Raw genomic sequence first — 56861 nt, 5'->3', positions numbered from 1 at the left:
ACCTCACCCGCGTCGAGGATGTCATCGGCCAGTTGGCGAGCCAGATCGACGGCCTCAAGAAACAGGCACGTCAGGCGATCCGTTACCGCGAAGTCGCCGCCAAGGTCCGCAAGGCCGAGGCCATGCTGTTTCATCTGCGCTGGATTCAGTCCCATGCCGATGTCGCCGAGGCGGGCCAGACCCACGACCTGAACGTCCGCGAGCAGGCCGAACGCACCCTCCAGCAGGCCGAGGCCGCGCGCATCCAGGCGATCCGCGCTTCCGAACTGCCGGGCCTGCGCGAAAACGAAGCGCGCGCCGCCGCCGGTTTGCAGCGCCTGACCAATGCCCGCGAGATGCTCGACCGCGAGGAAGCGCGCGCCAGGGAGCGTGTCACCGAGCTTGACCGGCGTCTGACGCAATTCGCCGCCGACATCGAACGCGAGCAGCGGCAGCTGTCCGATGCCGATGTCGCGCTGGCGCGGCTCGAATCCGAGGACAGCGTACTCAAGGACGAGATCAGGTCGCGCGTTGACAAGCGCAGCGGCGCCGATGAACGCGTCGCGGAAGCCGAAGCGACACTCGCCGCCGCCGAACGCACCTTCTCCGAACTGACCACCGCGCTCGCCGATCTCACCGCCAAGCGCAACCAGATCGAAGCCAACGTCCGCACCCATCGCGATCGCCTTGCGCGGCTCGATCAGGACATCGTCAACGTCGAGAGCGAAGTCGAAAAGCTCGCCGCCGAGACCGGCGGACTTGGCGATCTCAACGAGCTTGCGGCGGCGATGGAAGCAGCCGCCGAGACCGTGCTGGTGTCCGAAGCGACGACCCAGGCCAGCGAAGCCGCGCATGTCAGCGCCCGCGCCGCGCTGGAAGCTTCGCGTACACCGCTTGCCGATGCCGAGAAGCGCGTGCAGCGGCTGGAGACCGAAGCCAAGACGATTTCAAAGATCGTCAACGGCGAAACCAAGAACCTGTGGCCACCGATCATCGACGGCGTCAACGTGGCCAAGGGCTTCGAGAAGGCGCTGGGCGCCGCGCTCGGCGACGATCTCGATGCGCCGGTCGATCCGACCGCACCGATGCGCTGGTCCAGCCTCGGCGTCATCGAAGGCGATCCATCGCTGCCCGAAGGCATCGAGGCGCTCGCGGCCCATGTCACCGCTCCGCCGGAACTGGCGCGGCGTCTCGCACAGATCGGCATCGTCAGCCGCGAACGCGGCGCGCAGCTTGCCCCGCAATTAAAGACCGGCCAGCGGCTGGTCTCGCGCGAGGGCGACCTGTGGCGCTGGGACGGTTTCGTCGCCGCGGCCCATGCCCCGACCGGCGCGGCACGCCGGCTGGCCGAGCGCGCCCGTCTGGTCGATATCGAAGCTGAAATCGAACAGGCCCGCGCCGACGCAGCCGCCAAGCGCCAGGCGCTGGAAACCGCCGAGAACGAACTCAAGGCCGCGGCGATGGCCGAGAGCGCAGCCCGCGAGGCCGCGCGCTCCGCCCAGCGCGAAGCCAACGCGGCGCGCGAAAAGCATGCGGCTGCCGAGCGCGAAATCAACCGCCATGCCTCGCACCGCTCCACGCTCGATGAGCGCCGCACCCGTCTCACGGCGGATCGCACCGAGGCTCACGCCGCGCACGAGACCGCGACCGGCGCCTTGAGCGAACTGCCCTCCAGCGCCGAGAACGAGGAAAAGCTCGCCACCGTGCGCGCCGACATGGACGGCCATCGCCGCCTTGCCGCGCAGGTCCGCGCCGAGGCGCAGGCACTGGCCCGCGAAGCCGAACTTGCCGACCGCCGCGTGCAGGCCATTCTCGCCGAGCGCAACGAATGGCAAAACCGCAAGGAGAACGCCGCGTCGCAGATCGCGACCGTCGAGACCCGCATCGTCGAGGTCAGGACCGAGCGCGCCGAGCTTGAAAACGCACCCGAAGTGTTCGCTGAAAAGCGCAGCGCCATCATCAGTGAAATCGAGCACGCTGAATCCGACCGCCGCATGGCAGCCGACGCGCTGGCAACCGCCGAGGCTGCGATGGCGGAAACCGACCGCGTGGCCCGCGCCTCGCTCGACGCGTTATCCGCTGCGCGCGAGGCCTGCGCCCGCTCCGAAGAGCGCATGGAAGGCACCCGGCGCCGGCTCGAAGACATCGAGCGCGAAATCCGCGACATGCTGGAGGTCGAGCCGCGCGGCGTCGCCGCTCTCGCCGAGATCACGCCGGAGACTGAGCTTCCCGCGGTGGGCGATGTGGAAGCCGATCTGGAGAAGCTGCGCCGCGACCGCGAGCGCCTCGGCGCAGTCAACCTGCGCGCCGAGGAAGAGCTGCGCGAGGTCGAGGCCCAGCATCTCAACCTCACCACCGAGCGTGACGATCTGGTCGAGGCCATCAAGAAGCTGCGCACCGGCATCCAGAGCCTCAACAAGGAAGCGCGCGAGCGCCTGCTGACCTCGTTCGAGACGGTGAACAACCACTTCAAGCGGCTGTTTACCGAGCTGTTTGGCGGCGGCCAGGCCGAGCTGACCCTGATCGAGAGCGACGATCCGCTCGAAGCCGGCCTCGAAATCATCGCCAAGCCGCCCGGCAAGAAGCCGCAGACGCTGTCGCTGCTCTCCGGCGGCGAGCAGGCGCTGACCGCGCTGGCGCTGATCTTCGCGGTGTTCCTCACCAACCCGTCGCCGATCTGCGTACTGGACGAAGTCGACGCGCCGCTGGACGACCACAACGTCGAGCGGTTCTGCAACCTGCTGCATGAGATGACCTCGTCCACCGAGACGCGCTTCATCATCATCACGCACAACCCGATCACCATGGCGCGCATGAACCGGCTGTTCGGTGTCACCATGGCGGAGCGCGGCGTGTCGCAGCTCGTGTCGGTCGATCTCGATGGCGCGATGAAGGTTCTCGACCAGAACGTGGCGTGATGTTTGTTTACCCTCCCTTGAGTGGGAGGAATGATCCGGCAGTTGCGATGTCGTCCCCGCGAAGGCGGGGACCCATAACCACCGCGCCCTCGGTTTGAAAGAGCCGCTGGAAGGCTTCCTCGTAACAAGCGAGACTCAGGGAGTATGGATCCCCGCCTTCGCGGGGACGACATCGTATATGTTGCCATCATGATCTCCCCCAACCTCCCCGCTGAACTACAAGCCGCCCTCGCCCGCAAGGCTGAAGGCCTGTCGCGCAACGACGCCGCGCAGCGCGCGGATGCGATCTCACGCACCTATCGCGATGGCGGCGGCTCGGGCGCTATCCGGACCGGCGCGGACGCGCTTGCCTATGCGCTGGCGCGGATGCCGGCGACCTATGCTGCGATTGCCGCGAGCCTGAATGCGGTGATGGAGGTCAATCCGGATTTCGCGCCCTCAAGCATGCTCGATGTCGGCGCTGGACCGGGCACAGCGACGTGGGCCGCGAGCGAAGCCTTCGTCTCGCTTGAGACCTTCACACTGCTCGATGCCAATGCGGCGCTGCGCGACCTTGCAGCCGAACTCGCGCAGTCGCACCTGCGCCTCGCCGCGATGCGCTATCAGTCCGGCGACGCACGCAAGGCGCTCGCGGAGGCTCCCGAGGCGGATCTTGTGGTCGCCAGCTATGTCATCAACGAACTGGGCGATGGCGAACGCGCGGCGCTCACTGAGGCCATGTGGGCGAAAGCCCGCGACACGCTGCTCGTGATCGAGCCCGGTACGCCCGCGGGATATGCGCGTATCATCGATCTGCGCGCGCGGCTGACCGCCAGGGGCGCGCATGTGATCGCACCCTGCCCTCACGATGGAGCTTGCCCGCTGACCAGGCCTGACTGGTGTCACTTCACGCAGCGACTGCAACGCTCGCGCGCGCATAAACACCTCAAGGGCGCGGAGCTACCTTACGAGGATGAAAAATTCAGCTATGTGGTTCTGTCACGCACGGCGCCCGCGCAAAGACCCGCGCGCGTGCTGGCGCAGCCGCTCGTCACCAAGATCGCCGTGACCGCAAAAGTCTGCACGCTTGAGGGAATAAAAGCTGCAAGCGTCCCGCATCGGGACAAGGCCGCCTACAAGCGCGCAAAAAAATGGAACTGGGGCGACGCGATTTTCGGCGCTGGAGCCGCCGCGCCGGAATAATCCGCACCCGCCGGAGTTTGTCCTGATGACGCGTTCGCGTCCGACGCAAAAATCATCAGGAGTACACCAGCGATGTCCAAAACATTCGCCGCGATCGCGGCTGTGACTGTCATGCTCGCCTCAACCGCGGCATTCGCGCAGGCGGCGAAGGTCGCCGATACCCCGAAGGGCAAGGCCTACGTCGATGCCAAGGGCATGACGCTCTATACGTTCGACAAGGACAGCACCGGCAAGTCGGCCTGCAACGGCCCCTGCGCCACCAACTGGCCGCCGCTGATGGCAGCCGCCGACGCCAAGGCATCCGGTGACTGGACCATCGTCACCCGCGACGACGGCAGCAAGATGTGGGCGCTCAAGGGCAAGCCGCTCTACACCTTCGCCAAGGACACCAAGCCCGGCGACACCACCGGCGACGGCTTCCTGAACGGCGCCTGGCATATGGCCAAGCCCTGAGCGGTTTATCGACGGACCTTGCATCATCATATGGAGCAACTCCCTCTCCCCGCTGGGGAGAGGGTTGGGGTGAGGGGCGTTAAATGTCGGAAGTGACATCCGATCCCCCTTACCCGTCGCGCTTCGTGCGGCGACCTCTCCCCGACGGAGAGAGGTGAAGAGAAAGCGCACGACAGCCTGTCGCACCGCTTATTTCCATTCATATTTGAACCATCCCTCCCTGAAGGCGACCAAATAGAACCGGCACCTCCATGCGGCCCCTGCCGCACGCCGATCTTTTCGGCTAGGTTCGGCGCATTCGTTGTCCTCATGGAGTTTTCCTCATGTCGTCCGGCTGGATTTTACTCGGTGTTCTCGTCGTCATCGCCCTGTTCGTGTTCGGCGCCTACAACCGCCTGGTCGCACTGGCGCAGCGGGTCAGCCAGGCCTTCGCCGACATCGACGTGCAGCTCAAGCAGCGCCACGACCTGATCCCGAATCTGGTCGAGACCGTCAAAGGCTACGCCACCCACGAGCGCGGCACGCTGGAAGACGTCATCAAGGCGCGCAACGCGGCGATGTCCGCGCAGGGGCCGGCGCAGGTCTCCGCCACCGAAGGCCAGCTCACCGCCGCCCTCGGCCGGCTGATCGCGCTGTCCGAGGCCTATCCGGACCTCAAGGCCAACGCGAATTTCCAGCAGTTGCAGACCGAGCTGTCCGACATCGAGAACAAGATCGCCGCCAGCCGCCGGTTCTTCAACAACGCGGTCCAGGAATACAATACCGGCATCCAGCAGTTGCCGGCCGCCCTGTTCGCCGGCGCGCTTGGATTCACGAAGAAGGATTTCTTCGATCTCGGCGAGCAGCGCGGACAGCTCGAGCAAGCGCCGTCGGTCAAGTTCTAAGCGTCTCAATCCGGGCTAACACGAGCAGCGCATCATGGCCGCGTATGGTCTCTACACGCATATCGCATCGAACAAGTTTCGTTCGATGCTGTTGCTCGGCGGCCTGTTCCTGCTGGTCTATGTGATGGTGTTCGCCGGTGCGCTGCTGGCGGAAGTGGCGCTCAACAGCAATCGTCCGTTCGACGACTATCTCACCCTCGCGGCGCACGATCTCGTCAAGGCATTTCCGTTCGCCACCATTGGGGCTGCCGCGTGGATCGTGATTGCCTATTTCTTTCACCAGAACATCATCGATGCGGTGACTGGCGGGCATGACGTGACGCGGCAGGAGCAGCCGCGGCTCTACAATCTTCTCGAGAACCTCTGCATCTCGCGCGGCATCCCGATGCCGAAGCTCAAGATCGTGGACAGCCCCGCGCTCAACGCCTTCGCCACCGGCCTTAACCGCAAGCAGTATGCGATCAGCGTCACCACCGGACTGATGAAGGCGCTCAATGACCGGGAAATGGAAGCGGTGCTCGGGCACGAGCTGACCCATATCCGCAACGGCGACGTGCAGTTGCTCGTCATTGCCGTGGTCATCGCGGGCGTGATCGGCTTTTTCGCGGAATTATTTTTCCGCATCTTTTTCAACTCCAACTGGAATTTTGGCGGCGGCAGCCGATCCTCGTCGTCCTCTTCCGACAGCGACAAAAAAGGCGGCGGCGCCTTCGCCATCGTGCTGCTGGCAATCGCCCTGATCGCCATCGCATGGGGCCTGTCGCTGGTGGTGCGTTTTGCCCTGTCGCGCTCGCGCGAACTGCTGGCAGACGCAGGCTCGGTCGAACTCACAAAAGATCCGGACGCGATGATCTCGGCGCTGCGCAAGATCGAGGGCCGCGGCGAATTGCCGGGCGCGACCTCCGCCGTCATGGAAATGTGCATCGACAATCCGCGCGAAGGCTTCGCCGACCTGTTCGCGACCCATCCGTCGGTGGATTCCCGCGTCAAGGCGCTGGTGAAATATGCCGGTGGCCGCGATCCGGGCCCGCTGCCGCTGCCCGGCGGCGACGGACAGGACAAAACCAGTGCGCCTCAAACGGGCGATTCATCGCCTGATACGCGGCCAGAACCTCCACGCACCGGCCCCTGGGGCAGTTCCCCGTCGCCGGCAGGCCCCATTCCCGGTCCAATTACGGGTCCATGGGGCCGCCAATAGCCCCGGCAACAATAAAGCCGGTAGTTATTAAGCATAACAGCAGCGTCAAGAATTGAATTATCTGCTGTTTCTGCCATGTTCCGCCCCAAAGCAGGCTAAACTCGCGTCGTCAGGCGGACGTGTTTGGCGCGTAAAGAGGTCTTATGGCGAAACCGGCAGTGATCGTAGTGGGCGCGGACAAGGGTGGGGTCGGCAAGACCACCGTTTCGCGCACTGTTCTCGACTATTTCAGCGCAAATAACATCCCGACCCGCGCCTTCGATACCGAATCGCCGCGCGGCACGCTGATGCGCTTTCATCCCGACATCACCCAGATCGTCGATGTCACCTCGACGTCCGACCAGATGAAGATTTTCGATACGCTGAACTCGTCGGGCACCAGCGTCACTGTCATCGACGTCCGCGCCGGACTGTTGTCTCCCACCCTCGCGGCGCTCCGCGACATCGGCTTCCTCGATGCGGCCCGCTCCGGCCAGATCACCTTTGCCGTGTTCCATATCCTGGGCCCGTCGATCGCCTCGCTGGATGAGATCGCCGAGACCGCGAACTTCATGGACGGCGCGAAGTACTTCCTGGTGAAGAACTTCATCAACAACACGAGCTTCTTCGAGTGGGATCAGGCGACCTACAACTCGTATTTCCACCGCATCAAGAATGCGACCGAGATCACGATTCCGAAGCTGAACGAGATGGCCTACGAGCAGGTCGAAGTCGCTTCGGTGCCATTCCTCAAGTTCGTCGCCAACAAGGGCACGAAGGACGAGGCCGCGAACTATTCGTTCGTGCTGCGCGGCTACGTCCGCCACTGGCTCGGCAATGTGTGGGGCGAATTCGACCGCATCAAGCTGACCGAAATCGTCGGCTCGAAGGACAAGTCCGCGACATCGCGCGCCCCGACAAGCGAGATCTGACGTCGGATTCAAGACACTAGCCGGACATCGCGCCGATGCGCCGCACGCCTGTCTATATCGTCTGTTCCCCGCGCCCCGCCGTGGGAAAAACACTGATTGCGCGGGCGCTGACCGAATTTCTGGTGCTTCAGCGCGGCAAGGTGATCGCTTTCGACATCAATCTGCGCGAACCCTCGCTGCTCAACTATCTGCCTCGCATCACCGAAACCGCGGCGATCAGCGACACCTTCGGGCAGATGGCGCTGATGGACCGGCTGATCGTCAATGACGGCGTGCCGAAAGTCGTCGACCTCGGCTTTCATGCCTTCGATGATTTCTTCAAGATCATCGCCGAAATCGGCTTCATGAAGGAAGCGGACCGCCGCGGCGTCGATCCGATCGTTCTTTTCATTCCCGACCGCGACCGCGCGTCCATCGTCGCCTGGACCATGTTGCGCGAGACGTTTCCGAACGCCGTGCTTGTGCCGGTCGAAAACGAGCATGTGCTGTGGGGCGAATTGCCCGCGGCTTTCGGCCGGGTGCGCCCGTTCAAGGTCGCGGCGCTGCCGGCGTTCCTGAAGTCGATTATCGGGCGGCTAAACTTCTCGTTCTCGCAGTATCTGCGCAGCAACAAGGATCAGTCCTCTGAGTTGCATCAGTGGGTGCGCACCAACTACACGCGCTTCCGCGAGCTGGAGCTGAACCTGATCCTGCACAAGCTGTGACCTGCTCCCTCTCCCCGCGAACGGGGAGAGGTCAAGAAACTCAGTGTCCGTCGAATGTCATCAGCGTCCGCACCGGAACATTCATCGCGCGCAGCTTGGCCGCGCCGCCGAGCTCCGGCAGATCGATGATAAAGCAGGCGGCCACTACATCGGCGCCGATCTGGCGCAATAGCTTCACCGCGCCTTCCGCCGTGCCGCCGGTCGCGATCAGGTCATCGATCAGGATCACGCGCTCGCCGGGCTTGATGGCATCGGCATGCATTTCCATCTCATCGAGACCGTATTCCAGCGAGTAAGCGATGCGCACCGTGGTGTGCGGCAGCTTGCCCTTCTTGCGGATCGGCACGAACCCCGCCGACACCTGATGCGCGACAGCGCCGCCGAGAATGAAGCCGCGCGCTTCCATGCCGGCGACCTTGTCGATCTTGGAGCCGGCCCACGGCTGCACCAGTTCATCGACCGCACGGCGGAACGCCCATGCATTGCCGAGCAGCGTGGTGATGTCCCGGAAGACAATACCCGGCTTCGGATAATCGTGGATGGCGCGGACAGTGGCCTTCAAATCATCTGCGAGAGTCATATGGCTGCTTTCAAAATTCCATCATCAAGAGCCGTTCAGGCACCGGTCCGCTGACCGAGCCTGAATGCATTTTCCACGATCCGCAGTCCCACATTGCCTTCCAGCGACATCAGCGATTCGGGATGAAACTGAACGCCGCCCACTGGAAGGGTCTTGTGCTCGATCGCCATGGCGATGCCGTCCTCGGTGCTGGCGGTAACTTCCAGCACGTCCGGCATGCCGTCGCGCTCGACATAGAGCGAGTGATAGCGGCCGATCACGACCTCGTTCGGCAGGTTGCCCATCAGCGTGCCGCCGCGCACCTGAACGCGCGACGGGCGGCCATGCGCCGGTGTCGCCAATTGCCCGAGCTTGCCGCCGAAATACTCGCCGATCGCCTGCACGCCGAGGCAGACGCCGAACACCGGAAGCTTTTTCTCCAGCGCAGCGCCGATGAACTTCGAGATGCCGAAATCCTCCGGACGGCCGGGACCGGGCGACAGCACGAGGAGGTCGTAGTTATCCTTCTTCAGCATCTCGAGCGCGTGATTGTGCCGCGTGACGCTGACCGTCGCGCCGACCTGACGGAAATAATCCGCCAGCATATGGACGAAGGAATCCTCGTGATCGATCAGCAGAACCTTCTTGCCGGAGCCGGTGGCATCCGGCGCAAAAGCCGACAGCGGCTTGGCCGGATCGCCGCGCAATGCCTGGAACAGCGCCGCCGCCTTGGTCTGGCATTCCTTCTCTTCGGCGACGGGGTCCGAGTCGAACAGCAGCGTCGCGCCGACGCGCACCTCCGCGAGGCCGTCCTTCATGCGGATGGTGCGGATGGTGAGGCCCGTGTTGATGCTGCCGTCAAAACCGAGGAACCCCAGTGCGCCGGCGTACCAGCGCCGCGACGAGCGCTCATTGTCCTCGACGAACTGCATCGCCCACAACTTCGGCGCGCCGGTCACGGTGACCGCCCAGGCATGAGTGAGAAAGCCGTCCAGCGCGTCAAAGCCCGGACGCAGCATGCCTTCGACATGATCGACGGTGTGAAACAGCTTCGAATAGGTCTCGATCTGCCGCCGCGCCAGCACCTTGATGGTGCCGGGCTCGCACACGCGCGCCTTGTCGTTGCGGTCGACGTCGGTACACATGTTGAGTTCGAATTCGTCTTTCTGCGAATTCAGCAGTTCCTGAATCTGCTTGGCGTCGCTGATCGCGTCCGCGCCGCGCGCGATGGTGCCGGAGATCGGACACGTCTCGACCCGCTTGCCATCGGAGCGAACGAACATTTCCGGCGACGCCGCCACCAGAAACTCGCCGTCGCCGAGATTGATCAGTGCGCCATAAGGCGAAGGATTGATCTTGCACAGCCGCTGGAACACTTCGGCCGGGGTGCGCTCGCACGGCTCGGCGAACAGTTGCCCCGGCACGGCTTCGAACAGGTCGCCGCGCGCAAACGCCTTGCGGGCGATCTCGACGGTTTCCTGATAAACGCCCGGCGCATGATCGGCAAAGCCCTGCCGCGGAGTCTTTGCGTAAACGCTCTCGGAAGTCTCGCGGTCGAGGCCCTTGGTCGACTGGCCGCCGAACGTGAATTCATAGCTCAGGATCACGCCGCGCCCGGTGGCGCGGTCATAGGCCAGAATGCGGTCGGGAATGTAGAGAACGATGTCGCGCTGATCCTTTTCGCGCGCGCGCTTCTGCACGAGGTCTTCGAACTGGAACACGAGATCGTAGGCGAAGGCGCCGAACAGGCCGAGCAGTCCGTCGCTCGGGGAATTGAACGCGGCGATGATGTCGCGCACCAGGGACACCACCGAAGCACGCCGGGTGCGCTGGTCTTCGTCCACCGGAGCATCGCCGCGCACGATGTGACCCGCAAGGCGTATCGCACTCTTTTCGGTGATGACCGCGCACGGCTCTTTCAGGGTCTCGGCGAGGAACGCCACCAGCACCTTGCCGCGCGCGTTCAGCGCCTCGATGAAGAAATCCGTGCCGGTGGATTCCAGCCGCAGCGGCGGATCGGAAAAGCCGAGGTCGAAGCTCTCGTAGCGGCCCGGCACCGTGGTGCCCGACGACAGCACGACGCCGCGGCGGGTATCCAGCCGGTCGATCAGCCGGTCGAGCGCCGCCCCACCGGTAAAATGCGCGGCGGAACGGGCCACATCGAGGCCTCGGGCCGTCCGGTATTCGCTCTGCGCGGGAGCTGAGAAAACTGTCCTGTTCATCTGGTCCTCTTACGAAACTTGCTGGAGGAACGCCACACAGGACAAACGAAAAAGGCCGTCGCTCTGCGATGACGGCCTCGACGATTGTTCATTAAATGAATCGCACCGGCCACCTTCAGAAGGTGCGCCACCAGAGACGGGTCGGGTTGGACAGGGTGCTCATGGCGGGCAAAACATCATTGCCGGGGGGCGATGTCAAGAGGAGCAAATGCAGGGTCCCTCCCTGCGCCGTCCCCCGCGAAGGCGGGGACCCATAACCACCGAATCCTCCAACCGGAAAGAGGCCTCTCTACTTTCGGATAATTTTAGAATTCAGGGAGTATGGGTCCCCGCCTTCGCGGGGACGACATCTGGGTTTATCTCGGGGCGTCCGCGACACGCGCAAAGACCGTCAGTTTCCGCTCCCCGACATTTTCCTCGATCGGCGCCCAGCCCTGGCGGGTATAGAACCGGCGCCGCTCCTTCTCGGCGCAGAGATAGACCCGCCGGATATTGAACGCGAAAGTGTCGCTGACGGCGCGCCCGACCAGCGCCGAGCCAATCTCCTGCATGCGGTATTTCGGATCGACCCAGACCGCCGCCACCCACGGCGAGTATTGCGGACGCTCCTCAAGGTCGGCGGCAATGACCGAGGCCGTCCCGACAAAGGTCTCGCCCCGGTGCGCCACCAGCGCGAACGGGATCGGCGATGGCGTCATATTCTCCCGCAAGCGCCCGGTGATGTAGTCCGCCGGAAATCCCCGATCCTTCCACCATGCCCGCCAGATGCGGTCAGCAACCGCGCCGAAAAACGCGGGCTGCTGACGCAGGTCGGAGATGGTGAAGCTCAAATCATTAGCCTCTTTCTTCCCTCTCCCCTTGTGGGAGAGGGTGCCCGAGCAAAGCGAGGGCGGGTGAGGGGTTTCTTCACCCGCACTCTCACCCCTCACCCGGCTCGAATTCGCTGCGCTCATTCTCGCCACCCTCTCCCACAAGGGGAGAGGGTGAAAAGACTTCACCCCAAATGCTTTTTAAAGAAGTCCGTGGCGCGGCCCCAGGCGAGTTCGGCCGCCTGACGGTCATGGACCGCCGCGCGCTCTTCGTTGACGAAGGCATGATCGGCGTCATAGCGAAACGCCTCGAAATCCTTGCCCGCAGTCTTCATCGCCTTCTCGAAGGCATCGACTGCGGCCGGCGTACACCAGTCATCCTTGTTGGCGAAATGGCCCTGCAATGGAATTTTGACGTCGGCGGGCTTCACCGCCTGCTCGGGCGGAATGCCATAGAACGCAACACCGGCGGTCAATTCGGGAATCTTCGCAGCACCAATGATGGTCACCGCGCCGCCCATGCAGAAGCCGGTGAGACCGACCTTCGCACCATTGCGTTTCAGATACTGCACGGCCCCGCGCACATTCTGCTCGGTCGCCTCGATGAAGTTGAGCGAGTTCATCTCTTTGCCGGCGGCATCGGCATCGTGGTACGGCACCACCACGCCGTCATAGAGATCGGGCGCGAGGGCATCGAAGCCAGCGACGGCAAAGCGGTCGACAAGCCCCTTGATGTTCTCGGACAGACCCCACCATTCCTGAATGACGACGACGCCCGGCGCGTTGCCGCGCGCGGCATTGGCGAGATAGCCGGTGGCGTCCTTGCCGTCGGGACGCTTGAAAGTGATGTTCGTGCCCATGATGTCCTCATCCAGTTCGTTAGTAACGCCTTAAGTGTCTTATACCGCGGGCGAAGCGACGCTCAAGCTCGCGATGGCTTTCTGAAGATCACGTTTGTATTGCAGGAAGTCGACGAAAATACCGTGTTCCCCACGATCCCTGGCGACAGGCCGCGCATGAAAGGCGGCGATCTTGTCGCGGAAATCCGCCGTCGTGTCGGGGCTTTCCTTTTGCGCCTTGATATAGGCCGCGATCAGATCGGTCTGCAACGCGCGGCCCGGCCAGCCGACGCCTGCGCCTTCCAGCAGTCCCGCCACGTAAAGGCCGTTCGGGCGTGACGGAAAAATGTTGAGATAAAGCCGCGGCGCGCCGGTCTCCGGCTGCCAGTTCAGTTCGGACAAATCTTCCAGAAATGGAAACGTGATCGCGTAGCCCGTCGCGAGCAGCACCAGATCGGCCTGATCTTCCTGCCCGTCGGTGAAGACAACCGTGTCGCCGCGAAATTCCTTGATCGGCTTGCGCAGCGTGACATCGCCCTGCCCCAGATGCTGGAGCACGAGCGAGTTCACGATCGGCGTCTTGTCGTAAAGCCGATGCTCGGGCTTCGGCAGGCCGAACCGCTCCGGCGGCCCCACCAGAAACCGCAGGATCGGCTCGTGCAGCATCGAGCGCAGGCGTTTGGGAATGATGAAACGCTTCGGCTTGTGGTTGCCCTCATCCGCCGGCTTTCCGGCGAGGAACTTCGGCACGAAGTGATTGCCGCCGCGCACGCTCCACAACACCTGCCTGGCGCGGTGAATGGCATCGACAACGATGTCGCAGCCGGTGTTGCCCATACCGACGACCAGCACGCGCTTGCCCTCGAAAATATCGGCGGTCTTGTAATCCTTCGCGTGCATCAGTTTGCCGCTGAATTCGCCCGGAATCTTCGGCATCAGGGGATCGCTGAGATGGCCGTTGGCGAAGATGACGCTTTCATAGTCGTCGGTGGCGCCGTCATCGAAGGTGGCGCGCCAGCTTCCGTCGCGCTGCTCGATGGTGCGTATGGCGGTATTGAAACGGATCGCGGGATAAAGATCGAAGTGCTTCGCGAACGACTTGAAGTATCCCGATACGCGTTCATGGCCCGGATAGGCGGGCCAATCCTCCGGCATCGGAAAATCCGCATAGGCGGTGGTTCGCTTGGATGAAATCAGATGCGTCGAGGCATAGACCGCGCTGGGCGCGGCGCCGTAAAGCCATTGCCCGCCAACGTCCGCGTTCTTCTCCACGCACTTCACCGGCAGATCGGCTTCTTTGAGGCTTTTGATGGCGGCAAGGCCCGCCGGCCCGGCACCGATAACGAGCGTCGTCACTTCGCAATCTCCATCCGCCCGTCGCGGTAGCGCTCGAACACCTTGCGCGCATCATGGCGTGGCGTAAATCCGAACTCGGATTTCAGCTTGTCGTTGGACAGCACCGGCCGGTACTGGATGAACTTGGCGTGGCCCGGCCCGAGCTTGGTGATGCGCAGCAGATGCAGCAGCCACAGCGCGGACTTCAGAACCGAAGGCGGGATCGAAACGTAGGGCCGGCGGTTCAATTCGGCGATCTCGCGCAGGCTCATCGTGCCGTCACCGGCGAGATTATAGGTGCCTGGTTTCGGCTTCCGCACGGCCTGCACCAGCGCTTCGACCACATCGCTGTCGGCGATCAGCGAAAACGGCGTCGCGGTGCCGCTGACCCCCATCACAACCGGCCGCTCGAAGATCGCGGTGATCTGGTTGTTGGTCGTCGGCCCCAATACCGTGCAGGGACGAAACACGGTCTGGTGGAGATCGGGATAGAGATCGTGCCACTCGATCAGCATTTCCTCGACCTCGCGCTTGTTACGCGCGTAGGGAAAATCCGCGTTGCCGCGCAGCGGGTCGCTTTCACGCAGCGGCACCGGATTGTCCGCGTGATAACCGTAGGCGGAGCCGCTCGACGTGACGATCAGGTGCTCGACGCTGGCATCGAGCGAGGATTGCAGCACGTTCTTGGTGCCGAGTACGTCGATTTCCCAGTCGCGCTGCGGATCGCCGCCGACCGCGACGACGGACGCGAGATGCACGACGGTCTGCGGACGATGCGCCTGAAAAATCTCCCTGAGCGCGGGATCGCGGATATCGCCGGTCAGATAGGTGACGTTGGGAAGCCGCTCATGGGCGGCGACCTCGCGCATATCGAGGGCGATGATCTCCGAGTTCAGGCTGGCCCGCGCAAGTTCGGCGATCAGCGACTTGCCGATAAAGCCCGCTGCACCGGTGACCAGCACGCCGCCGTTCATGGCATATTGTCCTGCATGAGCGTCGCTCATTCCGCCGTGTCCGTGCGCGGGATATGGCTCTCGCCTCGCGGATGCGGGTCGCGGCGCTTCCACCACGCCGCCAGCGCCCATCCCGAAATCAGATGCCAGACGCCCCACCCCGCTGCAACCAGCGCCGCGCCGCCGATGCCATCGAACTGGTTGAGGATCAGTGCGAGGCCCAGCCCGGAATTATGCATGCTGACTTCGATGGACATCGCGCGGGTGTCGTAGTCGCTGAGCCGCAGCAGTTTCGCGGTGCCCCAGCCGAGCCCGATGGCGATGGCATTGTGAAGCACGACGAACGGCAGGATCGATTGCACGAAGGTCGCGAGATAGCGCGCATTGGTGAAGATCGCGCCGCCGATGAAGGCAACCAGAAACAGGAATGACAGGATCTGCAGCGGCCGGCGCAGCAGGTGACCGAGGCGCGGCCAGTAATGCACCGTCGCGAGCCCCAGCGCCATCGGAATGCCGAGGATCGCCATGGTCGAGCCGAGGAACGACAGCGGCTCGACGCTCACCTGCCGCAGCAATGCGTTGGTATCCGGGTTGAGCCCTGCCCAGAACAGGATGTTGAGCGGCGTCGTGACGATGGCGAGCAGACTCGACATCGCGGTCATGCTGATCGAGAGCGCGGTGTTGCCCCGCGCCATGTGCGTGATGAGATTGGAGATGTTGCCGCCGGGACAGGCAGCAACCACCATCATGCCGAACGCGATGCTGGGCTGCGGCTTCAGCAGCATGGTGATGGCCCACGTCACCGCGGGCAGCACCGCAAGCTGCGCCAGGAGACCGGAGACCGGCGCAACCGGCCGGCGGAACACCTCGATGAAATCGCCGATGCGCAGATCGAGCGCCACGCCGTAGATAATCAGCGCAAGCACACCGCCAAGGACGAGCTGACCCGTCGGGTTGATGTTGAGCAGAATGTCGTCGATCGGTGCGCCCGTCATGCGTCCCCTCAGCCCCAGTGGTCCGATTCTAACATTCGCACTCCCGTTCAGCAGGCATGTTTGCGAATGTTAGAATCGATGGACCACTGGCAAATATAATTCCGGTGGAGCTTTGGATTTGACATTCGCCTCACGAGTTCGCCGCGGCTGGATGGCGAATGTCAAATCCGCTCCACCAGGCCAAGAGGTTAGTTGAGTGGAACACGGGACGCCAGTGTCCCGTATCCGACGTTCGCTTCGCCCTGCAGCGCGTTCCGAGCGAACGTCGGATACGAAAGGACACTGGCAAACTATGATTCTCGTGATCCTTCGGTTCTGACATTCGTAAAGGGTGCTGGCCGAGAAGTGATACGAATGTCAGAACCGGATCACGAGTGTCGCGCTATCATGCTGCAATGAAGCATCCGCGCAGCAAAAAGGCCCCGGAACGGGGCCTTTCGCAATCCAGATTTCAAGAAGCTTAGTGAGCGTCGGCCCAGACTTTCTTCTTGGTGAAGTACAGCAGGCCGGACAGCACGATCAGGAAGAACATGACCTGCAAACCGAGGCGCTTGCGGGCCTCGAGATGCGGCTCGGCGGTCCACATCAGGAACGCGGAGATGTCCTTGGCATACTGCTGCACGGTCGCGGGCGAACCGTCGTCGAACGTCACCTGACCGTCGCTGAGCGGCTTCGGCATCTTGATCGAGTGGCCGGGGAAGTAGTTGTTGTAGTACGACCCTTCCGGCAGCGCGAAGCCTGCCGGCGCCTTCTCCTCATAGCCCTGCAACAGCGCGTCGATGTAGTTCGGGCCCTTCTCCTGGAACGAGAACCCCGGCAGCGCGTCGATCACGAACTGCGGGAAGCCGCGCTCGTAGCCACGCGCCTTGGCGATCAGCGACAGGTCCGGCGGATAGGCGCCGCCGTTGGCAGCGCGGGCCGCCTGCTCGTTCGGGAACGGCGACGGGAAGTAGTCCGCCGGACGGCCGGGGCGCTCGAACATGTCGCCTGCGTCGTTCGGGCCGTCCTTGATCTTGTACTCCGAGGCGAACGCAGCAGCCTGCGCCGTCGAGTAACCCGGTCCGCCCGGATCGGCAAGATTGCGGAATGCGACATACGACAGTCCGTGGCACGAGGCGCAGACTTCCTTGTAGATCTTGAGGCCGCGCTGCAACTGGCCCTGATCGAACTTGCCCAGCGCGCCCGCGAACGACCACTTCAGCGACGGCGGGGTCGGACCATGTCCTTCTTCCGCCTTCGCGCTGTTCATGCCGCCCAGCATCAGCGCGCCACCGACCGCAAGCGCGATCATGGCCGAGACCGGCGTCTTGCCCGTCTTCCGCAGCACGTCTTCGGCGATCGAGTTCGGCAACGGACGCGCCTTCTCGATGCGGCTGAGGATCGGCAGCACAATCAGGAAGTAGGCGAAGTAAGCGAACGTCAGGACGCGACCGGCCACGACATAGATGCCTTCAGGCGGCTTGGCGCCGAGGTAGCCGAGGCCGATGCACACGGCCACGAAGATCCAGAAGAACTGCTTGGCGAGCGGACGATACTTCGACGAGCGGGTCCGGGCCGAGTCGAGCCACGGCAGGAACGCCAGCACGATGATCGCCGAGAACATCGCGATGACGCCGGCGAGCTTGTTCGGGATCGAACGCAGGATCGCGTAGAACGGCAGGTAGTACCATTCGGGCACGATGTGCGCCGGCGTCACCGCCGGATTGGCCGGAATGTAATTGTCCGGGTCGCCGAGATAATTCGGGATGTAGAAAATGAACCAGGCGAAGAACAGCAGGAAGCAGGACATGCCGAACGCGTCCTTGAGGGTCGCGTAAGGCGTGAACGGCACAACGTCCTTCTCGGTCTTCGGCTCGACGCCCGCCGGATTGTTCTGACCGGCCACATGCAGCGCCCAGACGTGCAGCACGACAACGCCGGCGATCACGAACGGCAGCAGGTAGTGCAGCGAGAAGAAGCGGTTCAGCGTCGGGTTGCCGACCGAATAGCCGCCCCACAGCAGCGTCACGATGCTGTCGCCGACATAAGGGATCGCGCCGAACAGGTTGGTGATGACGGTGGCGCCCCAGAAGCTCATCTGGCCCCACGGCAGCACATAGCCCATGAAGCCCGTCGCCATCATCAACAGGTAGATGATGACGCCTAGAATCCAGAGGACCTCGCGCGGCTCCTTGTACGACCCGTAATAGAGGCCGCGGAACATGTGGATGTAGACGGCGATGAAGAACATCGATGCGCCGTTGGAATGCAGGTAGCGCAGCAGCCAGCCGTAGTTGACGTCGCGAACGATCAGTTCGACCGACTTGAAGGCGAAATCGACATGCGGGGTGTAGTGCATCGCCAGGATAATGCCGGTGATGATCTGCGCGCCGAGCATCATCGAAAGGATCGCGCCGAACGTCCACCAGTAGTTGAGGTTACGCGGCGTCGGGTAGGCAACGAAGGACGAGTGGATCAGTCCCCCGATCGGGAGACGCCGTTCAACCCACTTCAAGACTGGGTTTTGCGGGTTGTAGTTCGATGGTCCGCTCATGATGCGATCCTGACAAAGAAGAAGCGACGCAATCGGGTCAGATGGAAATCAGCCGATTTTGATTTTGGTGTCGGAGACGAAGGCGTAAGGCGGCACTGGCAGATTCAACGGCGCAGGGCCCTGACGGATGCGGCCTGAGGTATCGTAAACCGAGCCGTGGCACGGGCAGAAGAAGCCGCCATAGGTGCCTTCGTGAGCGATCGGAATACAGCCGAGGTGGGTGCAGATACCGATCACGACGAGCCACTGGTCGTGGCCTTCCTTGACGCGGGACTGGTCTGACTGCGGGTCGGGCAAGCTCGACACCTGGACGGCGCGCGCCTCTTCCACCTGCTTCTTGGTGCGGTTCATGATGTAGATCGGCTTGCCGCGCCAGAACACCTTGATGTCCTGTCCTGTCGCGATCGGCGTCAGATCGACTTCGATCGGGGCGCCTGCTGCGATGGTCGAGGCGTCCGGATTCATCTGGGAGATCAGCGGCCAGGCCACCGCCGCAGCGCCGACGGCGGCTATGGATCCCGTCGCTACATAAAGAAAATCACGGCGTGTCGGCTCGGCCGAGGAGGAAGACGTCACGATTGCAAACCCTTTCCGAACTGCAACCGGCGGACCCATCCCCGTTCGACGCAACGGATGCGCCGGGAGAGTAAGCCGGTGCCCGCGGGCCCCGCGGTGGCAGAATGACCACTTGTCCTACTCAACCGGGCAGAACATACGATCTAGAATCGATCTATTGGCACCCTTGCCGGGAGAGCGCAAGCCCGCTATCGGCACATTTAGTGCGACGCACTAAAACCGCCTGTGTCGGACATTTTTCCTGAAGTTTTCCACCGGCGCCAAAGGCCGCTTTCGATGCGCGTTGTCCTTTTTCAACCTGACATCCCGCAAAACACCGGGACGATTCTGCGGCTCTGTGCCTGCCTCGCCGTGGAAGCCCACATCATCGAGCCGGCCGGTTTCCCCATTTCCGACCGGCATTTCCGCCGCGCCGGAATGGACTATCTGGACCAGGTGACCATCGTGCGCCATGATTCCTGGGCCGCCTTCGAGGCTTGGCGGGCGAAATCCGGCGGCCGATTGCTTGTTTTTTCGACAAAGGCTGCAACGCCCTATCTCGATCATATCTATCGGGACGATGACATCCTGCTGTTCGGGCGTGAATCCGCCGGGGTGCCGGATGACGTGGTAAACGCCGCCAATGAGCGGCTGGTCATCCCCATCGCGCCGGGGATGCGCTCCCTCAACGTCGCCATGACGGTGGCGATGGCGCTGGGCGAAGCCTTGAGACAAACCAGAGGAACGGTGAGTTGAGTTACGCGGTCAAGGAAATCTTCCTGACATTGCAAGGCGAAGGCGCCCATGCCGGGCGCACCGCCGTGTTCTGCCGGTTCTCGGGCTGCAATCTGTGGACGGGCCGTGAACAGGACCGCTCCGGCGCCGTCTGCAAGTTCTGCGATACCGATTTCGTCGGCACCGACGGCACGCTCGGTGGACGCTACGCGAACGCCGACGACCTTGCCGCGGCGATTGCCGCGCAGTGGGAAGGGCCGCAAACCTCGTCCTCTCAAGGTTATCGCTATACCGTCCTGACCGGCGGCGAGCCGCTGCTACAGGTGGATACCGCGCTGATCGACGCGCTGCATGCACGCGGCTTCACCATCGCCATCGAAACCAACGGCACCATCGCGCCGCCCCCCGGTCTCGACTGGATCTGCGTCAGTCCCAAGGCCGGATCGGAACTGGTCGTCCGCAAGGGCCATGAACTGAAGCTGGTTTATCCGCAGGCGGAGAACACCCCCGAGGATTTCGCGGGTCTGGAATTCGAGCGGTTCTCATTGCAGCCGATGGACGGACCTGACATAGCGCAAAGCACGCAGGCGGCGATCGCATATTGCTTGCGCCATCCGCAATGGCGGCTCAGCGTCCAGACGCACAAGACGCTTGGGATCAGGTAGAAGATAGAAGCGATAGAGAGCATGAGCCGTCACCCTGAGGTGCGCGCTCTTGCGAGCCTCGAAGGGCAGCCGCCATCCTTCGAAGCCCGGCGCGAACAGCGCCTCGCACCTCAGGATGACGTGGCGAACCAAGGCAAGGATTGTCTTCAACGATGTGGGAATTGACGAAATCGTTCCGTTTCGAGGCCGCGCATTCGCTGCCCGGCACGACGCTGGGCGAGGCCAGCCAGGAAATCCATGGCCACTCGTTCCGCGCCGAGGTCTCCATTCGCGGCATCCCCGATCCCGCGACCGGGATGGTGACGGATCTCGGCATACTCGAGCAGCGGATGGCCGAGGTGAGGAAGATGCTCGACCACAAGCTGCTCAACAAGGTCGAAGCACTGGGCGCGCCGACGCTGGAAAATCTCACACGCTTCATCTGGGACCGGGTTCAGCACGCCGGCAAGGTCACCCGCGTCAGCGTTCACCGCGACAGTTGCAACGAAAGCTGCACGTATTTCGGCCCGCAGGGTTGAAGCGCGTGCAATCTGTCATCCCTCCCCCTTGTGGGGAGGGTCGGTCGAACGGAGCGAAGACCGGGGTGGGGGTATTCGGAAATTCCAGTTCGATTATTCTCGCCCATTCTGAAGTTTCCCCCCACCCGACACGTTGTTCGCTGCGCTCGCAACGTGCCACCCTCCCCACAAGGGGGAGGGATGAGAAAAGCAGCCCGGACGGAGAACTCAGTTGGAAAAGCCCGTCACAACGATCGAAGAACGCAAGCAAAAGGCCCGCGCGTGGTTCGAACGGCTGCGTGACGATATTTGTCTCTCGCTTGAAAGGCTTGAGGCCGACGCACCTGCCGCGCTTTATCCCGGCGATGCTGGCCGCTTCGTGCGCACGCCGTGGGATCGCACCGACCATTCGGGAAAACCCGGCGGCGGCGGTGTCATGTCGGTGCTGCGCGGGCGGCTCTTCGAGAAGGCCGGCGTGCATTGCTCGACGGTGCATGGCGAGTTCGCGCCGGAATTCCGCGCGCAGATTCCGGGCGCCGCCGACGATCCGCGGTTCTGGGCCTCCGGCGTTTCGCTGATCATCCATCCGCGCAACCCGAACGTGCCCGCGGTCCACATGAACACCCGCTTCGTGGTGACCACCAAGGCATGGTTCGGCGGCGGCGCGGACCTGACCCCGGTGCTGGACCGGCGGCGCACTCAGGACGATCCCGACACTGTCGCCTTTCACGCGGCCATGAAGGCGGCCTGCGACGCCCACGCGGCGGTTGCGCCTTACGAGAAGTACAAGACCTGGTGCGACGAGTATTTCTACCTGCCCCACCGCAAGGAGCCCCGCGGCATCGGCGGTATCTTCTATGACTGGCTCGATTCGGGGGACTGGGATGCCGATCTGGCCTTCACCCAGGACGTCGGCCGGGCCTTTGCCGGGATCTATCCCGAGCTGGTGCGAGGGAATTTCGGGACAGCCTGGACCGACAAGGACCGCCAGGAGCAGCTCATCCGCCGCGGCCGCTATGTCGAGTTCAATCTGCTTTATGACCGGGGGACGATTTTCGGCCTGAAGACAGGCGGAAATGTCGATTCGATCCTGTCGTCGATGCCGCCCGAGGTGAAGTGGCCGTAATCGCCTCCATAGGCGGACGAATTCACAAAAGCTTAATAAAAGAGCACCTTTTGAGCGATTTTGACGTGTAACCGAGACAGCACACTTGCCAAAGAACGGTCCCGGATACCGTCCAACGGGCCGGAAACCATTTGAGCCCGGACAGCCCTCAACGTATTTTGAGGGCCATAGGTGTGGCGGAATCGTACCGTCGCCGAAAGTTTTCAAGGGGCTCCGATGCGCAAGATTGCTGTACTTCTCCTCGCTGCCGCAGGCGTTGGCCTGGCAGGCGCGGCTTCCGCAGCCGATCTCGGCACCGCGCCGATCTATCGCAAGGCACCTCCGGTGCAGGTCTTCACCTGGACCGGCGGTTACATCGGCGGTTACATCGGCGGTGCTTTCGCTTCCAACGATACCGTGACCGGCGTGCCGGTTGACGGCGCTGGCCTCCCGATCTTCGCCGGCCCGGCGGCCTCCTACAAGTACAGCTCCAGCGTGATCGGCGGCTACACCAGCGGCTACAACTGGCAGTTCGCTCCGAACTGGGTGATCGGTTACGAAGGTGAAACCGGCTACATCGGCGTCAAGGGTTCATCCGCTTATGCTGGTTCGGCCACCTCGATTGCGACCACCCGCGCTGAAGGCCTCTACAGCGTCTGGGCCGCCCGTTTCGGTTATGCCTTCGATCGCTCGCTGCTCTACGTCAAGGGCGGTGCGGCGCTGGTCAATTTCGAAACCGGCGTCTCCGACGGAACCCCCGGCAATCACATCGACACCATGCACACCAAGTATCGCCTCGGTTACGCGATCGGCGGCGGCTGGGAATATGCCTTCGACAACAAGTGGAGCGTGAAGGCCGAGTACCTCTATCTCGGCTTCGACAACAACATCACCACCACCGGCAACTGGACTGGCCCTCCGACCCAGGTCTGGACCACGACCAGCCTGCCTGGCATCCACACCGCCAAGGTCGGCCTGAACTACAAGTTCGACATGCTCGGCTATGTCCTCGGCATGGTTCGCTAAGCACCAACGCTTCTCTGGAATTCAAAAGCCCCGGACATTGTCCGGGGCTTTTTCGTTTTGTCGCAATCTTACCAACCTGTCTTTGTCGGCGTGTCATGACGCGCGGCTAGGCTGAACGCTCCTCACACAGCCAAGGAGCCGGTCATGGGACTGAAAGCAGGCGACGTCGTTGTTCTCAAATCTGGCGGTCAGGCGCTGACCGTTTCCGAGGTCAACGACGAGATGGTCGAATGTGTCTGGATCGGCGAGGAAGGCGATCTGTTCCGCGAGAAACTTCCGGCGTCCGTTCTCGAACTCGCTCACATCGATATGTCGGATGACGAGGACGAAGAAGACGACGAGGACAGCGAAGAGAACGAAGACGAAGGCGACGACCATCACGCCAAGAAAACCGCGGAAGTCGCCTGAGGCCATAGCCTCGTTAAACGGGAATGCTGCCGCCGGGACCGCCCGGCAGCATACCTTACAGCCGATGATCCCGTGTGAATCTCGCGACGGTGTCATCGGCGATGGTGTTGAGCGCTGCCGCATCGAGCGGGAACTGCATCGCCAGCCACGCATCCTCGGCCAACGTCAGCACGTGACCGAGCGCGGGGCCTTCCGCGATGCCGCGCGCGATGAAATCGGCGGCCTTGAGCGGAAATGCCGGCGGCGTCCAGCGCTCCGGCAGTGTCGCAAGCTCGCGCCAGGATGGTGAGGCCGCACCGCGCCCTGCCCGCGCCCATGCCAGCATGATCCGGTCGAGATAGCGCGCCGCCCCCAGCCTGTAGAGCCTGCGCTGCGCCGTCGCCTCGTCCATGCCAGCCAGCCGCCACCAGCGATGCCCCATCGAATCCAGCCGCTTGGTCTCGGCATTCGACAGCCGCCAGCGCTGCGACAGGCGTTTTGCATCCTCGGTCACCGCCACGGTCAGCGCACCGAGACGGCGAACCGCATCGGCTTCCAGTCCGAGCGCCCGTTCGGCAGCGAGCATCACCGCGAACGGCCCGTGAAAGACGACACCCGCGGTCAGCCGCAGCAGCAGACCGGCGTCATCCATCGCGACCAGCGCAGGCGCCGCTCCCTTCGCAACCATCAGCTTCAGCATTTCCATCCGGATGCGCTCAGCCGACAACTCCGCAAGCCCGTCACGCCCGGCGATACAGGCCTCGTATCCGGTACGATCCGGTTCACCCTCGCCGTAAGCAGCATGAATGCGGAAGAAACGCAGGATGCGCAGATAGTCCTCCGCGATCCGTTGCGACGGCTCGCCGATAAAGCGCACCCGCCGCGCCGCGATATCCGCGCGGCCGTCGACCTCATCGTGAATCGTGCCGTCCGGCGTCACCGTCAGGCCGTTCATGGTGAAATCGCGGCGCATGGCATCGCGCGTCCAGTCGCGCCCGAACGCCACCTTGGCCTTGCGTCCGAAGGTTTCGAGATCCTCACGCAGCGTGGTCACTTCAAACGGCTGACCTTCGATCACCAGCGTCACTGTGCCGTGCTCGACGCCGGTCGGCACCGCCTTGATATGGGCGAGCTTGGCGCGGCGGATCACTTCCTCCGGCAGTGCCGTGGTCGCAATGTCGATGTCGCCGATCGGGAGGCCGAGCAGCGCGTTGCGCACCGCGCCGCCCGCGACCCGCGCTTCCTCGCCGCCGGAATTGAGCAGCGTCAGCACCCGCGTCGTCGCGCCAGACCTCAACCAGGGGGCATCGCGCAGCGAATCCGGGGCGTTCATTTCTCGGACCCCTGGATCAGCTTGCCGTTCTCCAGATGCGCGGGCGCGTAGGTCGATCCCGGGGGCGCGCCGGAAAAATGCGCCAGCAATATGAGGCTCACGATAACCAGCACGAATGCGGCCACCGCCAGTTTGCCGACAATGTGTAGTGGCCACGATGACCTGACCCAAAGGCCGGATCGGCTTGCAAGAAGAAATGCCGCATAGACCGCGAATGGAATAAGGAAAATTCCGATCTCGGTGAGGACGGGACGGATCATGTAAGACAAATCCGCTCGTAAAGCGCACGCAGCATCCCGGCGGTCGCGCCCCAGATATAATGCTGCTCGAATGGCATCTCATAGAACGAGCGCTGCATGCCGCGGAATTCCTTGCTGCCGAGCCTGTGATTGACCGGATCCATCAAAAACGCCAGCGGCACTTCGAACGCGGCATCGACTTCGTTGGTGTTGATCGTCAGCTCAAACCCCGGCCGGACCCGCGCCAGCGTCGGCAGGATCCGGAATCCGAATCCGGTTGCATAGACATCGAGATAGCCGATCGGCTCGACGAAATTCCGCTTGAGGCCGATTTCCTCGTCGGCTTCGCGCAGTGCTGCGTCCATCGGCGAGGCATCGACCGGATCGATCTTGCCGCCGGGAAACGAAACCTGTCCGGCATGTTCGTTGAGATGCTCGGCGCGCTTGGTCAGCAGCACTGTCGGCACATCACGCTCCACAATGGGGACGAGAACCGCGGCCGGGCGCACCGGGCGTTCTTTCGCGATGATTTCCAGCATCGCGTCGGTGCCGAAATCGCCGGTCGGCGCGAGCACCGCGGCATCGGTCAATCCCGGCGGCACGTGGAAGTTCAGCCGCTCATGCGCCCTGCGAAAGAATTCGCCAGAGCTTATGTCGAGCGGAGCCGCGGTGCTGGCGGATGCGGCGTCCTTGAAAACACTTTTCGTCAACCCAAATCCTCTTATCTCAAACCGGATCTCGCGCCTGCGCCGCGTCCGCCATCGAGAAGAACTCTCCGCCGGACATGACCCCGAACATCTCGCGGCCGTCGACGAGACGAATTTCGCCCATCTCGACCAGATCATAATAGAGCGCGCGTGTGACTTTTGCCCACAAATCCGCACGCACATGGAGGTAAGGCGTTAGGCCGCCGTCGGCGGCGGCCTCAAAGCGCAACCGGTGATCGCCATCGCATGGCACCCATTCGTCGACATTGGTGCGAAAGCTCAGCGTCCGCGCCGCGCCCTCGCCGTCCTTCTCCATCTCGACCGCGAGAAACGGCGCGTCATCGACGCGGATGCCGACTTTCTCCACCGGCGTGACGAGAAAATACTTGCCATTCTCATGCTTGAGAATTGTGGAAAACAGCTTCACCAGCGCTGCCCGCCCGATCGGTGTCCCGAGATAGAACCATGTGCCGTCGCTCGCGATCCGCATATCGAGATCGCCGCAGAATGGCGGATTCCACAGATGAACCGGCGGCAGGCCTTTTGTCGCAGCACCGCGCGCCGCCAGAGTGAGCCCGTCGAGGCGCTGAGCCGGATTCAGCTCCTGTTTCTGCCCTTGGTTCGCCATTGTTTGCCCTGACCGTTGACGCTTCTGTTTGGCACGATTGGTGCAAGCCCTGATACCGAAAGCCAAGAAACCGGGAACGATGACATAGCCGATAAATCATACCCGCGCGCGGTGGGATTACTCGCCACATCGTGATGAGTTTCAAGCCCCCCACCCGCTAATGTGGGGACAGCTTGAATCAGGGAATGCATAAGAGAATACATGGCCTTTGCACCAGTTTAGCATGGGTCTTCGCTAGTGTCCTGAATCCGGCGCTCGCTTCGTTCCACGGCGCTTTCTGCAGCGAACGCCGGATTCAGGACACGAGAAGTCATGATCGCTAGTGGTCCTTTGGTTCGACATTCGCAAAAAGGGCTGCCGAGACGGGATGCGAATGTCGGAACCGGACCACTAGGCAAGGAGCGATGATTATGGCTGGCGCGGAAGGTGTCGAGAAACTGGAAGACGTGATCGTGCGTTCAGCCGAGCAGATCGCGGGTGACATCCGCGCCGCGCGGGAAGCGGTCTCGACTGTGATCTTCGGCCAGGAACGCGTGGTCGAGAATGCGCTGGTGACGATCCTGTCCGGCGGTCACGCATTGCTGATCGGCGTTCCGGGTCTGGCGAAAACCAAACTGGTCGAGACGCTGGGCATCACCCTCGGCCTCGATGCCAAGCGCGTGCAGTTCACCCCGGACCTGATGCCGTCCGATATTCTCGGCGCCGAAGTGCTCGATGAAAGCGTCAGCGGCAAGCGCTCGTTCCGTTTCATTTCGGGGCCGGTGTTCGCGCAGCTTCTGATGGCGGACGAAATCAACCGCGCCTCGCCGCGCACGCAGTCGGCCTTGTTACAGGCGATGCAGGAGCAGCACATCACGGTCGCCGGCGCGCGGCACGATCTGCCGAAGCCGTTCCATGTACTCGCGACCCAGAACCCGCTGGAGCAGGAAGGCACCTATCCGCTGCCGGAAGCCCAGCTCGACCGCTTCCTGATGGAAATCGACGTCGAGTATCCGGATCGCGATGCCGAACGCAGAATTTTGTTCGAGACCACCGGCGCCGAGCAGACCGCCGCGAAGGCGGCGATGACCGCCGAGACGCTGATCACCGCGCAGCGGCTGGTGCGCCGCCTGCCGGTCGGCGATTCAGTGGTCGAGGCGATTCTTTCGCTGGTCCGTTCGGCGCGTCCGGGCGAGGACAGCGGAGAGGTCGGCAAATCGATCGCATGGGGACCGGGTCCGCGCGCCAGCCAGGCGCTGATGCTCGCCGTCCGCGCCCGCGCATTGCTCGACGGGCGGCTCGCGCCCTCGATCGACGACGTACTCGATCTCGCAGAGCCCGTTCTGAAACACCGCATGGCGCTGACTTTCTCGGCGCGCGCCGAGGGCCGCACCGTGACCGACATCATCAAGCAGTTGAAATCACGGATCGGCTGATGGCAGCACGGCCGCAACCCGCACTCCAGGAGATCGAGGCAGTCCGGCGCGCAGATGGTGAAAGCCGTTCGCTCGCCGCGTCGCTGCCGCGTCTCGTGCTGGAAGCGCGGCGCATTTCGGCCAACGTCATCCACGGCCTGCATGGCCGGCGGCGCGCTGGCACCGGCGAGAACTTTTGGCAGTACCGCCGCTTCGTCTCCGGAGAGGCCTCGCAGAATGTCGACTGGCGGCGTTCAGCACGCGACGATCATCTCTATGTCCGCGAGCAGGAGTGGGAAGCCGCGCACACCGTATGGCTGTGGCCGGATCGCTCGAAGTCGATGGCGTTCGCGTCCAGAACCGCGCGTGACAGCAAGCTCGAGCGCGCGCTGGTGGTCACCTTCGCGCTGGCCGATCTCCTGGTGTCCGGCGGCGAACGTGTCGGCATTCCCGGCCTGATGTCTCCGAGTTCGAGCAGCAACATCGTCGACAAGATGGCGCAGGCGATCCTGCACGACACCGCCACGCGGGCAAGTCTGCCGCCGTCGTTCGTGCCGTCGGCGCTCGCCGAAGTCGTGGTGCTGTCGGATTTCTGGTCGCCGGTCAGCGAGATCCGCTCCATGCTCGGTGGTCTCTCGTCGTCGGGCGCGCATGGCACCCTGCTCCAGATCGTCGATCCCGCCGAGGAGACATTTCCCTATTCCGGCCGCATCGAATTCGTCGAGCCCGAAGGCGGCGAGGTCATCACCGCCGGGCGCGCCGAGACATGGGCCAGGGATTACACTGCGCGCGTCGAGGCGCATCGCGCCGCCATCCGCGAAGAAACCGGCAAGCTCGGCTGGCTGTTCTCGACCCACACCACCAATCGCTCCGCCGCTGAACTGCTGCTGTACCTGCACAGCGGCATGATGGTCGCCAAGGGGAGCGCCGGACGCGTCGCCATAACAGCGGGGCGCACCGCATGATGGGCCTGCCGCTTTCATTCGCCGAGCCGTGGCTGCTGATGGGCCTGTTGAGCCTGCCGGCGCTGTGGTGGCTGCTGCGCGTGATGCCGCCGCGCCCGCGGCGCATCGATTTTCCGCCGACGCGGCTCCTGTTCGATATCGCTCCGAAGGAAGAAACTCCGTCGCGCACGCCGTGGTGGCTGACATTGCTGCGCCTGCTCGCCGCCGCGCTGGTGATCCTCGCCGCCGCTGGTCCGGTCTGGAATCCAGGCGAGGGCGTGGCGCGCTCCAGCGCGCCGCTGGTGCTGCTGCTCGACGACGGCTGGAGCGCCGCGTCCAACTGGGAGGCCCGCGTCAGGACCGCGGACGAACTGATTTCCAACGCCGAGTCCGACCGGCGCGCGGTGGCCATCGTGCCGCTGTCGGACTCGACCCGCGACATCACGCTGATACCCGCCGGGACCGCGCGCGTGGCTCTGCGCCAGCTCGCGCCCAAACCCTACGCCGTCGCGCGTGTCGAAACACTGCCGGCGCTGGAGCGCTTTCTCGCCAAGACCGGCGACGGCGAAATCGTCTGGCTCAGCGACGGCATCGACACCGGACGCGGCAGCGAATTCACCGAAGGCCTGACGAAGACGATTCAGGATCGCACACTGACGATTTTCGAAGGCGGCACTCCGCCCGCGCATGCGCTGGCCGCGGCCGAGAACGCCGCAGCCAGGATGACGGTAAAGGTGCTGCGCGCCAACAGCGGCGTCGGCGATGCCGGGCTCGTCCGCGCGCTGGACCAGAAAGGCTCGCCGATCGGCGAAGCGAAGTTTGTGTTCGGCGCGCAGGATCGCGAGACCGAGGCGAGTTTCGATCTTCCGGTGGAACTGCGCAACGACATCACGCGCCTGGAGGTCTCCGGCGAGCGCTCGGCGGGCGCGGTGCAACTGCTCGACAAGCGCTGGCGGCGGCGCGCGATCGGCATCGTCTCCGGCGCGACCAGCGACACCGCGCAGCCGCTGCTGGCCTCGACCTTCTATCTCACGCGTGCGCTGGCGCCGTTCGCGGACGTGCGGCTCGGCGAGCGCGGCTCGCCCGCGGTGGCGATCGGACAGTTTCTCGATCAGAAGCTGCCGATGATCGTGCTTGCTGACGTCGGCACGCTGTCACCGGACATCCGCGACCGTCTCAACACATGGATCGCGCAAGGCGGCGTGCTGGTGCGCTTCGCCGGGCCGCGCCTCGCCGCCGGCGATGACGATCTGGTGCCGGTAAAACTGCGGCGCGGCGGGCGCAGCCTCGGTGGCACCCTGACGTGGGAGAAACCGCAGCCGCTGGCGTCCTTCGCCGCTGACGGTCCATTCGCGGGCCTCACCGTGCCGAAGGATATTACCGTGACGCGGCAGGTGCTGGCCGAACCCGATCCGGCGCTGGCGTCGCGAAGCTGGGCATCGCTCGCCGACGGCACCCCGCTGGTGACCGGCGAACATCGCGACAAAGGCATGCTCGCCCTGTTCCATATCAGCGCGGATATGCGCTGGTCGGACCTGCCGTTGTCTGGCAGCTTCGTCGAAATGCTGCGGCGAATCGTCGATATGTCGGGCTACACGGCCAATGCAGGCGCGGGAGTCGCCGCCGAGGCCGGGGCAGAGACTGTTGCGCCGATCCGCACTCTCGACGGCTTCGGCGCGTTCGGTCCGCCGCCTTCTACCGCAAAGCCGGTGCGCGCGGACTACCGCGACCGCGCCACGCTCGATCATCCGCCCGGTCTTTACGGTCCCGCAGACGGTCCGCTCGCGGTGAACGCGCTTGCCGACGCCGACCGACTCGCACCGCTCGACACGTCCACACTGAAGGCACGGCGCGCGACCTACACCAACGCCGAGCCGCGCGACCTGCGCGGCATCCTGCTCTCCACTGCGCTGGCACTGTTTCTGATCGACGCCATCATCGTCGCCATTCTGGGCGGTGGACTGGCGGCGCTGCTGCGACGCCGCGCCGCGACGGCGGCGCTCGCCATCGCATTCGCGCTCGCTTCTGTCAGCAGCGTGCCCTCGCCGTCTTATGCGCAGGCCCCGAAGGCTCCAGCGGGGAGCACACCCACAAGACCTCCTGCAAGCAGCGCCGCCGATGATGACTTCGCCATCAAGGCCGTCGCGCAGACCCGTCTCGCCTATGTCCTGACCGGCAACGCCGATGTGGATTCGATTGTGAAGGCCGGGCTGTCGGGCCTGACGCTGTTTCTCGCGCAGCGCACCGCGCTGGAAGCGGGCGAGCCGGTCGGCGTCGATCCGGCGCGCGACGAACTCGCCTTTTTTCCGCTGGTGTACTGGCCGGTGATTACGGGCCCGCCGAAGCCATCGCAGGACGCCATCAACAAGCTCGACGCCTACATGAAGCAAGGCGGCACGGTGCTGTTCGACACCCGCGACGCCATTGAGGCGCCGCCGGGTCCCGGCGGTGAATCGCAGACACCCGGCATGCTGACGCTGCGTGAGATTCTGTCCTCGCTCGACATTCCCGAACTGGAGCCGGTGCCGCGCGAACATGTGCTGACCAAGACGTTCTATCTGCTGCGCGACTTCCCCGGCCGCTTCAACTCAGGCCAGACTTGGGTCGAAACGCTGCCGCGCGTCGAAGACGAAGATGCCGCCGACCGTCCCGCACGCGGCGGCGACGGCGTCTCGCCGATCATCATCACCTCGAACGATCTGGCGGGTGCATGGGCGATGCGGGCCGACGGCCAGCCGATGCTGCCGCTGACGCCGGGCGATCCGCGCCAGCGCGAGTTCGCCTTCCGCGCCGGCGTCAACATCGTGATGTACACGCTGACCGGCAACTACAAGGCCGATCAGGTCCATGCGCCTGCGCTGATCGAACGGCTGGGACAATGAGCATGTATGCAGGATCTCCAAGGTTGAGCCGTCACCCTGAGGAGCGAGCCCTTGCGAGCCTCGAAGGGCGACAGCAACACAATGATGGCCTCATCCTTCGAGGCGCGTCGCAAGAGCGACGCGCACCTCAGGATGACGGCAAAGCCGCGGTATAAGTCATGCAGTACGGCATCGCATTCGCACCCCTCGTTCCCACGCTCGTGCTGTGGATCGGCCTTGCCGCGATCGTCGTGATCGCAGCTGTCCTGATGCTCGCGCGTGCGCGCGGCGCCGCGATGCGAGTCGCTGCGCTGGCGCTGATCCTGCTCGCGCTGGCCAATCCGTCATTCACGCGCGAAGAGCGCGAACCGCTCACCTCAGTCGCGGCCGTCGTGGTCGACAAAAGCCCGAGCCAGAATTTCGGCGAACGCACCCGCGAGACCAACGAGGCGCGCGAGGCGCTGGTCGCCCGCCTGAAGGACATCAAGGGGCTTGAGGTCCGCGTCGTCGAGGCCGGACAGGCCGACGGCGAAACCGACGGCACCAGGCTGTTCTCGGCCGTCACATCGGCATTGTCCGACGTGCCGACCGACCGCGTCGCCGGAGCATTCCTGATCACCGACGGGCGCGTCCACGACATTCCCGCCAATGCCGCCGCCATCGGCTTCAACGCGCCGGTGCATGCGCTGATCACCGGACGCAGCAACGAGCGCGACCGCCGCGTCGCCATCGTCGCGGCCCCCCGTTTCGGCATCGTCGGCCAGACCCAGACCATCACCTATCGCCTCGACGATCAGGGCGTGACCAGCCAGAGCGCCCGCGTCGTGGTCCGGCGCGACGGCGATGTGCTCAGCGAGCGCGCGGTGCGCAGCGGCGAACAGGTCAGTGTCACCATCGAGATTCCGCATGCCGGGCCGAACATCGTCGAGATCGAAGCCTCAAAGCTCGACGATGAACTGACGCCGGTCAACAACCGCGCCGTGGTCTCCATCGACGGCGTGCGCGACAAGCTGCGCGTGCTGCTGGTGTCCGGCGAGCCGCATTCCGGCGAACGCACCTGGCGCAACCTGCTGAAATCGGACGCCAGCGTCGATCTGGTGCATTTCACCATTCTGCGCCCGCCCGAGAAGCAGGACGGCACCCCGATCAACGAACTGTCGCTGATCGCGTTTCCGACGCGCGAACTGTTCCAGCAGAAGATCAATGAATTCCAGCTCATCATCTTCGACCGCTACGCGCGTCAAGGTGTGCTGCCGATCTCGTATTTCGACAACATCACACGCTATGTGCGCAACGGCGGCGCGGTGCTGGTGTCTGCCGGTCCCGATTATGCGAGCCAGACCAGCATCTGGCGCACGCCGCTCGATGCGATCCTTCCCGCAGAGCCGGTCGGCGTCAGCGAACAGGCTTTCACGGCGCGCCTGACCAATATCGGCAAGCGCCATCCGGTGACGCGCGGGCTTGAAGGTTCCAGCAGCGAGCCGCCGCACTGGAGCCGTTTCTTCCGCCTGATCGACACGCGCAATCCTGCCAACCCGCCGATCATGGAAGGCGCCGACGGCAAGCCGCTGCTGCTGCTGTCGCGGCAGGGCGAAGGCCGCGTCGCGCTGCTGCTGTCCGATCACATCTGGCTGTGGGCGCGCGGCTATGAGGGCGGCGGCCCGCATCTCGATCTGCTGCGGCGAATGTCGCACTGGCTGATGAAGCAGCCGGATCTCGACGAGGAAGCGCTGCGGCTAAAAGTCGAAGGCCGCGATCTCGTCGCGGTGCGCCAGACCATGGCCGACACCGTGCAGCCGGTCACCATCACCTCTCCGTCCGGCGTGACGCGCCAGGTGACGCTGAGCGCCGGGGAGCCCGGCGAATGGCGCGCGTCAGTCAGCGCCGACGAGCTCGGCCTGTGGCAGGCGACCGACGGTTCGCTGAAGGCGCTGATTAATGTCGGCCCGGTGAACCCGAAGGAATTCGCGGAAGTCACATCGACGACGGAGGCGCTGCGCCCACTGCTACAGGCGACCGGCGGCGATACCCGACGCGTGGCTGACAGCGGCAGCATCGACCTGCCGCGCGTCTTGCCGGTGCGCGCCTCGACGGTGTTTCGCGGCGAGGGCTGGCTCGGGGTCAAGATGCGCGATGCCAGCGTCGTGCGCGGCATCGGCGTGCTGCCGATCTTCGCCGGTTTGATCGGTCTGTTGCTGCTGCTCGGCGCGTTCGCCAGCACCTGGCTGCGCGAAGGCCGCTAGCTGCCGCTTCTCGGCCATTGGCCGACTGGGCCAATGAACGCGCTGGCCGGAAATCCGGATGGGTGATGTGGCAGGAAGTTATGCTGCCGAACGCCGGGCCATCGCGACTGACAGCATCGAGATCAGCTCCGATAACGGAACATGGACGCTGACCGGCTTCAGCTTGAACTGGAAGGTCATGATCGCTTCGTGGCAGCGGAGCCCCTTGCCGCCTTTGACCAGGCCCAGATCCCGAATGAGCTTGTAGGTTTTACCGTCCGCCATTCGCACAAGACGGACGTTCTCAAAATACCTGAGCATTCACGCTCTCCTCGCGCGGATGAGAACAGCCGTTCGTTACGATTCGGTCAACCATAACAGCCGTGTGACAAGCCGCGCTCTGTGTCCTTTTGGCCTCGCGCCGCAGCTTTCGTCCTCATCTCCCGGCCTCGCGGTTGACACTCCGGCCTCGACCGGCAATGTTACATTATAACATCCGGAACCGGCTCCATCTGCGGCTGGACCGGATGAAACGGGGCGTATCTGCCGATGAACTGGCTGCGATCGAAGGCAAGGAGGCTGTCACTGCTGGCGCTGTTCGCGCTGGCGCTGCAACTCGGCCTGTCGTTCGGTCACACCCACCACGACATCGCCGTTGCCGGCATCGCCGCGAGCCAATCGCAGGCATCGGTGCCCGACACCGATCACGACCAGCATGCCCATCGCGACCTGTGCGCCATCTGCGCAACGATGGCGATGGCCAGCAGCCTGGTCGCGGCCGCGCCGCCATCGCTTCCGGTGCCTCTGACGGTCACCGCCTCCAAGACGGCCTTTGAGTCTGAAGCCATCGCTGGCGACTCCCGCCGCGGCGCGTTCCGCTCCCGCGCGCCGCCGCACGCCTGACTCGAAAACTGTCCGATCCCGACGCTCGCCGCAGGTGATCGCGGGACATTCGAGGTTAGCCGCCCGGCCCCGCATGACGGGATCGGAGGCGGCATCAGGATCAAAGCATCATGTCGTACAAGTTTCTTCGCGCCTCGCTGGCCGGCGGCTCCGCCGTCGCGATGGCGCTTCTCGTCAACGGCGCCGCGCGGTCGCAGCAGAGTGATCCGGGCGCGGGCACCACGCTCCCTGAAATTGCTGTCGAGGCACCGAGCCCGATCCAGCGGCCGCACCGGCATCGCGCAGAGCCCGGCCGGACCACAGCCGCTGCGCCTGCCGCCGCACCTGCACCTAATCCCGACACCTATGCGGGCACGCTGCCAATCGTCACCGATCAGTTCGCCACCGTCACCGTGGTGCCGAACGAGGAAATCCGCCGCAGCGCGGCTTCGACTCTCGGCGATCTTCTCAACAACAAGCCCGGCATTACCGGCTCATCCTTCGCGCCCGGCGCATCGAGCCGGCCCATTATTCGCGGACTCGACGTCAACCGCGTCGGCATTGTCGAGAACGGCATCGGCAGCAATGGCGCATCCGATCTCGGCGAAGATCATTTCGTGCCGATCGATCCGCTCTCCACAAATCAGGTTGAGGTCATTCGCGGCCCCGCAACGCTGCGCTATGGGTCGCAGTCGATCGGTGGCGTGGTCAGCGCCAGCAACAACCGCATTCCCGACACGCTGCCGTGCAGCGCGGTGCCGTCGATCCAGACCTACGGCTACAACGTCAAGGCGCCGCAGCTCTCCGCGTCGAATCCCTGCGCCAGTTTCGAGACCCGCTCTTCGCTCTCCAGCGTCGATCTCGGCCGTGAAGGCGCGGTGCTGCTCGACGCCGCCGGCAACAATGTTGCGATCCATGCCGACGCGTTCGCGCGCAAGACCGAAGATTACAGCGTTCCGAACTCGCCCTACCGCTTCGATCCGACGCGGCCGTTCACCGGCAAGCAGCCGAATTCATCGACGCAGTCGGATGGCGCCTCGATCGGCGGATCGTACTTCTTCGCGGGCGGCTTCATCGGCGCGGCGATCCAGCAGAACAACAGCATCTATCATATTCCCGGCATCGACGGCGAAGAGCACCGCACCCGCATCAGCGCGCGGCAGACCAAGTTGACGGTGAAGGGGGACTATCATCCGGACAGCAAGGCGATCGACGTGATCCGGTTCTGGGCCGGCGCGACCGACTACAAGCACAACGAAATCGGTCTCGCCGATCCGGCGGATTTCTCCAGCGACGGCGTGCGCCAGACCTTCACCAACAAGGAGCAGGAAGGCCGCGTCGAAGTGCAGTTCGCGCCGCTGAACCTGCGTTTCGCGGCATTGACCACCGCGGTCGGCGTGCAGGCGTCGCATCAGGAACTGACCGCGCCGAGCCCGGACGATCCGGGCAGCCCGCTCAACGGCCTGTGGGACCCGAACAAGAACACCAAGGTCGCGGGCTACATCTTCAACGAGTTCAAGTTCAGCGACGTCACCAGGGCGCAGGTCGCCGCGCGCGTCGAACACGTCAATCTGAGCGGCACCACGCCGGCCTTCGTGCCGGAAGTGTTCGACCTGAACGTCGATCCCGCCGGCATCGGCCCTGCCACGCCGCGCAACCTGAACTTCACGCCGAAGAGCGGCAGCGTCGGCCTGATCCAGAACCTGCCGTGGAATCTCGCGGCCAGCATCACCGGCCAATACACCGAACGCGCGCCGAAGCCCGCGGAGCTGTTTTCGCGCGGCGGCCACGATGCCACCACCACCTTCGATATCGGAAATCCAAATCTTGGTATCGAGACTGCGAAGTCGGTTGAGGTTGGCCTGCGGCGTGCGACGGGGCCGTTCCGGTTCGAACTGACCGGCTATTACACGCGCTTCGACGGCTTCATCTATCGCCGCCTGACCGGCAACACATGTGAAGACGTTGCGTGTCAGGCCGGTCCGGGACTCGAGCTCAATCAGGCGATCTATTCGCAGAAGGACGCCACCTTCCGCGGCGCCGAATTCCAGTTCCAGTACGACGTGCTGCCGCTCTGGGCCGGACAGTTCGGTGTCGAAGGACAGTATGACATCGTGCGCGCCACCTTCACCGATGGCACCAACGTGCCGCGGATTCCGCCGCAGCGGCTTGGCGGCGGCATCTACTATCGTGACGCCAACTGGCTCGCGCGCGTCAACCTGCTGCATGCCTTCGCGCAGAACGACATCGGCGGCATCGAGACCTCGACGCCGGGCTATAACCGCCTGCGCGCCGAGTTGAGCTACACCACAAAGCTTGCCAAGACCGACTGGTGGGGCGCGCAGCAATTCACCTTCGGTGTCGTCGGCGACAACCTGCTCAACGAGGACATCCGCAACTCCGTATCCTACAGCAAGGATCAGGTCCTGCTGCCGGGCATCGGCGTGCGCATGTTCGCGAATGTGAAGTACTGAGGCAGAGGGGCGGACTGCACAAACCTCCCATACGAATGTCGTCCCCGCTTTCGCGGGGACGACACTGAATACGTGATGAGTAGTCTCGATGAACTCAGAGAGCCCGCGCGAACGTCCAGTCCGGGCGGACAGCGCCGCTGACGCCTTCAAATGCGCCGTCGACCAGTTCATGCACCAGCAGCCGGGCATGATCGACCGGCCCCGGCATCGTCGCGCGGCCCTTCGGAATCCGCTTGAATCCGACACGGCTGTAGTAGGCCTCGTCGCCGACCAGCAGCACCAGCCGGTGCCCCTTGGCCTTCGCATCCTTCAGCGCGCGGTCGAGCAGCGCCCGCCCGACGCCGCGATCGCGAAACGGCGGCTCGACGGTGAGCGGCCCAAGCAACAGCGCCGGCGTGTTGCCGATACAGATCGGCAGTTGCCGCACCGAGCCGACCATCAGCGTGCCGATCCGCGCGGTGAATGACAGATCGAGCAGATGATCGACATGCTCGCGCAACCGATAGGCGCTGAGTACGTAGCGGCCCGGCCCGAACGTGCGCTCGTGCAGGCGCTCGATGGGCTGCTCGTCGCCGGGGGTCTCGGCCAGAATGGTCAGGGAAAGATCGGACATGATGGACCGCGAATTAGCATTTGGGGCAAGGATGGTCTACGGCTCAACGGGTCATCCGGGCTGAAATCTCCGTCCTTCATACGAGTTCGTCCGCTGTCATTCCGGGATGCGCGTTCTTCACGCGCAGGCCCGGAATCCAGAACATGGATTCCGGGTTCGCTCGCGGAGTGCTCGCGCCCCGGAATGCCCCGGTTGGTTAAATCCAGTCCTCGGTCAAAGGCCGGTTATCCAGCACTTCGGCGATCCGCGCCCGCGTGCCGCGGGTGGTGTCCGGCGGCAGCTCCGCAACGCCGAAGAAGCCGCAGGCCACGATTTCGTGGTTGGGCTCCGGCATCCGGTCCTGACGGTACAGGCGCACGACATAGACCGCGACATGGTCGCGCGGCGACACCCGGCGGTTGAAAAACAGGCCATGCAGGAGCGGCTCGCCGGTCATCTCGATCCGCCCCTCCTCGATCAGTTCGCGCTTCAGCGAACTCAAAAAGGTCTCGCCGGTCTCGACGCCGCCGCCGGGCAGATGCCAACCCGAGACGTAGCTATGCTTGACCAGAAACACGCGGTTCTCGCCGTCGAGGACCACCGCGCGCACGCCGAGCGTCATGCCCCGCGCAAACCGCGAATAGAAATGAAAGACGCGCCGGAGCAAAGGCTCGAACTTCAGGCGAAAGTTTGGGGGGTCATTCGTCAAAATCAGTTCCGAAATCCAGGATGCCGTCACGGCCGGATTTATTCCGGTCATCCACGTCCTGCGAACCATCAAGGAAGGCGTGGGCGCCCGGGTCAAGAGGGCGTTCACGCCCGTCTTCGACGGGCTATGCCCGGACATGACGATGTGCGGGATTTTGAATATCATGACATTTCGAGCTAACGCATGTAACAGAAGTTCATGACGCCGTTCGTGCTCGCGCATCTGTCCGATCCGCATCTCGGCCCGATGCCGCGGCCGCGCCTGCGCGAACTCGCGGGCAAGCGCGCGATCGGCTATCTCAACTGGCAGCGCAAGCGGCACATGGTCCATCGCCGTGAGGTGCTGGGCGAACTCGTCGCCGACATGCATGCGCAGCAGCCCGATCACATCGCCGTCACCGGCGATCTCGTCAACATCGCGCTGCCGCTGGAATTCGCCGAGGCCCGCAGATGGCTGGAGAACGTCGGCACGCCGGAGGATGTGTCGCTGGTGCCAGGCAATCACGACGCCTATGTGCGCGGTATCCGCGATCATTTCCCGCAGGTGTGGGCGGACTATTTTCGCGGCGACGGCGCGGCAACGAACAGTGACGCGACATTTCCCTATCTGCGGCGGCGCGGGCCGCTTGCGCTGATCGGCGTGTCCACCGCTGTTCCCACAGCGCCCTTCATGGCGACCGGGCGGCTCGGTCAGCAGCAGCGCGGCGATCTTGAGAAGCTGCTGCCGCAGCTTGCTGCCGAAAAGCTGTTTCGCGTGTTGCTGATCCATCATCCGCCGGTGACAACACCGGGCCGCTGGGCGGCGCGGCTGCGCGATTCCGATGAATTGCTGGATCTGGTCGCACGCCATGGCGTCGAACTCGTGCTGCACGGCCACGATCATCGCCATGCCACCGTCTGGCTCGACGGACCGTATGGGCGCATTCCGGCAATCGGCGTGCCGTCAGCCTCCGCGATGGCGCACGGGCACAATCATCCCGCAGCCTACAATCTTTTTTCAATTGAGCGGGCGGGCGATACGTGGCGCTGCGACCATCGCGTGCGCGGATTCGCCAACGGCATGTTGCTCGGCGAGATCAAGAACGAGAAGCTGATTTAAATTCCGCGCAGCGCCATCACCAGCGCGAAGCCGAACAGCGCGGCGAGGCCTGCGGCGAATCCGAACGCGAAGGTCCAGACAGCGCTGCGCTGCCTGGCCGGTGCAACAGCGACGACAGTGGAAGGTGCCGCTGCCGGCGTCACCACCATTGCATGCTCACGCTCGATCATGCGGCGCGCGATATAGTCGGTGACCGCATCGACCATCACAGGAATGTCGTGCGATTCAGCGATCACGATGCGGCCAAAACGGGTGTCCTGCGTGAAGCGATAGATGCGCTTGTCGCGGCCCATCGCGATGTGCGCGACGGCGTCGATCCACAGCCTCGGCGTGTCGCCCTGGCTGATGCCGCGATCGAACAGATCGACCCCGGCGGGAATCTCCGAGAACAGCGAATCGAGCGCATCGTTGAGAATTTCGAGCCGGGCGACTTCGGCGTCGCGCAGATCGACCACCACGCTGGTGCGGTCGGCGGCTTCGATCCGGGCTTTTCGCAAGGCATCGCGCAGCCGAAACGGGTTCGGTTTACCGGCCGAATCGCTCGGGACGCTCTGTTCCGCCATGACCTGAAACCTTGGGGTTCGATAGGTTTGTTTCGACACCCTTAATCTATCAGTAACCCTGTTCCCCCGCCAAGGCCTCAGGCCCTTTGGTGCGTGGTTTCACGGCGTTGTTCATGTCCCAAAATGAAAAACGGCCCTGTCCGGAGTGGAACAGGGCCGTAAATTGTGGCGGGCGACGAACCCCGCCCGGGAGTTGTCAGGAGCCCGAGCGGTTCGGCTCTTCAACGATGGAAAAGCGAACGCCTGCGCGATGACGGTTCTCTTCCGAAACCGTGCGCCATGCATCCTCGGCTTCCTTGCGGGTCTTGAAGGGGCCCTGAACCTGTGCCGATCCTTCCACCAGCTTGTGGAAGTTCATCGAGCCAAACTCGCCGCCAATCACCCAGAAATTGCTGCCGCCGCTCATTGAAGTCTCCGTTCGTTAGCTTGAGCGCATCAGGCTGTTTTCGTGAGCATGTTTTCGGAAACCGATCGGCTTCCCATCATGCCCGGCATCTCAGCCGTTAGCGCTTCTCGCCGTGTATCTAATCACGTTGCCGCCGTTTGTAATGAAAATTTTGCAATAATCCAGTGCGGCAGCTCATAAACCCTCAGTCGGATGAGAAGCCGAACGGAACGCTCAGCCGCCGGTAGTCGTCGGGAAGCAGTTCGCGGCCGATCGGAAGTTCGGATCGCGCGGCGCATGTCGGACGATGGCAGACGCGGCACGCGACGCCGATCGGCGTCGGCGCATCGGCGCGCGGCCCTGATTCATCGCTGGTATAAATCAGCTTGTCGGCATGCTCGGCCGCGCAGCCGATCGCAATGGCACGCTCCACGCGCACGGCGCCGAACGAGCCGCCACCGGCGGTCACCGTGCGGGCGATGGAAAAGAATCGCTGACCGTCGGGCAATTCCAGCCACTGCGTCACGATCTGGCGCGGCGTTTTGAAAACCCCGTGAACCGACCACAGCGGACAGGCCCCGCCGTGCTTTGCAAAGGGAAATCCGGCGCCGTCGAGCAGCTTGGAAATATTGCCGGCCGGATCGACGCGGATCAAAAAGAACGGGACCTTTTCCGAACCCGGCCGCTGCAATGTCGTGATGCGATGCGCCGTCTGCTCGAAACTGGTTCCGAACTGGCGCGCCAGCGCTTCCATGTCGTAACGGCGTGCCTCCGCCGCTTTCACGAATGCGGAATACGGCATGATGAGCGCCGCGGCGGCGTAGCTCGCCAGCGACCGATGCGCCAGCAATTCAGCGCTCTTGCTGGTGAACTGGCCGGCTTTCAGCGCCGTCCCGATCTCATCCTGAAATTCGAGATAGGCGAGTTGCTGGGCCAACTGGAAATTGAAACTCGCGGTGTCGAGCGAGTCGTCAAACAGGATTTCCTTGCGGTGACGATCCAGCCGCCGGACAGAGCCAAGCATGACATCGGGCGGCAGATGGCGAACACGAAGATTATGATGACTGCTCAGCCGTTCGATAAACCAGGCCTGATCCGCATGGCCGTGCAGAATACGCTCCGCCGCGTCGTCAAGATCCGCGAAGTTATTCCGGCGCGCGGCCAGAAACCGCCGCACTTCCGCGACCGGATCGTTGACGTCCAGACCGCCGCGGCCCGAGCGCGATGCAGTCCCCTTCAAACCGGGACTTCTGCGATCCGCCAGTGCGAGCTGCTCCTCGCGGTAGGCGGTGTAGAGCCGCAGGAATGCCTCCGCCAGTCCCGGATAGCCGATGGCAATATCGCTGATTTCAAGCGGGGGAATATCGATGTCGGCAAACATCGGCTCCTTGAGGACCGCCTGCATGCGCGCGGTATGATCGGCGCCGCCATCGCCCGCGAGATCCGCGAGATCGATCTTGTAGGTGCGCGCGAGGCGAAGCAGCATGTCCGCCGTCACCGGCCGCTGATTGCGCTCCAGAAGCGCCACGTAAGGCGCGGATATGTCCAGATCGGCCGCCATATCGGCCTGGGTCAGGCCAAGGTCGCGCCGCAGCCGCCGCAGCCGCGGGCCCATGAAAACCGAGCGGATTGTCGATGTCGCCATGGGTAAGAATCTACCACATAACCGCCGAATGTAAAGTAATTACAGCATTACAACTAATGTTTGTAAAGTCTGACAAGCTATCTTCGAAACCCCTAGCGACCTGTGGGGCTTGGCGTAAAACCAACGCCAACTTCACAAGGGATCACAACCATGAATTACCAATCGCGCGGAATCACCGGCCAAATTCAGGGCCCGTCTTCTTACAAGGCCGAGATCACTGCGGCTGAGGCCCTCCTCAAGGAACAGCCGGCCTGGAACGGCGTCACCGCCGAAGCCGTCGCCCGCATGCGCCTGCAGAACCGCTTCAGGACCGGCCTCGACGTCGCCCGCTACACCGCGGACGTGATGCGCGCGGACATGGCTGCGTATGACGCGGACCCCACCAAGTACACCCAGTCGCTGGGTTGCTGGCACGGTTTCATCGCCCAGCAGAAGCTGATCTCGATCAAGAAGCACTTCGGCGGCAAGACCGACCGCCGCTACCTCTATCTGTCGGGCTGGATGATCGCCGCGCTGCGCTCCGAATTCGGACCGCTTCCGGATCAGTCGATGCACGAGAAGACCTCGGTGCCGGCGCTGATCGAAGAGCTCTACACCTTCCTGCGTCAGGCCGACTCGCGCGAACTCAACGACATCTTCCGCGAGCTCGACGCCGCGCGTAATGCTGGCGACAAGGCCAAGGAAACCGCGCTGATCGCGAAGATCGACAATTTCCAGACCCACGTCGTGCCGGTCATCGCCGACATCGACGCTGGCTTCGGCAATGCCGAGGCAACCTATCTGCTCGCCAAGAAGATGATCGAAGCAGGCGCGTGCGCCCTGCAAATCGAAAATCAGGTCTCGGACGAAAAGCAGTGCGGCCATCAGGACGGCAAGGTGACCGTTCCGCACGAGGTCTTCATCGCGAAGATCCGCGCCTGCCGCCACGCGTTCCTCGAGCTCGGCGTCGACAACGGCATCATCGTGACCCGCACCGACTCGCTCGGCGCAGGCCTCACCCAGCAGATCGCTGTCAGCCACAAGCCGGGCGACCTCGGCGACCAGTACAACAGCTTCCTCGATTGCGACGAAGTTGACGCGTCCAAGATCGGCAACGGCGATGTCATCATCAGCCGTAACGGCAAGCTGCTGCGTCCGAAGCGTCTGGCGAGCAACCTGTATCAGTTCCGCTCCGGCACCGGCGTCGACCGCTGCGTTCTCGACAGCATCACCTCGCTGCAGAACGGCGCCGACCTGCTCTGGATCGAAACCGAGCGGCCGAACATCGCGCAGATCGCAGAAATGATCGATCGCGTCCGCGAAGTGATCCCGAACGCCAAGCTGGCCTACAACAACTCGCCGTCGTTCAACTGGACGCTGAACTTCCGCTGGCAGGTGTTCGACGAATGGAAGGCCGCCGGCAAGGACGTCAGCAAGTACAACCGCGCCGACCTGATGAAGGTGGAGTACGACGAGACGCCGCTGGCGATCGAAGCCGACCAGCTCATCCGCACCTTCCAGGCGGATTCGGCGAAGCGCGCCGGCATCTTCCATCACCTGATCACGCTGCCGACCTATCACACGGCCGCGCTGTCGACCGACAACCTCTCGAAGGAATACTTCGGCGACCAGGGCATGCTCGGCTACGTGAAGAATGTTCAGCGTGCGGAAATCCGCCAGGGTATCGCCTGCGCGAAGCACCAGAACATGGCCGGCTCCGACATCGGCGACGACCACAAGGAATACTTCGCGGGCGAAGCGGCCCTGAAGGCGGGCGGCGCCCACAACACGATGAACCAGTTCGGCTAACGAACGGCTCGACACAATCACAAAGCAAAATGCCCGGTCTCAAGCCGGGCATTTTCGTGTGTGGATGTTAGTTGCCGTCTCCGCGAGCGGAAGCTCTAACGTGAACGACCATCCTGCTTGAGCCAGCCATAGACGAGGCTCAGCGTCAAACAATAGGCGGAGAGCATTACAAACATCAGCAGGGCGGGCCAAAGGCCAGCGCCGGCATTTATCGCGAACAATCCTTTTCCGATCACCGGAAAAAGAGCGAAACCTGTCAGTAACCAGGCAAACAGGGTGACAGCGAATCCCTTCGTCAACGGTGACTTTCCCGGAATCTGCGGATAAGCCCAGGCAAAAATCGAACTCCATATCAGCGCGCCGCTCACGAACGGCAACAGCATTTGCAAAGCTGACGGGACCGACGCGCCAATCAAATCGGACAACAGGTGCTGCATATCGGCATAAGGCTGAAAATCGGGGAGAATGCCGAGAGCCTTGCGGCCGGCCATTAACCCGGACTGCAGGGACGAGCCGCATAACCCCGCGATCGCAGCGTCACGAAACCGTCTTGCAGCACCCGTCACACCGTCCGTCCCTCAATCAATCGCCAAACCGGAACGTCCGCCCCTCATGTTTCCGTGGACGTTCGCCTGCAAGCTGTCGGATCCGACTCTGGCCGCTTCGGCCCTTTCACATATAGTGGCGCAGGGAATTCTGGCTTGCAAACGAGCAGCGGCGCCGAACGCTTTCAAGAATTTGAGGCAAAGCGACCCTGAAGGCGGGCGGCGCCCGCAACACGATGAACCAGTTCGGCTAAACGATCTGGCACGACACAATCGCAAAATCAAAATGCCCGGCCTCAAGCCGGGTATTTTCATTTGGGTGATCGCGACACCTTTGGGCAGACCGCACAGAAAGAACATTCCGGTGAGTGTCGGAAAGGATTCCGTCATGGCCGGGCTTGTCCCGGCCATCCACGTCTGTTCTTGTGTGCTTGATAGAAAGACGTGGATGGCCGGAATAAATCCGGCCATGACGATATGACCGGTTATCGACTGCGAGAAACGCTGGGGCACCAATACACATGAATCTGGTCGGGAAATTCGCAACTGGCCTTGCCGTTGTTATCCTCTCCTCCCCTGCCCTCGCCCAAAGCGGCGCGCGCTGTCACGGCGGCCAGAGTTTCGATCAGTTTCTGGCGCAGCTGAAACAGGACGCGGTCGCCGCCGGTGTGTCGCAGCGCGCGATTGCCGCCGCCTCGCCCTACATGGTCTACGATCAAGGCATCGTGAACCGCGACCGCGGCCAGCGCGTTTTCGGCCAGATCTTCACGGAGTTCTCCGGCCGCATGGCGTCCGAGGGCCGCAGGGTCAAAGGGCAGCAACTGATCCAGACCTACGCGCAGGCCTTTGCCCGCGCGGAAAAGGAATACGGCGTGCCGCCCGCGGTGATTACCGCGTTCTGGGCGCTGGAGAGTGATTTCGGCGCGGTACAGGGCAAGCTGCCGACGCTGCGCTCGCTGGTCTCGCTGGCCTATGACTGCCGCCGCTCGCAAATGTTCCACGACGAGACCATCGCCGCGCTGAAAATCGTCGATCGCGGCGATCTTTCGCCCAGTGAGATGATCGGCTCATGGGCCGGCGAACTCGGCCAGACGCAATTCCTGCCGCGTCACTACTTCGATTACGCGGTGGACTACGACGGCGACGGCCACCGCAACATGCTGCGCAGCGCGCCCGACGTGATCGGCTCGACCGCGAACTACATCGCCAACGGACTGAAATGGCGGCGCGGCGAGCCGTGGCTGCAGGAAATCCGCGTGCCGGCGAATCTCCCCTGGGATCAGGCGGATCTGACCATCAAGCATCCGCGCGCGAAATGGGCCGCATGGGGCGTGACCTATGCCGACGGGCGTCCGTTGCCGAAGGATGATCTGCCCGCCTCGGTGCTGCTGCCGATGGGCCGCCTTGGGCCGGCATTTCTCGCCTATCCAAATTTCGCCGCCTACACCGAATGGAATAACTCGCTGATCTATTCGACCACCGCGGGCTATCTCGCCACCCGCATCGCGGGCGCTGGTCCGATGCGAAAGCCCGCGACGCCGGTTGCGCAATTGCCGTTCAACGAGATCAAGGAATTGCAGCAGCTGCTGACGCGGCAGGGCTACAATGTCGGCAAGATCGACGGCATTCTCGGCCAGCAAAGCCGCATCGCGATCAAGACCATGCAAACCAAATACGGCCTGCCTGCCGATTCATGGCCGACCGCCGAATTGCTGGCGCGGATGCGTGGCGGCTGATTATCAGCCGCCGGCACTTGCAAGCCGACAGAGAACATCTACATCGGGTCAGCCTGTTTCACGGCAAGATTTTCCCCCGAAAAGGTCGCCCAAGGGTTCTCACATGACATTCTACGATGGTTCAGCCCCGGTCTTCATCCGCACCTTGAACGCGCTTTCCGCCATTCTCACCAAAGCCGAGGCCCACGCCGCCGCGAACAGGATCGCGCCAGGCGACCTGCTTGAGGCGCGGCTGCATCCGACGATGTATCCGCTGACCAAACAGGTTCAGCTCGCCTGCGATTTCTCCGGCAAGGCCTGCGCGCGTTTCACGCAAACCGAATTGCCGGTGATGGCCGATACCGAGACGACGTTCGCCGAATTGCAGGCGCGGATCAAAAGGGTCCTGTCGAATATCGAGGCGCTGCCTGCTGCCAAATATGAAGGTGCGGAAAAGCGCGAGATCACGTTTCCGGTCGGCCCCGGCCAGACCATGACGGTGACCGGCCAGCAGTTTCTCAACCACTCGGCCATGCCGCAGTTCTTTTTTCATTGCACCACCGCCTATGACATCCTGCGTCATAAGGGCGTCGAGCTCGGCAAGCGCGACTTCCTCGGCGTGGCATAGGGTGCATTGAAAGGCATCTTCATGTCGTTGTTCGATTCGTCAGTGCCGGCGTTTGTCCAGACGTTGACCAGCCTTTCGGCGATTCTCGACAAGGCGGAAGCCCACGCGAAGACCAAAGGGATTCAGCCGGACGTCCTGCTCGGCGCGCGGCTGTTTCCCGACATGTTTCCGTTCACTCTCCAGATCCAGCACGCCTGCGATCTGGCGGGGAGAGCCTGCGCGCGCCTCGCACAGATTGAAATCCCAATAACCGCTGATACCGAAACAACCTTCGCCGAGCTGAAGCAACGCATCGGAAAAACCATCGGATATGTGGGGGCATTTGAGCGCTCACAATTCGATGGCGCGGAAGCCCGGAACATCACCGTCGACGTCGGGAGCGGGCAGCCCAGGACCCTCACCGGCCAGCAGTATTTGAGCAATTTCGCGCTGCCGAGTTTTTATTTTCACGCCACCACCGCCTATGACATCCTGCGTCACAGAGGCGTCGAACTTGGCAAACGGGATTTCCTCGGCGCGGTCTGACGCTGCCGTTTCGTCGCCGGCCAGCCGTCACGCAACTGGCGCTGACAGTGTCTTTCTGCTTTCAGGCGCCCATCCAGGAACTGACCATGCTGCATTGCTTTCGATCTCGGGTAAATCCTTCTGCATGAACGCGCAAACGCCGTTCCTCCATGAGAGAGCATGACTGCTATTCACCGCGGCTAAATCGGTATTTTTCGATCGGCTGTGACTTGCGTTTTCAGAAGCGCGATACTTACATGCATCTGCATTGAAATCGCTCTCAGGAAAAGCAGACATGTCCGCTTCCAAACTCTTCGATCCCTACAAGCTCGGCGCTGTCACACTCACCAATCGCGCCGTCATGGCTCCGCTGACGCGCAACCGCGCTGTCGCGGGCTTCGTGCCCAATCCGCTCGCCATCGAATATTACGGGCAGCGCGCGTCCGCCGGACTGCTCATCACCGAAGCGAGCCAGGTCTCGCAGCAAGGTCAGGGCTATCAGGACACGCCCGGCATCTACACCAAGGAACAGGTCGCAGGCTGGCGCAAGATCACCGACCGCGTTCATGAGCGCGGCGGCCACATCTACATCCAGCTCTGGCATGTCGGACGTATTTCCCACACCACGTTGCAGGAGAACGGCGGCGCGCCGGTGGCGCCATCCGCGGTTCGCGCCAACGGCAAGACCTTTGTCGGCGGCGCCTTCGCCGATGTGTCCGAACCTCGCGCGCTGGAACTCGGTGAAATTCCCGGCATCATCGACAGCTTCAAGCGCGCCTCCGCCAATGCGCTCGCAGCCGGCTTCGACGGCGTCGAAATTCATGGCGCGAACGGCTATCTGCTGGATCAGTTCGCCAAGGACGGCGCCAACAAGCGCACCGACGCCTACGGCGGCTCGATCGAGAACCGCGCGCGGCTGATGCTTGAGGTCTCCAAGGCCGTGGCGGCCGAGGCCGGCGCGGAGCGCACCGGCATCCGCATCTCTCCGGTGACACCTGCCAACGATGTCTCCGACAGCAACCCGCAGCCGCTGTTCGATCACATCGTCGATCAGCTCAACGCGCTGAAGCTCGTCTACATTCACGTCATCGAAGGCGCGACCGGCGGCCCGCGCGACATCGCACCGTTCGACTACGACAGCCTGCGCAAGCGCTTCAGCGGCACCTACATCGCCAACAACGGCTATGACTTCAAGCTGGCCACCGAAGTGCTGGACAAGAACAAGGCCGACCTGATCGCGTTCGGCAAACTGTTCATTTCCAATCCCGACCTTGTCGAGCGCCTGAAACTCGGCGCACCGCTGAACGGCTTCGACAAGGCGACGTTCTATGGCGGCGGCGCAAAAGGTTACACCGATTATCCGGCGCTCCGGCAACAGGCCGCGGCGGAATAACGCTCTCGCGCGTATCTGACAACACGAGGCCGGGAGCGATCCCGGCCTTCTTTCGTTTGGGGAGTGTTACGCGGGAAGCGGGTCCAGCCGCCCGGCGAGGAACCGCGTCGCGGCGCGCTCGGCCTCGCGCGCGTTCTTGAACACGCGGCCGTCGAGCGGATTGAATTTATGCACCGCCGCGAAAAAACGAAAACCCGATTTCTCGCGAACGACGATACCGGCGGCTTCCGAGCTGACTTCGATGATGTAGGTGTCCGACATGTTTCTATCCCGTGCCCCGTCGCCAGTGTGGTGGCTCGCAAGTCCGCATCTTGTTACCGCAAATTCGACTGCGGACTTGCGAGCCGGAACCACACTGAAATCCATAATTGCTAGTGTCCTTTTGAATCCGAAGTTCGCTTGAAGACACGCTGCAAAGCAAGGCGAACTTCGGATTCAGGACACTAGGTTTTCACACGCACTAACTCCGAAGAGCTGAAAAGGTTTCAGCCCTGAATTGTCCAACACATCACTCGTCTTCCTCATCGCTATGCACATCCCGGGCCAACACCTGAAGCCGGTATCGGGTCTGGAATGACTCAAAAGCAGACGTTGCGTGACTCCGGCGTGTGCAGACCGCCGAACCTGTAGGCGCTTCGCGCGACAGTTTTATAACTGGAATACACAGGCCGAAAGATCGCGGACCGCGCCGCGACAAAATAGCAATGCCGGTTCCGTGCAATGCCACAAAACGGGACGAACCAATTCGTGCAACCGTCACAGTTGCGAAAAATCATCTGACGCGTCGAGGACGAATCGTTCGTCAGGCGCTGACGGATTGCGAATGCTGCCGGATGGGTTGCGGACGGCCTTCGTCGTCGATGGCAACGTAGGTATAGTTCCCGTCGGTCACCAGAATCAGTTGCGATTCATTCCGGCGCTGCACCCATGCTTCGATGTGGACCGTGATCGAGGTGCGGCCGAGCCGGACCGCGGTGCAAAAAACCGAAACCACATCGCCGACATTGACCGGCTTGCGGAAGGTCATGGCCTCGATCGCGACCGTGACCGCGCGGCTCTGCGAAACCTTGGACGCAAAAATGCCGCCCGCAATGTCCATCTGGCTGAGCAGCCAGCCGCCGAAGATGTCGCCATTCTGGTTGGTGTCCGCCGGCATTGCCATGGTGCGGATCGACAACTCGCCCTCTGGCGCGGCTGGGGCGGGCGCGGCGTGAACGGGCGTGTCTGCCATCGATGAAATCCGTCAAATGAAGCCGAGCGACTCAGGCGAACGTATCCCACCCGGCGTCCGGTTTAAAGCGATCGCCGAACTCGCTTCCAGTGCCTTCAGGGCCGCCGCGGTATTCGCTCCGCCGCGCGTGCGGGCATAAGGCAATGCGCTTCACCGCAAGGTTGTGGTAGCGTGCATGCGGAAGGGCTTGTCCTACCGTCCGGCAGGTGTTTCCGCCAAAGGAGCAGCACATGCCGGACAGGAAGAAGACAACGCAGGGGGGAAAGCGAATGACCAAAAGTGGAGCCGCAGCCAGGCACGCCGGTGAGCCTTTGGATGAGGTGAGCGGGCAGCAGAGTCCGCCGCCGGAAAGTTCGAACCCCTCACATGAAGGCCATGGGAAAGCCGCGCCGTTGTTTGGCGAAGCTGCGCTGCAAGCGGCCTTTGCCGAGTTCCGGGGTTCAGCAAATGCATCCGGAGCGTTCGGTTCTCCGGCGGATGGTGGTTCGTCGCAAGCAAAGCATCTCGACGCTGGTGGAGCGCAGGGGCAGGCGATCCCCGCGCCGAAGACCGTTGCGCAGGTGCTGGGCGAAATCACCTGGCTGATGACGCAGAGTCCGCGTCACAAATCAATCCCGCTGGGCGATCTTGAGTGGCTGGTGATGCCCGCCATCCTGCTCAAGCAGTTTCGTATGTTCTACAACGGTGAACAGCCGGTCGGTGTCGCAATATGGGCGCTGGTCGATGATTTCGTGGCCAAGCGCATCGACGCGAACGATCGGCGGCTGACCGCGGTGGAATGGAAGAGCGGTCCGCATCTGCGCATCATCGAACTGGTCGCGCCGTTCGGCGGCGAAGGGGAGATGCGCGAGCAGGTCGCGGCGGCGGGGCCGATCTTATGATGGTTAATTGGATTGGCAGGAAACAGCGGTGTTTGGAGTTGCGGGGTGGCGAAGCGCGAGCGAGTTTATCATGCAATAAATTCTGCAGTGCCTATTTCCTCGACGGCGCGACACTACAGGACGAGCTGAAGACCAAGTTCGGCCGACTAGGCAGTTTGTGAAAAAGCTATTTTATAATCATCGTTCCCTGTCCTGCGTCGCAATTGCTTCGGCGTTTGGCCTTGTGATCGGTCTCTTCTTCAAACTGGCGAGCCGAGGTATTGTTAACGGCAACGTGCCAGTCGTTGCAGTGATGTGCGCAATAGTTTGGCTCGCTGCCATTGCTCTAATAGATCTCATTTGGCCGACGACGAGTCGGAGGTTTGGCGGGCGCTTAATTGTAGGAGTTGCGCGATCAGCAACGAGCTTGTTTGTTATCGCCGCAATCTGGGTGTTGGCGGTTGCGCTTCTACCTGATCCTGCCCAAGTCTACTTACTTATCCGGCGGGAGTATATTCACGCGCATTGGCTGACTGATCCTGTATCCAAGCTGACTTATTTTCCACTCGATTATACCAAAATGAAAGACAATGGGCTCTTTCCTCGGAATTTCTATCTTCTCGATAGGAATGGTGATTTTGAGATTGATCGATACACCAATCGGCTGATCTCACCGAAATGCCCCCACGCAAAGTATGAAGCGAAGTTTCTGGGTGGCAATGTCTACGTCGTGCGGTTTTTCATTGACGATATGGATGAACCCGCCGTCCCTTGCCTAGTTACTCCGGCCCCGCAAGAAGGTTAATCAACGATGCCGTACTTTCAATCAAAGAATATCGGGTCGATAAGCGGCTATATACTGCGCGATAGCGCCGGCAATGTGATTTATACAAATGAAGGGCAGCTGACTTACGTTCCCGACTCTTACGTTCCTAGTATCGCCGCTGCATCCTTCGTAGGTTCATATCGGGCTGATTTTGATGCCTATTCCGCTCGCTTCTTGGGAGGCGCGTCGATGCAAGCTTCGCCCACCGAGGCTGCGCGGTTTTTACTATCTTACACCATCGATCAATTTCGCACTAATGGGCCGTTGGATTTGCAGCGGAGCTACAACGGGATTGTTTCCGGCGGATACGAAGCTTTTGTCTCTGATTTTGTCCCTGCCGCATCGTTCGCGTTTGGGTACTCCGGTTCAAGATGAATCAGATTGTCAAGCCTACTGCGGGGTCAATTCCATATTCATTTCGACCGCTGTCGCAAAATCCGGCAACTGTCGCTGAATTTCCTTGGCAAGGATCTCAGCCGACTTGCTTGATCGCCCGCATGCGGCGTCTCCGCCGAAAAAGGAGCGGCGCGGTCGCGAGGGAAGCGGGGGAGATAATCGGTCTGAGTAGCACCTTCACCGAGTTGATCGCTTGGTGCGGCGGAATAATATTGCTCTGTTTCACTGCTTGGCAACAGATGTGCGCGTAGTGCCATGATAACACGCCGATTCCTTTCGCTGGATAAGCGCAGAACTTTATGGAGCGCCAGCATCCTGCTGCTCCTAGTTTGCGGAGGAGCCGCGTTTGTCGCGCATCGCGCTACTTTTGATACGTACCGAAATGTAGTTGCGGCTTCTCGACTGCAATCGGAGTTTCGCATTGACAGCGTTAGCTGTCTGTCAATCAGCCCGCACAAAGTGGTTTTCGATCAGAAGGATTACTGGGACCCCAAGCTGATTGAGGAAATCGTCCACGTTCTTTCCATCAAGTCAGTGTTGCTTGACGCCGACTACGGGACGTGCCGATGGGGTTTCTTTGCCACTGTCGTACCGGGAATAATAACTGCCGTTCGGTATCAAGATCAGCTCGCAAGATATCTCGTATCTATCGGGATATGCGAGCGAACCGTCGATGGCTTGATGAATCCAAACAAGTGCCTGACCAAGAACGTCTATGTCTTTAGTGCGCATCGCGAGCCTGGTGAGTTATTCCATCTCGGGCTAGTTGGTTTAGCGCGGTCGCAGACAAACGAATGGGAGGTGTTCCGAAATGAGAGGCAACAATGACTGGTTCATACCTTCAGTTCTCGCACAGCCCTGATCCGGGTTTCAGTTGGGACAGCGTTCCCGTGCCCGCCGCATTGCCGGTGGTGCTCGATCTCAACGGCAACGGCGCGATCGATTCGCCAGGCGAATTCGAGTTCACCGGCTGGGATCCGACCGCGACATCGGACATGCAGGCCCTGCGCAATGTGTTCGCGCACTAACTGCGCCGTCCGCTACCGCGGCCGGATCATCTCGAACATCATGTCGGGCCGCACCTGGACATAGTCGCCCATTCGCCCCGCGCGCAGGATCGGATAGGCCTCGGCGGTCTGGTAGACGCCGTCCCTGATCAGGCTCTTGTCGATATGGACCGCGACGACCTCGCCGAAGGTCACCCAGGCGTCGGCCTTCCTGCCGTCCGCGCCCTGAAGCTGAATCATCTGGGTGAATTTGCACTCGAACGAAACGAGACTTTCACCGACCCGCGGCACATCGACCTTGCGCGATGGCGCCTTGGTCAGCCCCGAAATCGTGAACTCGTCGGTCTCGTGCGGCACGCTCGCCGACGTCATGTTCATCTGCTCGGCGACATGTTTGGTCACCAGATTCCAGGTGAATTCTTTCGTTTCCTGGATGTTGGCGACGCTGTCCTTCCAGCCGGTCGAGGAAAAGCCGATGATCGGCGGCACATAGCAGAAAGCGTTGAAGAAGCTGTAGGGTGCAAGATTGACGTGTCCCCTGGCGTCCTTTGACGCAATCCAGCCGATCGGCCGGGGACCGACGATAGCATTGAAAGGATCGTGCCGGAGGCCGTGGCCCTGGGAAGGTTCGTAGTAGTGGAAATCAGCCATGACCTGCTTTGCCTGCTGGTGGAGTGGATTTGACATTCGCGCCCCGCTGGCAGCAGGTCCTCAAAGCGAATGTCAAATCCTAAACTTCACCAGAAACTTATATTTGGCTAGTGGTCCTTTGATTCTAACATTCGCAGAAATGCCTGCTGAAACGGGATGCGAATGTTAGAATCGGACCACTAGCGCTGGCCGCCCGAGAGTTCGGGCGTGCCCAGCGTAAGGCCAGCGATGATAAAGTCTATCATTTGATCGAGGCTCGGCCCCGGCTTCTTCTCGCTCTGCTCGATCATCTGCGGATGGAAGAACCGCAGCATCCCGGCGCAGACGCACTTGGCGGCCAGTTCAACGTCCTTGACATTGAACGCGCCGGTTTTGGCGCCGTCCGCGATCACCGCGGCGATCGACATCATGATGCACTTGATATGCGCGTCGCAGACATCCCAGCTCTCTTCCATCGCGATGGTGACCATCTCGTGGATCTTGGAGTCGCCGACGAAGCGCTCGGCATTCATGATGCTGACCGTGGCCAGAAGTTCGTGCATCCGCTCGCGTGGCGAGCCTGACTTCGTAGCGATCGCCTCTGCCGCGTCCTCGACCTCGGCCATCAGCCGCCGCGCCACGCCTTCATAGATCGACTTCTTGGAATCGAAGAAGCGGTAGATGTTCGCCGGCGACATCTTCAGTGTCTTGGCGATATCGGCGACCGTGGTCTTGAGATAACCGACATCGCGAAACAGGCGCTCCGCCGTGGCGAGAATGCACGCCCTCTTTTCGGACTCGGTGTCGCTGTCGTGAAGCAGAGTCATATCAGCATCATACCAAGGTTCGATTATTCGGCAGCGGTCGCCAGCGGCGGCGCGTGCCGGACCTGGCCCGGCTGCACGGGCGCCGGGACCACGCCCTCACCCCGTTCGTCCAGACTCTTCCTGAACCATAGCGCATAGAGGCTGGGCAGGAACAGCAGGGTCAGGAATGTTGCAACAAACAATCCCCCCATGATGGTGATCGCCATCGGGCCCCAGAAGGCCGACCGGGACAGCGGAATCATCGCCAGAATCGCAGCCAGCGCCGTCAGCACCACCGGCCGCGCGCGGCGCACCGTGGCCTCCACAATGGCCTCGCGCCGGGTCAGGCCATGCTCGACGTCGGTCTCGATCTGATCGACCAGAATCACCGAGTTGCGCATGATCATGCCGGCCAGCGCGATCAGGCCGAGCAGCGCCACGAAGCCGAACGGACTGCCCGCGATGTTGAGGCCCAGCGAGGCGCCGACGATGCCGAGCGGCGCGGTCAGGAACACCAGCACCAGCCGCGAGAAGCTCTGCAACTGGATCATCAGCAGCACCAGCATGCCGATCAGCATCAGCGGGAACAGCTTGTTGATCGACGCATTGCCCTTTTCGGACTCCTCGATCGCGCCGCCGATCTCGATCCGATAGGCCGGTTGCAGGCTCTTGCGGATGCCTTCAAGCTTCGGCCAGATCGCATTGGTGACGTCCGGCGCCTGAACGCCGTCGACGATGTCGGCGCGCACGGTGATCGCCATGTCGCGGTTACGCCGCCACAGGATCGGCTCTTCGTGGGCGTATTCGATCTTGGCGATCTGCGACAGCGGCACGGCGACGCCGCCCCGCGAATAGATCGTGAGATCGCCGACCCGGCCAAGGTCGAGCCGCTCCGACGGCACGGCGCGGGCGACCACGCCGACCTTCTCGATGCCGTCGCGCAGCGTCGTCACCTGCACGCCGGAAATCAGCATCGCCAGCGACTGCGAGATGTCCTGCGGCGTCAGGCCGAGCGCACGGGCGCGGTCCTGATCGACGGCAAGCTTCAGATATGGCGTCTGTTCGTTCCAGTCGAGATGCGGATCGACCACCTTGTCGTTGCCGCGCATGACCTCGCGCACCTTGTAGGCGATGTCGCGAACGGTCGTGGTGTCCGGGCCGACGACACGGAACTGAACCGGGAAACCGACCGGCGGGCCGAAATTGAAGCGGTCGACGCGCACGCGTGCCTCAGACAGCGCTCCGTCGGCCACGGCCTTCTCAAGCCGCGCCTTGATGCGCTCGCGCGCCGCGACGTCCTTCGACACGATCACGGTTTCCGAAAACGCCTCGTTCGGCAACTGCGGATTGAGGCCGAGCCAGAAACGCGGCGAACCCTGCCCGACATAGGTCGTGTAGGTGGCGATGTCCTTGTCGTCCTTGAGCAGCGCTTCCGCCTTCTTCACGCTCTCCTTGGTGACGTTGAACGCGGTGCCTTCCGGCAGCCGCAACTGGAGGAACAGTTCCGGCCGTTCCGACAGCGGGAAGAACTGCTGCTGGACGTGACCGAAGCCGACGATCGAGACCACGAACACCCCGATGGTCGCCAGCACCACGGTGCCGCGACGGCGCACGCACCATTCGATCACGCGGCGCAGGCCGCGATACATCCGCGTCTCGTAGATCGCATGCGGATCGTGGCTATGCTTTCCCTTGGCGAAGTTCGGCAGCAGCTTAACGCCGATATAGGGCGTGAAGATCACCGCCACGAACCATGACGCGATCAGCGCAATCGCCACCACCCAGAAAATGCCGCCGGCATATTCACCGACGGACGAATTGGCAAAGCCGATGGGGAGGAAGCCAACGGCCGTGACCAGCGTTCCCGTGAGCATCGGAAACGCGGTGGATTCCCAGGCAAAGGATGCCGCCTTCACGCGGTCCCATCCCTGCTCCATTTTTACCACCATCATCTCGACCGCGATGATCGCGTCGTCGACCAGAAGGCCGAGCGCGATAATCAGCGCGCCGAGGGTAATACGATGCAGATCCATCCCCATCGCGTTCATCACGATGAAGACGATCGCCAGCACCAGCGGCACCGACAAGGCCACCACGATGCCGGTGCGCCAGCCGAGCGCGAGGAAGCTGACGAACAGCACGATCGCAAGCGCCTCGACGAACGAATGAACGAATTCGCTGACCGCGTGTTCGACCACCTTCGGCTGGTCGGCGATCTGCTCGATTTCGATGCCCTGCGGCACAGCGGCCATGAATTCCGCGGTCGCCTTCTTGATCGTCTCGCCGAGATCCAGAATGTTGGCGCCCTTCGCCATCACCACGCCGATGCCGATCGCGGGCTTGCCTTCCTGGCGCACCTGATAGCTCGGCGGATCGACGAAACCGTGAGTGACCATGGCGATGTCGCCGAGG

54 protein-coding genes (2 of these 54 only partly in view) are annotated in these 56861 nt (G+C 62.8%); 29 read left to right on the top strand and 25 right to left on the bottom strand.

Annotated elements, in window-relative coordinates:
- The 7 genes from smc to AC1Q6J_RS04110 form a co-directional block, all read left to right on the top strand.
- Window positions 1-2897: the 3' portion of a chromosome segregation protein SMC gene (gene smc, locus AC1Q6J_RS04140; protein WP_492278063.1), read on the top strand. It extends 568 nt beyond the left edge of the window; the window shows 2897 of its 3465 coding nt (coding positions 569-3465); the start codon falls outside the window, past its left edge; its stop codon occupies window positions 2895-2897.
- 189 nt (window positions 2898-3086) lie between these two features.
- A complete protein-coding gene (locus tag AC1Q6J_RS04135; protein ID WP_492278159.1) occupies window positions 3087-4079 on the top strand; it encodes a small ribosomal subunit Rsm22 family protein in 993 nt (330 codons plus the stop codon).
- Between the two features lie 72 nt (window positions 4080-4151).
- Window positions 4152-4532, top strand: a complete 381-nt coding sequence (locus tag AC1Q6J_RS04130; RefSeq protein ID WP_492278062.1) for a COG4315 family predicted lipoprotein — start codon at window positions 4152-4154, stop codon at window positions 4530-4532.
- A gap of 323 nt (window positions 4533-4855) precedes the next feature.
- Window positions 4856-5416, top strand: coding sequence for a LemA family protein (locus AC1Q6J_RS04125; protein WP_492278061.1), 561 nt, complete (start codon window positions 4856-4858; stop codon window positions 5414-5416).
- A 34-nt stretch (window positions 5417-5450) separates the two neighbouring features.
- The gene (locus tag AC1Q6J_RS04120) at window positions 5451-6614 is read left to right on the top strand and encodes a M48 family metallopeptidase (protein ID WP_492278060.1); all 1164 of its coding nucleotides are present in this window, start codon (window positions 5451-5453) and stop codon (window positions 6612-6614) included.
- Window positions 6615-6757: 143 nt separating this feature from the next.
- Window positions 6758-7525: a P-loop NTPase family protein gene (locus tag AC1Q6J_RS04115; RefSeq protein ID WP_019198655.1), complete on the top strand. Its 768-nt coding sequence runs from the start codon at window positions 6758-6760 to the stop codon at window positions 7523-7525.
- 35 nt (window positions 7526-7560) lie between these two features.
- Window positions 7561-8229, top strand: a complete 669-nt coding sequence (locus AC1Q6J_RS04110; RefSeq protein WP_492278059.1) for a P-loop NTPase family protein — start codon at window positions 7561-7563, stop codon at window positions 8227-8229.
- Between the two features lie 40 nt (window positions 8230-8269).
- Here the strand turns inward: AC1Q6J_RS04110 and AC1Q6J_RS04105 are convergent, their stop codons facing one another.
- The 9 genes from AC1Q6J_RS04105 to petA form a co-directional block, all read right to left on the bottom strand.
- Window positions 8270-8809 carry an adenine phosphoribosyltransferase gene (locus AC1Q6J_RS04105; protein ID WP_492278058.1) on the bottom strand — a complete coding sequence of 180 codons (540 nt, stop codon included), beginning with the start codon at window positions 8807-8809 and terminating at the stop codon, window positions 8270-8272.
- 35 nt (window positions 8810-8844) lie between these two features.
- A complete protein-coding gene (locus AC1Q6J_RS04100; protein ID WP_492278057.1) occupies window positions 8845-11010 on the bottom strand; it encodes an anthranilate synthase component I in 2166 nt (721 codons plus the stop codon).
- 356 nt (window positions 11011-11366) lie between these two features.
- Window positions 11367-11840 (bottom strand): GNAT family N-acetyltransferase, encoded by a 474-nt coding sequence (locus AC1Q6J_RS04095; RefSeq protein WP_492278056.1) that lies wholly within the window; start codon window positions 11838-11840, stop codon window positions 11367-11369.
- Window positions 11841-12004: 164 nt separating this feature from the next.
- Window positions 12005-12679: a dienelactone hydrolase family protein gene (locus AC1Q6J_RS04090; RefSeq protein WP_492278055.1), complete on the bottom strand. Its 675-nt coding sequence runs from the start codon at window positions 12677-12679 to the stop codon at window positions 12005-12007.
- A gap of 39 nt (window positions 12680-12718) precedes the next feature.
- Window positions 12719-14014, bottom strand: coding sequence for a flavin-containing monooxygenase (locus AC1Q6J_RS04085; protein ID WP_492278054.1), 1296 nt, complete (start codon window positions 14012-14014; stop codon window positions 12719-12721).
- Complete coding sequence (locus AC1Q6J_RS04080; RefSeq protein ID WP_492278053.1) at window positions 14011-14997, bottom strand: SDR family oxidoreductase; 987 nt, start codon at window positions 14995-14997, stop codon at window positions 14011-14013. The genes AC1Q6J_RS04085 and AC1Q6J_RS04080 overlap by 4 nt, the downstream gene beginning before the upstream one ends.
- Window positions 14994-15941: a bile acid:sodium symporter family protein gene (locus tag AC1Q6J_RS04075; RefSeq protein ID WP_492278052.1), complete on the bottom strand. Its 948-nt coding sequence runs from the start codon at window positions 15939-15941 to the stop codon at window positions 14994-14996. The genes AC1Q6J_RS04080 and AC1Q6J_RS04075 overlap by 4 nt, the downstream gene beginning before the upstream one ends.
- A gap of 460 nt (window positions 15942-16401) precedes the next feature.
- Window positions 16402-18474, bottom strand: a complete 2073-nt coding sequence (locus AC1Q6J_RS04070) for a cytochrome c1 (protein ID WP_492278051.1) — start codon at window positions 18472-18474, stop codon at window positions 16402-16404.
- Window positions 18475-18522: 48 nt separating this feature from the next.
- Window positions 18523-19050 carry a ubiquinol-cytochrome c reductase iron-sulfur subunit gene (gene petA / locus AC1Q6J_RS04065; RefSeq protein ID WP_492278050.1) on the bottom strand — a complete coding sequence of 176 codons (528 nt, stop codon included), beginning with the start codon at window positions 19048-19050 and terminating at the stop codon, window positions 18523-18525.
- 276 nt (window positions 19051-19326) lie between these two features.
- Between petA and AC1Q6J_RS04060 the strand changes: the two genes are divergently transcribed.
- The 6 genes from AC1Q6J_RS04060 to AC1Q6J_RS04035 all read left to right on the top strand — a co-directional run bounded on the left by AC1Q6J_RS04060 (window position 19327) and on the right by AC1Q6J_RS04035 (window position 23465).
- A complete protein-coding gene (locus AC1Q6J_RS04060) occupies window positions 19327-19785 on the top strand; it encodes a tRNA (cytidine(34)-2'-O)-methyltransferase (protein ID WP_492278158.1) in 459 nt (152 codons plus the stop codon).
- The gene (gene queE, locus AC1Q6J_RS04055) at window positions 19782-20429 is read left to right on the top strand and encodes a 7-carboxy-7-deazaguanine synthase (RefSeq protein WP_492278049.1); all 648 of its coding nucleotides are present in this window, start codon (window positions 19782-19784) and stop codon (window positions 20427-20429) included. Before AC1Q6J_RS04060 ends, queE begins: the two co-directional genes overlap by 4 nt.
- Window positions 20430-20581: 152 nt before the next feature.
- The gene (locus AC1Q6J_RS04050; RefSeq protein ID WP_492278048.1) at window positions 20582-20947 is read left to right on the top strand and encodes a 6-pyruvoyl trahydropterin synthase family protein; all 366 of its coding nucleotides are present in this window, start codon (window positions 20582-20584) and stop codon (window positions 20945-20947) included.
- Between the two features lie 211 nt (window positions 20948-21158).
- A complete protein-coding gene (gene hemF, locus AC1Q6J_RS04045) occupies window positions 21159-22052 on the top strand; it encodes an oxygen-dependent coproporphyrinogen oxidase (protein ID WP_492278047.1) in 894 nt (297 codons plus the stop codon).
- Window positions 22053-22268: 216 nt separating this feature from the next.
- Window positions 22269-23057 (top strand): outer membrane protein, encoded by a 789-nt coding sequence (locus AC1Q6J_RS04040; RefSeq protein WP_492278046.1) that lies wholly within the window; start codon window positions 22269-22271, stop codon window positions 23055-23057.
- Window positions 23058-23201: 144 nt separating this feature from the next.
- The gene (locus AC1Q6J_RS04035) at window positions 23202-23465 is read left to right on the top strand and encodes a YodC family protein (protein WP_492278045.1); all 264 of its coding nucleotides are present in this window, start codon (window positions 23202-23204) and stop codon (window positions 23463-23465) included.
- Between the two features lie 55 nt (window positions 23466-23520).
- Here the strand turns inward: AC1Q6J_RS04035 and AC1Q6J_RS04030 are convergent, their stop codons facing one another.
- The 4 genes from AC1Q6J_RS04030 to AC1Q6J_RS04015 are packed head-to-tail and all read right to left on the bottom strand — an operon-like array spanning window position 23521 to window position 26351.
- Window positions 23521-24777, bottom strand: coding sequence for a CCA tRNA nucleotidyltransferase (locus tag AC1Q6J_RS04030; RefSeq protein ID WP_492278044.1), 1257 nt, complete (start codon window positions 24775-24777; stop codon window positions 23521-23523).
- On the bottom strand, window positions 24774-25037 hold the full coding sequence (locus tag AC1Q6J_RS04025) for a DUF6111 family protein (RefSeq protein ID WP_492278043.1): 264 nt from the start codon (window positions 25035-25037) through the stop codon (window positions 24774-24776). The genes AC1Q6J_RS04030 and AC1Q6J_RS04025 overlap by 4 nt, the downstream gene beginning before the upstream one ends.
- Window positions 25034-25726, bottom strand: coding sequence for a CoA pyrophosphatase (locus AC1Q6J_RS04020; RefSeq protein ID WP_492278042.1), 693 nt, complete (start codon window positions 25724-25726; stop codon window positions 25034-25036). The genes AC1Q6J_RS04025 and AC1Q6J_RS04020 overlap by 4 nt, the downstream gene beginning before the upstream one ends.
- Before the next feature lie 16 nt (window positions 25727-25742).
- Complete coding sequence (locus AC1Q6J_RS04015; RefSeq protein WP_492278041.1) at window positions 25743-26351, bottom strand: DUF1285 domain-containing protein; 609 nt, start codon at window positions 26349-26351, stop codon at window positions 25743-25745.
- Window positions 26352-26761: 410 nt separating this feature from the next.
- Between AC1Q6J_RS04015 and AC1Q6J_RS04010 the strand changes: the two genes are divergently transcribed.
- From AC1Q6J_RS04010 to AC1Q6J_RS03995, 4 genes are all read left to right on the top strand, one after another.
- The gene (locus AC1Q6J_RS04010) at window positions 26762-27766 is read left to right on the top strand and encodes an AAA family ATPase (protein WP_492278040.1); all 1005 of its coding nucleotides are present in this window, start codon (window positions 26762-26764) and stop codon (window positions 27764-27766) included.
- Window positions 27766-28710 (top strand): DUF58 domain-containing protein, encoded by a 945-nt coding sequence (locus tag AC1Q6J_RS04005; protein WP_492278039.1) that lies wholly within the window; start codon window positions 27766-27768, stop codon window positions 28708-28710. Before AC1Q6J_RS04010 ends, AC1Q6J_RS04005 begins: the two co-directional genes overlap by 1 nt.
- Entirely contained in the window at window positions 28707-31571 is a 2865-nt protein-coding gene (locus AC1Q6J_RS04000; protein WP_492278038.1) for a DUF4159 domain-containing protein, read from the top strand. The genes AC1Q6J_RS04005 and AC1Q6J_RS04000 overlap by 4 nt, the downstream gene beginning before the upstream one ends.
- Window positions 31572-31729: 158 nt before the next feature.
- Window positions 31730-33793, top strand: a complete 2064-nt coding sequence (locus tag AC1Q6J_RS03995) for a hypothetical protein (protein ID WP_492278037.1) — start codon at window positions 31730-31732, stop codon at window positions 33791-33793.
- Between the two features lie 78 nt (window positions 33794-33871).
- Here the strand turns inward: AC1Q6J_RS03995 and AC1Q6J_RS03990 are convergent, their stop codons facing one another.
- A complete protein-coding gene (locus AC1Q6J_RS03990; RefSeq protein WP_492278036.1) occupies window positions 33872-34093 on the bottom strand; it encodes a hypothetical protein in 222 nt (73 codons plus the stop codon).
- A gap of 228 nt (window positions 34094-34321) precedes the next feature.
- Here AC1Q6J_RS03990 and AC1Q6J_RS03985 point away from each other — a divergent pair, with 228 nt between their 5' ends.
- Complete coding sequence (locus AC1Q6J_RS03985; protein ID WP_492278035.1) at window positions 34322-34675, top strand: DUF2946 family protein; 354 nt, start codon at window positions 34322-34324, stop codon at window positions 34673-34675.
- 110 nt (window positions 34676-34785) lie between these two features.
- The gene (locus AC1Q6J_RS03980; RefSeq protein ID WP_492278034.1) at window positions 34786-37128 is read left to right on the top strand and encodes a TonB-dependent receptor; all 2343 of its coding nucleotides are present in this window, start codon (window positions 34786-34788) and stop codon (window positions 37126-37128) included.
- 94 nt (window positions 37129-37222) lie between these two features.
- Here AC1Q6J_RS03980 and AC1Q6J_RS03975 read toward each other — a convergent pair whose 3' ends face one another.
- A complete protein-coding gene (locus AC1Q6J_RS03975) occupies window positions 37223-37741 on the bottom strand; it encodes a GNAT family N-acetyltransferase (RefSeq protein ID WP_492278033.1) in 519 nt (172 codons plus the stop codon).
- Window positions 37742-37937: 196 nt separating this feature from the next.
- Window positions 37938-38342: an NUDIX domain-containing protein gene (locus AC1Q6J_RS03970; protein ID WP_492278032.1), complete on the bottom strand. Its 405-nt coding sequence runs from the start codon at window positions 38340-38342 to the stop codon at window positions 37938-37940.
- A gap of 285 nt (window positions 38343-38627) precedes the next feature.
- Between AC1Q6J_RS03970 and AC1Q6J_RS03965 the strand changes: the two genes are divergently transcribed.
- Window positions 38628-39527 carry a metallophosphoesterase family protein gene (locus AC1Q6J_RS03965; protein ID WP_492278031.1) on the top strand — a complete coding sequence of 300 codons (900 nt, stop codon included), beginning with the start codon at window positions 38628-38630 and terminating at the stop codon, window positions 39525-39527.
- Here the strand turns inward: AC1Q6J_RS03965 and AC1Q6J_RS03960 are convergent.
- From AC1Q6J_RS03960 to AC1Q6J_RS03950, 3 genes are all read right to left on the bottom strand, one after another.
- Entirely contained in the window at window positions 39524-40090 is a 567-nt protein-coding gene (locus AC1Q6J_RS03960; protein WP_492278030.1) for a hypothetical protein, read from the bottom strand. The genes AC1Q6J_RS03965 and AC1Q6J_RS03960 overlap by 4 nt on opposite strands.
- Before the next feature lie 196 nt (window positions 40091-40286).
- Window positions 40287-40496, bottom strand: a complete 210-nt coding sequence (locus tag AC1Q6J_RS03955; RefSeq protein ID WP_492278029.1) for a DUF4170 domain-containing protein — start codon at window positions 40494-40496, stop codon at window positions 40287-40289.
- 184 nt (window positions 40497-40680) lie between these two features.
- A complete protein-coding gene (locus AC1Q6J_RS03950) occupies window positions 40681-42120 on the bottom strand; it encodes a helix-turn-helix domain-containing protein (protein WP_492278028.1) in 1440 nt (479 codons plus the stop codon).
- Between the two features lie 150 nt (window positions 42121-42270).
- Between AC1Q6J_RS03950 and AC1Q6J_RS03945 the strand changes: the two genes are divergently transcribed.
- Window positions 42271-43908, top strand: coding sequence for an isocitrate lyase (locus AC1Q6J_RS03945; protein ID WP_492278027.1), 1638 nt, complete (start codon window positions 42271-42273; stop codon window positions 43906-43908).
- A 95-nt stretch (window positions 43909-44003) separates the two neighbouring features.
- Here the strand turns inward: AC1Q6J_RS03945 and AC1Q6J_RS03940 are convergent, their stop codons facing one another.
- Window positions 44004-44474, bottom strand: a complete 471-nt coding sequence (locus AC1Q6J_RS03940) for a DUF6789 family protein (RefSeq protein ID WP_492278026.1) — start codon at window positions 44472-44474, stop codon at window positions 44004-44006.
- Between the two features lie 500 nt (window positions 44475-44974).
- Between AC1Q6J_RS03940 and AC1Q6J_RS03935 the strand changes: the two genes are divergently transcribed.
- From AC1Q6J_RS03935 to AC1Q6J_RS03920, 4 genes are all read left to right on the top strand, one after another.
- A complete protein-coding gene (locus AC1Q6J_RS03935; protein WP_492278025.1) occupies window positions 44975-46189 on the top strand; it encodes a lytic murein transglycosylase in 1215 nt (404 codons plus the stop codon).
- Window positions 46190-46292: 103 nt separating this feature from the next.
- Window positions 46293-46796 (top strand): DUF1993 domain-containing protein, encoded by a 504-nt coding sequence (locus AC1Q6J_RS03930; protein ID WP_492278024.1) that lies wholly within the window; start codon window positions 46293-46295, stop codon window positions 46794-46796.
- A gap of 21 nt (window positions 46797-46817) precedes the next feature.
- Window positions 46818-47321, top strand: coding sequence for a DUF1993 domain-containing protein (locus AC1Q6J_RS03925; protein WP_492278023.1), 504 nt, complete (start codon window positions 46818-46820; stop codon window positions 47319-47321).
- Window positions 47322-47595: 274 nt separating this feature from the next.
- Window positions 47596-48693: an alkene reductase gene (locus AC1Q6J_RS03920; RefSeq protein WP_492278022.1), complete on the top strand. Its 1098-nt coding sequence runs from the start codon at window positions 47596-47598 to the stop codon at window positions 48691-48693.
- Window positions 48694-48759: 66 nt separating this feature from the next.
- Here AC1Q6J_RS03920 and AC1Q6J_RS03915 read toward each other — a convergent pair whose 3' ends face one another.
- Window positions 48760-48954 carry a hypothetical protein gene (locus tag AC1Q6J_RS03915; RefSeq protein WP_492235950.1) on the bottom strand — a complete coding sequence of 65 codons (195 nt, stop codon included), beginning with the start codon at window positions 48952-48954 and terminating at the stop codon, window positions 48760-48762.
- Window positions 48955-49495: 541 nt separating this feature from the next.
- On the bottom strand, window positions 49496-49924 hold the full coding sequence (locus AC1Q6J_RS03910; protein ID WP_492278021.1) for an acyl-CoA thioesterase: 429 nt from the start codon (window positions 49922-49924) through the stop codon (window positions 49496-49498).
- A 269-nt stretch (window positions 49925-50193) separates the two neighbouring features.
- Here AC1Q6J_RS03910 and AC1Q6J_RS03905 point away from each other — a divergent pair, with 269 nt between their 5' ends.
- From AC1Q6J_RS03905 to AC1Q6J_RS03890, 4 genes are all read left to right on the top strand, one after another.
- Window positions 50194-50805: a toxin-activating lysine-acyltransferase gene (locus AC1Q6J_RS03905; protein ID WP_492278020.1), complete on the top strand. Its 612-nt coding sequence runs from the start codon at window positions 50194-50196 to the stop codon at window positions 50803-50805.
- A gap of 157 nt (window positions 50806-50962) precedes the next feature.
- Entirely contained in the window at window positions 50963-51589 is a 627-nt protein-coding gene (locus tag AC1Q6J_RS03900; protein ID WP_492278019.1) for a hypothetical protein, read from the top strand.
- A gap of 6 nt (window positions 51590-51595) precedes the next feature.
- Window positions 51596-51985, top strand: coding sequence for a hypothetical protein (locus AC1Q6J_RS03895; RefSeq protein WP_492278018.1), 390 nt, complete (start codon window positions 51596-51598; stop codon window positions 51983-51985).
- Between the two features lie 845 nt (window positions 51986-52830).
- Window positions 52831-53034: a hypothetical protein gene (locus AC1Q6J_RS03890; RefSeq protein ID WP_492278017.1), complete on the top strand. Its 204-nt coding sequence runs from the start codon at window positions 52831-52833 to the stop codon at window positions 53032-53034.
- A gap of 12 nt (window positions 53035-53046) precedes the next feature.
- On the opposite strand, the gene AC1Q6J_RS03885 is transcribed toward AC1Q6J_RS03890, so the two are convergent.
- From AC1Q6J_RS03885 to AC1Q6J_RS03875, 3 genes are all read right to left on the bottom strand, one after another.
- Complete coding sequence (locus AC1Q6J_RS03885; protein WP_492278157.1) at window positions 53047-53664, bottom strand: flavin reductase family protein; 618 nt, start codon at window positions 53662-53664, stop codon at window positions 53047-53049.
- A gap of 179 nt (window positions 53665-53843) precedes the next feature.
- Window positions 53844-54470, bottom strand: a complete 627-nt coding sequence (locus AC1Q6J_RS03880) for a TetR/AcrR family transcriptional regulator (protein ID WP_492278016.1) — start codon at window positions 54468-54470, stop codon at window positions 53844-53846.
- A gap of 23 nt (window positions 54471-54493) precedes the next feature.
- Window positions 54494-56861, bottom strand: the 3' portion of a protein-coding gene (locus tag AC1Q6J_RS03875; RefSeq protein ID WP_492278015.1) for an efflux RND transporter permease subunit. The gene runs 770 nt beyond the window's last position; only the last 2368 of its 3138 coding nucleotides appear in the window; its start codon lies beyond the right edge, outside the window; the stop codon is at window positions 54494-54496.

The organism is Afipia sp. MLSD5-FHT05B12 (assembly GCF_058793355.1).
The sequence above is the reverse complement of the archived record's forward strand: the minus strand, read 5'-3'. Positions and strand labels throughout refer to the sequence as shown.

Bases quoted from the DNA above. Each gene is read 5' to 3' on its own strand.
- AC1Q6J_RS04135 (WP_492278159.1), top strand. From the start codon at position 3,087: ATGATCTCCCCCAACCTCCCCGCTGAACTACAAGCCGCCCTCGCCCGC.
- AC1Q6J_RS04130 (WP_492278062.1), top strand. From the start codon at position 4,152: ATGTCCAAAACATTCGCCGCGATCGCGGCTGTGACTGTCATGCTCGCC.
- AC1Q6J_RS04125 (WP_492278061.1), top strand. From the start codon at position 4,856: ATGTCGTCCGGCTGGATTTTACTCGGTGTTCTCGTCGTCATCGCCCTG.
- AC1Q6J_RS04120 (WP_492278060.1), top strand. From the start codon at position 5,451: ATGGCCGCGTATGGTCTCTACACGCATATCGCATCGAACAAGTTTCGT.
- AC1Q6J_RS04115 (WP_019198655.1), top strand. From the start codon at position 6,758: ATGGCGAAACCGGCAGTGATCGTAGTGGGCGCGGACAAGGGTGGGGTC.
- AC1Q6J_RS04110 (WP_492278059.1), top strand. From the start codon at position 7,561: ATGCGCCGCACGCCTGTCTATATCGTCTGTTCCCCGCGCCCCGCCGTG.
- AC1Q6J_RS04105 (WP_492278058.1), bottom strand. From the start codon at position 8,809: ATGACTCTCGCAGATGATTTGAAGGCCACTGTCCGCGCCATCCACGAT.
- AC1Q6J_RS04100 (WP_492278057.1), bottom strand. From the start codon at position 11,010: ATGAACAGGACAGTTTTCTCAGCTCCCGCGCAGAGCGAATACCGGACG.
- AC1Q6J_RS04090 (WP_492278055.1), bottom strand. From the start codon at position 12,679: ATGGGCACGAACATCACTTTCAAGCGTCCCGACGGCAAGGACGCCACC.
- AC1Q6J_RS04080 (WP_492278053.1), bottom strand. From the start codon at position 14,997: ATGAGCGACGCTCATGCAGGACAATATGCCATGAACGGCGGCGTGCTG.
- AC1Q6J_RS04075 (WP_492278052.1), bottom strand. From the start codon at position 15,941: ATGACGGGCGCACCGATCGACGACATTCTGCTCAACATCAACCCGACG.
- AC1Q6J_RS04070 (WP_492278051.1), bottom strand. From the start codon at position 18,474: ATGAGCGGACCATCGAACTACAACCCGCAAAACCCAGTCTTGAAGTGG.
- AC1Q6J_RS04060 (WP_492278158.1), top strand. From the start codon at position 19,327: ATGCGCGTTGTCCTTTTTCAACCTGACATCCCGCAAAACACCGGGACG.
- AC1Q6J_RS04050 (WP_492278048.1), top strand. From the start codon at position 20,582: ATGTGGGAATTGACGAAATCGTTCCGTTTCGAGGCCGCGCATTCGCTG.
- AC1Q6J_RS04040 (WP_492278046.1), top strand. From the start codon at position 22,269: ATGCGCAAGATTGCTGTACTTCTCCTCGCTGCCGCAGGCGTTGGCCTG.
- AC1Q6J_RS04035 (WP_492278045.1), top strand. From the start codon at position 23,202: ATGGGACTGAAAGCAGGCGACGTCGTTGTTCTCAAATCTGGCGGTCAG.
- AC1Q6J_RS04030 (WP_492278044.1), bottom strand. From the start codon at position 24,777: ATGAACGCCCCGGATTCGCTGCGCGATGCCCCCTGGTTGAGGTCTGGC.
- AC1Q6J_RS04025 (WP_492278043.1), bottom strand. From the start codon at position 25,037: ATGATCCGTCCCGTCCTCACCGAGATCGGAATTTTCCTTATTCCATTC.
- AC1Q6J_RS04015 (WP_492278041.1), bottom strand. From the start codon at position 26,351: ATGGCGAACCAAGGGCAGAAACAGGAGCTGAATCCGGCTCAGCGCCTC.
- AC1Q6J_RS04010 (WP_492278040.1), top strand. From the start codon at position 26,762: ATGGCTGGCGCGGAAGGTGTCGAGAAACTGGAAGACGTGATCGTGCGT.
- AC1Q6J_RS04005 (WP_492278039.1), top strand. From the start codon at position 27,766: ATGGCAGCACGGCCGCAACCCGCACTCCAGGAGATCGAGGCAGTCCGG.
- AC1Q6J_RS04000 (WP_492278038.1), top strand. From the start codon at position 28,707: ATGATGGGCCTGCCGCTTTCATTCGCCGAGCCGTGGCTGCTGATGGGC.
- AC1Q6J_RS03995 (WP_492278037.1), top strand. From the start codon at position 31,730: ATGCAGTACGGCATCGCATTCGCACCCCTCGTTCCCACGCTCGTGCTG.
- AC1Q6J_RS03990 (WP_492278036.1), bottom strand. From the start codon at position 34,093: ATGCTCAGGTATTTTGAGAACGTCCGTCTTGTGCGAATGGCGGACGGT.
- AC1Q6J_RS03985 (WP_492278035.1), top strand. From the start codon at position 34,322: ATGAACTGGCTGCGATCGAAGGCAAGGAGGCTGTCACTGCTGGCGCTG.
- AC1Q6J_RS03980 (WP_492278034.1), top strand. From the start codon at position 34,786: ATGTCGTACAAGTTTCTTCGCGCCTCGCTGGCCGGCGGCTCCGCCGTC.
- AC1Q6J_RS03975 (WP_492278033.1), bottom strand. From the start codon at position 37,741: ATGTCCGATCTTTCCCTGACCATTCTGGCCGAGACCCCCGGCGACGAG.
- AC1Q6J_RS03970 (WP_492278032.1), bottom strand. From the start codon at position 38,342: ATGACGCTCGGCGTGCGCGCGGTGGTCCTCGACGGCGAGAACCGCGTG.
- AC1Q6J_RS03965 (WP_492278031.1), top strand. From the start codon at position 38,628: ATGACGCCGTTCGTGCTCGCGCATCTGTCCGATCCGCATCTCGGCCCG.
- AC1Q6J_RS03960 (WP_492278030.1), bottom strand. From the start codon at position 40,090: ATGGCGGAACAGAGCGTCCCGAGCGATTCGGCCGGTAAACCGAACCCG.
- AC1Q6J_RS03955 (WP_492278029.1), bottom strand. From the start codon at position 40,496: ATGAGCGGCGGCAGCAATTTCTGGGTGATTGGCGGCGAGTTTGGCTCG.
- AC1Q6J_RS03950 (WP_492278028.1), bottom strand. From the start codon at position 42,120: ATGGCGACATCGACAATCCGCTCGGTTTTCATGGGCCCGCGGCTGCGG.
- AC1Q6J_RS03945 (WP_492278027.1), top strand. From the start codon at position 42,271: ATGAATTACCAATCGCGCGGAATCACCGGCCAAATTCAGGGCCCGTCT.
- AC1Q6J_RS03935 (WP_492278025.1), top strand. From the start codon at position 44,975: ATGAATCTGGTCGGGAAATTCGCAACTGGCCTTGCCGTTGTTATCCTC.
- AC1Q6J_RS03930 (WP_492278024.1), top strand. From the start codon at position 46,293: ATGACATTCTACGATGGTTCAGCCCCGGTCTTCATCCGCACCTTGAAC.
- AC1Q6J_RS03925 (WP_492278023.1), top strand. From the start codon at position 46,818: ATGTCGTTGTTCGATTCGTCAGTGCCGGCGTTTGTCCAGACGTTGACC.
- AC1Q6J_RS03920 (WP_492278022.1), top strand. From the start codon at position 47,596: ATGTCCGCTTCCAAACTCTTCGATCCCTACAAGCTCGGCGCTGTCACA.
- AC1Q6J_RS03915 (WP_492235950.1), bottom strand. From the start codon at position 48,954: ATGTCGGACACCTACATCATCGAAGTCAGCTCGGAAGCCGCCGGTATC.
- AC1Q6J_RS03910 (WP_492278021.1), bottom strand. From the start codon at position 49,924: ATGGCAGACACGCCCGTTCACGCCGCGCCCGCCCCAGCCGCGCCAGAG.
- AC1Q6J_RS03905 (WP_492278020.1), top strand. From the start codon at position 50,194: ATGACCAAAAGTGGAGCCGCAGCCAGGCACGCCGGTGAGCCTTTGGAT.
- AC1Q6J_RS03895 (WP_492278018.1), top strand. From the start codon at position 51,596: ATGCCGTACTTTCAATCAAAGAATATCGGGTCGATAAGCGGCTATATA.
- AC1Q6J_RS03890 (WP_492278017.1), top strand. From the start codon at position 52,831: ATGACTGGTTCATACCTTCAGTTCTCGCACAGCCCTGATCCGGGTTTC.
- AC1Q6J_RS03885 (WP_492278157.1), bottom strand. From the start codon at position 53,664: ATGGCTGATTTCCACTACTACGAACCTTCCCAGGGCCACGGCCTCCGG.
- AC1Q6J_RS03880 (WP_492278016.1), bottom strand. From the start codon at position 54,470: ATGACTCTGCTTCACGACAGCGACACCGAGTCCGAAAAGAGGGCGTGC.